Below are 57,671 nucleotides of genomic sequence, written 5' to 3' on the forward strand. Positions count from 1 at the left end.
CAGCATAACAAATCAGCCTATCCAAATTGATAAAAATGAGGATCGAGAAATCATATTAATCCCAGAACGAATGATGCCCGATTTTGTTCAACTTCGTTCTTGGTTTTTGAATGAAATGAATCCTGATAGACGAACAAAAAAAGAAGAGGATGTTTTGTTTTATACCATCCAAGATGAACAAGAAATCTTTGCCTTTGACCAAGAACAGGCAATCATCATCAATCAGCCGAATATCATCCATGTATTCACTTTGAACAATCTACCCATTTCTCATAGAAATATTCTGACAGGAAATAGTTTTGCTGAACCATTAAAAATTCCATTGATTGGGACTGCACAAGAAACCTATGATAGATATCTTCCGTTATTGAAGGAAGCAGGATTGGAAGACAACTTTCCTTTTTTGATCCCAATGGAACAGTTAAGGAAAACAGAATTGCAGTTGATTTATTTGTGGGACATAAGACAAAGGATAACTGATTTATCGATTACTATTTTATTGGTTATTGTTTTGATTACCTATTCCACACTGAGCTATTTCCGCCTTTATCGGCAAAAATTTGTTGTTTGGCGGTTAAATGGTGTTTCTTTTTTCAAAACTTATAGAAGAATTTTTCTGTTGTTTGGCTTACAATATCTTTTGTTTTTTATCTATGTAGCTGTCCATTCATTTAGGATAACGGATGTTTTTATTTTTTCGTTATACATACTAATCGAATGTATTGTGCTGTTGTCTACATTTTTTTTAATCGAGAAAAAACAGAACAGATTATGTGAAAGTAAATGATTTTTTACGAATCGGCATCCAACTTCGTCATCAGACTTCTGTCCAAGTAAAAGATCTGTCGCAACGCATCTATTACAAGGAAATCTTACTGGACAAAGAGTCAAGGGAGGTAAATGTGAATGGGGTGGCTGTCCATTTGACAGGAAGAGAATTCGATCTGCTGAAGCTTTTTTTAGAACATCCGAAAAAAGTATTTTCGCGAGCAAACCTTTATGAAACAGTTTGGCAAGAACCATATTTTGATAGTGAGAAAACAGTGAATATGCATATTTCCAATCTTCGAGGGAAACTAGCAAAGGCATATGCTGTGTATATTCATACGGTGTGGGGAGTGGGGTTTAGATTTGATTAAGTGGCTATTGCTTCTCGTTGTTATCTTTATGGGAAGTTTTATTTTCTTCCTGCAAAGGGAAATCAAGCGATTGACTAAGAAAATCGCTACTCTTTCTGAACGACAAGAATATGGTGGTCGTCTTTCAGTCAAATTTCGAGAAAAGAATCTAATGGACCTAGTAGATGCACTGAATACATGGGTGGATGAAAATGAACAAAAAGGACAAGTATTTCAAGAAATGGAAGAAAACATCAGACTATCGATCGTCGGCCTTTCTCATGATCTCAGAACTCCTTTGACTGCTATTAACGGTTATGTACAATCACTGGAACAGGTAGAGGATACGGAGAAACGGGAGAAGTATTTAACGATCATCAAACAATCTGTTGCAAGATTACTCAGTATGACGGATCAGTTTTATGATCTTGCTCGAATAGAGACGAAGCAAAAAGAAATGGACCTCCATACGCTTTCTTTTTCTAAAGAGGTGGAAGAAGTATTTTTCTCTTTTTATGAACAATTTTCTGTAAAAAATATCGAGGTAGCGTTCGCTGAACACTCGATAAATACAACGGTATTAGCAGATCCGCTCATGTTGTTGCGAGTGCTGCAAAATATCATACAGAATTTATTGCGTTATGCAGATGGACAAGCAAAGGTGACATTTTCAAAAGAGGATCCATTCATTCGATTAACAGTGGCCAATCCTATCAAAGCAGGAGCGCAAACCTCTGTTGAAAAAGTCTTCCAGCGTTTTTATACAGAAAATACCAGCCGCACAAATACGGAATCTAGCGGAATCGGGCTTTACCTGTCAAAAAGATTGGTGGAAGGAATGGGAGGAGAAATGGCCACTAAATTAGACGGGGGCATCTTCTCCATCTCCGTCAAGTTGCGGAGGGTTTAATTGGCTCTAATTTACCTGAAGTGAATGACAAAAAAATTGTATCTCGTTTTAAAGACATCTTCTTTTTTGGAAGGTGTTTTTATTTTGGTGTGATTGATACGAATTAGGTAACGAAGACAGTTATTTTTGTACCCCCTTTTCAAATAGCGCAACAGTGCTATACTAAAGCTAACAAATAAAGGAACGGAGAGGGATATGAATCAAAGAGAATTTATCGTTTTAATTATTATTGCAGCTGTTATTTTATTAGTTGCTTTAGACATTTTTTCACGTTTGAAATTAAAGGAAACAGTTCGTAGCAAATGGGGGAAAAATTCCTTATCAACCGAGATTTGATAAAGAAGAAAGCTTGAAGGAAGCATGGCTCACGGAGAAGAAGTTCCGTTCATGGGATAGCGAAATCGATGATCTTACTTGGTATGACCTGGATATGTTCGAAGTATTCGAAGGAATCAACAGTACCTATTCTAGTGTAGGTTCAGAAGCGTTGTATCAACGTTTACGCAGCTTTGATTTTGGTGAAGATCAGCAGTTAGAAAAACTGATTGCTTTTTATCAGGAAAATCCTCAACTGAGGGAAAAAATCCAATATCAATTCGCTCGTTTAGGAAAAAAAGATCATAATTTTGCAAAACAATATCTAGCGGATGGAAAAAGTAAAAAGATTGGACGCGTAGGTTTATTTATTTTTCTTGGCTTGCTTCCGCTGGTGGGTGTAGGTTTGCTTCTTTTAGGTCAAGTACTAGGAATCTATTTGGCAATCGGTGGGTTAGTATTCAATACGGTCTATTATCTAGTGAAGAAACAGACACTAGAAACAGAGCTGAATAGCATGAGTTATTTGGTTTCAACGATTTCAGCCGCCAATCAGTTAGCAAAACTGCCGACACCACTTCAAGAAGAGCTGAAACAGCAAACTAAACCATTAAGAGACATCCCTAAATTAGGTTTTTCATTTCGTATGAAGAGCGGGAGTGAAGCAGAGTTGATTTTTGAATATGTCAACATCATGTTCATGCTGCCATTTATCTCCTATCATTTCGTTCTCACTAAATTAGAAAAGCATTCAACTGAAGCCATCAAGCTGTGGGAATTGCTGGGAGAACTGGAAGTAGCCGCCGCAGTATTGAATTACCGTACTTATATGCCCATCACTTGCCGTCCGGAATTTACTGAGGGCGGTGTGACAGTGAAAGATATCTATCATCCATTGTTAAAAGAAGCGGTAGTGAATCCAGTCAACTGGCAGAAGAATACATTAGTCACGGGTTCCAATGCATCAGGAAAATCTACGTATGTCAAAAGTATAGCTATCAGCTGTATTCTAGCACAGACGATTCAAACAGCGATTGCAGAACAGTTTACCCTGCAACCTGGACATGTGTTGACTTCCATGGCAATCGAAGATGATTTATTTGAAGGCGACAGTTATTTTGTTTCAGAAATCAAATCGATCAAACGTTTGTTGGACCAAGTGGCTTCCAAAGAACGCTGCTACTGCTTCGTAGATGAGATTTTAAAAGGGACAAATACGATTGAACGGATTGCTTCTTCCGCTTCAGTCGTTCGGTGGCTTGCGGAGTATCCATCTTTAGCATTTGTCGCCACACATGATATCGAATTGACAGAGATTTTAAAGAATTATTGTGAGAATGTCCACTTTGAAGAACAAGTAACAGAAGGAAAAGGAATCAGTTTTGATTTCAAATTAAAAGAAGGACCTTCAAGGACCCGAAATGCGATTGCTTTGCTGAAAGTTTTGGATTACCCAGAGACTTTAGTAGAAACCGCAAAAACGGAAGCCGCGTCATTTGATGAAAAGCGGCAGTGGCATGTATTGGGATAGGCGAAGTGATCGAAAGTATTTATTGGATCAAAAATCATGGATTTTGCTTCTGCCGTTTATACGTGTTTAGAGCGTGAGACAAAAGTGTTCTTTACTTTTGTCTCACGCTCCTTTTGTTGCATATATGAATAGTAATCCTTTATCTTCGATTTGTTTTTTCTGAAAAGGTTGTCTGACTTCGTCCGATTGATGTCTTTTATTAGGAGATTTTCCTGAGCCCAGCAACCTGATTTTTCTCTGGAACCAAGTTGTTTTTTCATCTGCTGTATTCCATGATACAATAAAGAATCATGTCTATAAGGAGATAGGAAATAAATGGCAAATGCGCTTGAAATAAATAATTTGAAAAAGGTTTATGGAAGTGGGGTCGAAGCATTGCGAGGAATCGATCTTTCCGTGAAAGAAGGAGATTTCTATGCGCTATTAGGACCAAATGGAGCTGGAAAGTCTACAACGATCGGAATCATTACTTCTTTAGTCAATAAAACATCTGGAAAAGTGAAGGTCTTCGGTTATGATCTGGATACGGATCTAGTCCGAGCAAAGCAACAGATTGGATTAGTCCCGCAAGAGTTCAATTTCAATCCCTTTGAAACGGTCCAGCAAATCGTCGTGAATCAAGCAGGTTACTACGGTGTCTCTCGCAAAGAAGCGATGAAACGCAGCGAAAAATATTTGAAGCAGTCCAATCTCTGGGAAAAGAGAAATGTCCGTGCACGTATGCTTTCCGGGGGAATGAAGCGAAGACTGATGATTGCTAGGGCATTGATGCATGAACCACGTTTGCTGATCTTGGATGAACCAACAGCAGGAGTCGATATTGAATTGAGACGCGAGATGTGGGAGTTTCTACGAGAATTGAACGAAAATGGTACAACGATCATTTTGACGACGCATTATTTAGAAGAAGCTGAAATGCTTTGTCGTAACATCGGGATCATCCAATCAGGTGAACTAATCGAGAATACTAGTATGAAAGAGCTTCTATCCAAACTTCAATTTGAAACATTTATCTTTGATTTAGCGCCATATGAGACCAAACCTGTGATTGAAGGATACGCTTGTACATTTGAAGATGAACAGACAATCGCTGTCGAAGTTGAACGAAATCAAGGGGTGAACGGAATCTTCGATCAGCTGACAAGACAAGGAATCAAAGTTCTTTCTATGAGGAATAAGTCGAATCGTTTAGAAGAACTGTTCTTGAAAATCACAGAAGAAAATGATCATACGGAGGAGAAAAATGTTTAATCTTTATTTTACTGCATTAAAAAGTTTAGCTATCAAGGAAACGAACCGCTATTTGCGTATATGGGTCCAAACACTGGTTCCACCAGTGATCACGACATCCTTGTATTTTGTTATTTTCGGAAAAATGATCGGTGGTCGGATCGGTGACATGGGTGGTTTTTCATATATGGAATTCATCGTGCCTGGTTTGATTATGATGTCTGCTATCACTAGTTCGTATGCCAACGTTTCTTCGTCCTTCTTCTCTCAAAAATTCCAGAAAAATATCGAAGAAATCTTGGTAGCACCTGTTCCTACACATGTGATTATTTGGGGCTTTGTGATTGGCGGAGTGGGTCGCAGTATTCTCGTCGGCTCTCTCGTAACGATCATTTCCTTGTTCTTTGTACCACTTCATGTGTATTCATGGTTCATGGTCATCATTACATTATTGATGACGGCAATCTTGTTTTCGTTAGCAGGACTGCTCAACGGGATTTTTGCTCAGTCTTATGATGATGTATCAATCGTGCCTACATTTGTCTTGCAGCCGTTAACTTATCTAGGTGGCGTTTTCTATGCCATCTCTATGTTGCCGCCATTTTGGCAAGCTGTATCGAAAGTCAATCCGATCGTTTATATGATCTCCGGTTTCCGTTACGGATTCCTTGGAACGATCGATGTGCCAGTAGCAACATCGATGATCGTACTTGTGTTATTCATCGTTGTTTTGTACGCTGTTACTTGGTATTTGATCAATAAAGGAAGAGGATTGAGAAGTTAGAAAGAGGTTGTGAAATCAGCGTTTTGATCTGAGTATTAGAGAAATAAACGGGAAAATAGCTCCTCATATTTTGTCGTTTGTTGAGCGAATACCGAGGAGTTGGCAGGAGAACACCATTTATTCCGGAAAATGGACTGTGATAAGATTTTTGTCACAGTCTTTTTTGTTCAATCAGAAACATCTTTTAAGCTGTTCACTTTGCTTCTTTTTTTGTTTCCTAGTATAATGACAATGTTTTTGAGAAAGATTGCGACTTCACTGCTTGATAGAATGGAGAGTAACAAATAAATGACTACTAATTTTTGGAAAGAGCTGCCAAAGCCTTTTTTTGTTTTAGCACCAATGGAAGATGTAACAGATGTTGTATTTCGCCATGTCGTAAAGCATGCAGCAGCACCAGATGTCTTCTTTACTGAGTTTACAAACTCAGACAGTTTCTGTCATCCAGATGGAAAAGACAGTGTACGAGGAAGATTGACCTTTACAGAAGATGAACAGCCGATGGTTGCCCATATTTGGGGAGACAAGCCAGAATTTTTCCGAGAAATGAGCATTGCTATGGCAGAAATGGGCTTCCAAGGAATCGATATCAACATGGGCTGCCCAGTTCCTAATGTAGCAGAACGTGGAAAAGGCAGTGGCTTGATCCTTCGTCCAGAAGTAGCGGCACAATTGATTGAAGCGGGTAAAACTGGTGGTTTGCCTGTCAGCGTCAAGACGCGTATCGGCTATACGGAAATGTCTGAGATGGAAGAATGGATCAGTCACCTGCTTCATCAAGATATAGCCAATCTTTCTGTCCATTTGCGTACGCGTAAAGAGATGAGTAAAGTAGATGCACATTGGGAAGTCATTCCTAAAATCATTGCTTTACGTGACCAAATCGCTCCGCAAACACTAATCACGATCAATGGAGATATCCCCGATCGCCGGACAGGAGAAGAATTGGCTGAAAAATATGGCGTAGATGGCATCATGATTGGCCGGGGGATTTTCAAGAATCCTTATGCATTTGAAAAAGAACCGAGGGAACATACAGAAAAAGAACTGATTGGCCTACTTCGTCTGCAACTAGATCTGCAAGATCATTATTCAGAAATCATCCCGCGTTCGATCACAGGACTGCATCGTTTCTTTAAAATCTATATCAAAGGATTTCCTGGAGCAAATGACTTGCGTGTTCAGTTGATGAATACGAAATCTACCGATGAAGTACGAGAGATCTTAGACACCTTTGAAAAAGAACATCCAACACTTTTCAGTGAACGATGATTTCTTGCTTGAACACCGCGAATCAGAGGTTGTGAGCCTGCCGTTTAACTCTGAGTTACAAGGAGCAATTTCAAAAAATAGCTCCTCATATTTTATGAATATTGTAACTTGTGACCGAAGAGTTGGTAGGAGAACACCGTTTATAAGAGGTTGTGACAAAAGTCTTGTCGCAACCTCTTTTTTAACCAAAAAAGTGCAAATAGTTTACTTTAAGTAAGAGAATAATTATGATGGATAAAAAAGGTGGAACAAATAACATACTATATATATTGAAATGAACACTGTATGGATGCTCCAACTTGATGAAGCTAAGGAGGAATTCGTATGTCAGAAAAGGAATTAATGAAGGTAGTCGGTTTTTATGAAGGGTTGCCGATCGATGATCCCAAAAGCTTTATGGATGAAAAAGAACAGGTACCTGTACCCAGTCCACAGGATCTTCTGGTAAAAGTCAACGCAGTATCTGTCAATCCTGTCGATACGAAACTTCGCCAAGATAATGGGATAAGAAATGCTTTGCGTATCTTAGGGTTTGATGGGGTCGGGAAAGTCGTTGCTGTAGGCGATGAAGTGCAAAAATTTTCTGTCGGGGATCGCGTGTTTTATGCAGGTACAACAACAAGAGCAGGAAGCAATCAAGAATACCAACTGGTTGACGAACGTATTGCCGCTCTTGCACCGAAAAATCTGTCAGATGAAGAAGCCGCAGCGTTGCCATTGACTTCATTGACCGCTTATGAATTGTTATTTGAAAAATTTGGTCTGATTCCAGAAGAAAATGCCAACCGCGGGAAAAAAATCTTAGTGATCAACGGAGCTGGGGGCGTCGGTTCGATTTTGAATCAACTAGCGCATTGGGCTGGTCTAGAAGTCTATGCGACTGCAAGTCCGAAGAATTTTGAATGGCTGAAAAAAACAGGTGTAGACTATCCAATTGATTATCATCAAGACTTAAGTAAAAGTTTTCGTGAATTAGGAATCGATCAAGTAGAGTATGTCGCTGTATTATTTGATATTACCCGCTACTTTGATCAGATCAAGCACCTTGTCCGACCATTTGGACATGTGGGAACGATCGTAGGAATCAAAGAGCCGTTAGACATAGGTGTTTGGAAAAACCAATCTATCAGTTTCGACTGGGAGTACATGTTCGCTAAAACAGACTATAACTATGAAATCGAAACGCAAGGAGAAGCTTTAGCGCACATTGCTGCTTTAGCAAACGAAGGGATTATCCGTAGTACATTGAGCAAGGTCTATTCAGATGGGATCAATGCGAAGAACTTGAAACAAGCAACCAAAGACGTAGAAACAGGACATATGTTAGGAAAAGTCGTTGTTAGTGGTCCGTTCAACGGATAAGTAGGAATACGCCGATTTTCTTCTTATCATAAATAAAAACAAGAGCTCATGACAGTAATTTGCCATAAGCTCCTGTTTTTTTATTTATAATAAGCGAATCAATGAAAGGGAAAGAATACCTACCAAGACGATCACCAATAAGCTTTTTGAAAGAATAGCAGCTAAAAGCGTAGGAACTGAAGCCAAAGCATTTTCGAGATTAATCTGCGGCAGATGTCCGATGTTTTGGGTAAATAGACTGCTGAACCATAAAGCAGACATAATGACGATTGGGACAAAACTTAAATACTCAAGCAACGGTCGCGGTAAGTCGAATTTTTTCAGTAAGACAAACGGTAGCACCCTAGAAAGCCAAGTCGCTAGAGTACAACCTAAAATAGTCAGCAATGTAAATTCAAAAGAAGGCATGTTTGATCCACACCCCCAATCCGCACCCAATCAATGTTACAACTACGATCACTAAGTTGCTTGGGATAAAAATCAGTCCGACATATACCAGAATCAAAGTGAAACCAATCAGGATCAACTGTAATCGTTTAGAGGTGTTTCTATCAGAAATGACTTGAAGATAAAGTAAGCCGATAAACATAGCGACGATGGCGAAATCCAAACCAAACTGTTTCGGATCAGTAATAAAATTACCTAAAAATGCGCCAACAAGAGAAGAACCCACCCACGTCAAATAAGAAATCCAATTAGCTGTATTCATCCAACGAAAGTTTAACTTTTGTCCAGTATAGTTCAATTTATTCATTCCCAGTGCGAAACTTTCATCTGTCAGCAATGTGCCAATCAGCAGATTTTGAAGTAGCCGATTTTTCTTGAAATAAGGGGCAATCGTCATACTCATCAAAATCATTCGGGAATTGACTAGAAAGGTCGAGAGAACGATGGAAAGCAACGGACTATGGCTAGCAAGCATGCTGACTGTGATAAATTGGGCGGAACCAGCATAGATCAGCAGGGACATCAACGTGACGACTAGCGGATGAAACCCGGCAGCTTTCCCAACGATACCAAATGCAAGTCCAATACCGATATAACCAAAAACGGTAGGTAACGTGTCTTTGATCGCAGTTTTTATATCTAATTTTTCATCCAATAACAAAACTCCTTTAGCACGACATAAATTTTCATAATTGTCGTCAAACTTGTGAATATTCTAAATTTTTGTTCAACGTTTGTCAATGGTAAATAGTTCATACGGGGGGAATACTTAGAAGATAAAATTCTACTAGAAAAAATAAAAATGAGTATATTTCATATAGTAAAAATAAAATAACGTATTATATGTATAATTTTACCGCTTATTCTTTATCCCTTAATGGATTTTAAAATTATAAAACAACTATTATGATTAAGTTTTTTTAAAAATACTGGTAAATGAACAATTGGTTTTAACAGCGATGATATCATGAAAAACAAGGAACGTCTTACGAAAAAATGATTTTTAGAAATGAAAAATGAAGATCAGATGGATTGGTATATGTTATTTCATACAAAATCATGTTGCGATTGTTTTCAACTGAAGGAGAGCCATATTTATAAAGGAGTTGGCAAAATGGAAGTATGGGAGATCATCGAATTTGTTCGAAAGCAAAAAGGTATCTCCGTAGCAGAATTATGCGGAAAGGAAGTCAGCCGATCCGTTTACGAACGGTTTGTAAAAAATCAAGCAGACACGACAGTTAGCAAATTTTCATATTTTTTACAAAAACTCAATCTTGGTTATGATGAACTGAGGATATTCGATTATCCGCCGGAAGTGGCAAACATGGACCGGATGATGAAAGAAATGGTTTTAGCATTTATGAATCAAGATAAAGAAGAATTAAAACATTTGATCAGCCTGTGCGAAGAAAAAGGAGACATCACTCAAAAGGAGAGACATCTAGCTAGTTTATGTAAATTACTGATTGCTCGTATAGTAGATGAGCCAATTGCTGTTGCTGATTCAGAAGTTTATCAGTATCTGATTTATGCACAGACATGGACGAACTATGAGTTGGTGTTATTCAATCATTGTATGTATGCTTTTGATCCATTCTTTATCGATTTAGTGTTAGATAAAGCATTAGTCAGTATTTCCGCTTATCAAAATAGCAAGGATCGAAAGAATGAGAGCTTTCGGATGCTGGCAAACGCGATTATCCACTTTATCCAGCAGCAACAACGCGGACTAATTTGGAAATATATCTCAAAACTTGAAGCAGTCTTTTTAGAAGAAGATATGTTCTTTGAACGAAATCAGTATTCCCTACTCACTGGAATCTGGGAGATGATCAAAGGAAATGAAAAAGGAAGACAAAAAGTAAACCAAGCGTTGCAGATTTGTCAGCAACTTGGTGCAACGAAATATCATAAAATGAATCATGATCTTTTGAGAAATGTAGAAAGAATCTATGAAATCGATTTTCAATTAGACGAATTACTAGTAGTAGACAAATAAAAAGAGAGACAGCCGAGGTGTTACATCAAATACCTTGGCTATTTTTTTGCATGAAAAATATCAAAAGGATAATGAGACAATAAAAAATCAAATCAAAAAAATTTTTTCAAATATTTACGTACTTAATAAATGGGAGAATATTCACCACATATAAAACGAAGGAGGATCATCTGCATTTACAAGAAGGAATATTCGTTCCGGATAGAAAAAAAAGGAGGATAGAGGAGTATTGTCAGGTAAATATTAGCTGTTTTTTTATATTTTTTTGAGAAAGAACATAAAACATTAAAATATCAGCTAGTTTTTAAGAATTATTTCAAAGTGATTTGTAATAAATTTAAAAAGGTCATACTTAGAAAAATATGTGTGATTAGAAATGACTTGTATAGTTATTTTTCTTGGATTTTTGACCAGTCAAAAAAGGAGGGAGAAAGAGGTAAAATAACACATCGTATACGACACATGATGTGCGTGAATGCTACATTTTGACCACATAGACAAAAAATAGTTTATGATGTACGCGTAACAAAAAATAACTTTTTATTAGGAGGAACAAACATGGCAGGAGCAATTGCAGTCACACCCGAACAGCTTAAATCACAGGCAAAGGTCTACCAACAGGCAGCATCTCAAATCCAAGATGCGATCAGAAAGGTCAATTCCATGAACCAACAAATCGCTCAACAATGGAAAGGGCAAGCCTTCCAAGCATATTTAGAGCAATACAATCAGCTGGAAGGAAATGTCAAACAGATGGAGCAGTTATTGGAAAGCATCAATCAACAGTTGAACAAGTATGCTGACACTGTGGCAGAGCGGGATCGTCAAGACGCTGGCTCATTTGGATTTTAAGCAAATGGAAGAGGCAGTGAGAACCCTCATCGCCTCTTCCTTTCAATAGGGGCTTGTTCAACACAGGTATTAGGACCAATTTTTGTACAAATTTTTCAATAAGTTTTCACAAAAATTTGCCCTATTACTTGAAGCAAAAAAGTTTCGTCATTCATTGGGAAGGAGTGGACGTTTTTGATATGAAAATAAATTTAAAAAGAAAGGTTTCTTTATTCCTGACAATCATTGCCAGTCTATGTCTATTGCTTTTCTTCATCTATCTAGGTTTCAAAGATGAGAACGTCACGATCAGTACAACTGATCCTACAGGGAAAATGCAATATGCACTAGTCAACGAAGATAAAGGAGCAGTATTTGAAGGCAAAAATTATTCATTAGGTTCGGATTTTGTGACATTGATCAATAAAGACAGTAAAAATCGCTGGGAAACCACCACTCGAAACATCGCTACAGCTGGTGTAGAAAGCGGGCAATTTGATGCGCAAATCATCATTCCCCAAGATTTTTCTGAAAAATTGCTATCGCTGCAAAGTATCAATCCGGAAAAAGCATTGATCGAATATCAAGTTCGAGATGGACAAAATGAAATCACGAATCAAATGATTCAAGACAATGTCAACATGATCTTAACGGACTTCAATCAGCGGATTATCCAAATGTATTTTTCCAGTATCGTCGGGAATTTATTTGAAGCACAGCAAAACGTGAATCAAATCGCCGGAACACAAGTAAACTATCAGACGAATTTGGAATCATCTATTTACAGTCCATTCAAAGAAATCCCAGGCAATTATACGAATGTGCTGGAAACAGCCAGTATTTTAGACACAGACAATCAGTCTTTTAGTGCCCAGCAGCAAGCCTTTGTCCAGTCGGTCAAAGAGTTGCTAGACAGAAACAACCAAGGATTAGAAGGAGGCTGCCAATCGACTGAAACAGTCAAAGAATCGGTCGAGGACTACACGAAGCAGGCAAATGAAAAACTGAAAGAATCGATCAAACAATTCAATGATCAAGTAGCGATGCAAAAAAAGCAGCTCAACGAACAATGGGAAACAGATACGGCAGACTATAAAAAGCAGCATGATCAATTGAATGAAACAATCTTGTCCCAGTTGGGTGATTTTTATACCAACAATGAACAAGAAAGCACAGGTGTGTACGCCGGTTTTTTATCAGAATCGGTTCTTTTCCAAGTGACACAAATAAAAAGAATCACGGAACTTCAGGCAGAAATCGCTGAGCTACAAGCCCAGACAGAACAGTTGACCCAGTTGAAAAGCCAGATTGCAGCGACTTATTACAATGATCCTGCAGCTACTCCTGATACAGCAACCACCGAGCAAGTGAAAACAGCTATCCTCCAGCTGATTTCCGATTTGGGAGGGAACACACCCAAATTGAACGCTGAGTATCAAGGAACACTAGAGACCTCATTGGCTCAGATCCCAGACAAGAGCTTGGAACAGTTAGTGGACGAATTAGCAAAACAGCAAGTGATCACACCTGATCAAGCTTCCCTTTACTTGGATGAACTGGCAATCGTCCGAAAATACGCCCATGATTTGAACAAGCCATTGGGAAAAGAGGTCCATTTCACGTATTTAGATCCTAGACAAGGACATTCTGAAATGATCACCATTCCGCAGCAAACAGTCACGCTTTCCATGGACCCGACAAAAGAGAATACTTATTCGATCCAATTACCAGCTGATTCGCAAGAACAAGTCAGTGTGATGCTAGATGGTCCCAAGCTGCAAGAAATCGAACAGTTAGTGAATGATGAACTGCATCCTTATCGCTATCAAACTACGATCATCGACCATTCAGATCATCAATTTACATTCGCAGCACCTGAAAAAATCGAAGAAACGGAAGAAAGTACGCAAGATTCAACAGATGACCTGCAAGAAAAAGAATTGCCGAAACAGGTGACATTCACGGTCAACCTGCCGATCATCTGGCATTTGAACTCAATAGAACAAGCGACATCTTATAATGAACTTCACTATTCATGGTGCAGGAACGAAACGGTCCAAAGCGATCATCACTATGCCGTCTATCTCCCGGTGGATCAGCCGCTGATCGATGATGTGCCTAAAATTCTGACACATTTACAAGCACTGGATACTGCTGCGCAGCAAATCGCGACTCTTTTCGGTAATCCGAACCAGTCGTTATCAGTCCAGTCTTATGCTGCCATGATCCGTGCGTCAGAAAATCAAGGGAAAACAGTTCTGGAATTAGCTAAAGACCAATCGATTTATCGTCGGTATGACAATATTACGAATGCTGAGAAACAAACGGTCATTACCGATAAATTATATGAAGAATACAAGAAATCAGGAGACAGGATCTACAAGGACACCGAGACTCAGATCAATCGACTGCAAGCGGTCATTGGGCATGAAACAGATCAGAATAAAGAAGAAGTCAGCCCTACGCTTTACGGCACATTGAATCTGATGACCATCCCGGAAAAACTGCTACAGGAAGCAGATAAATTGAATCAATGGTTCACAGATGCCAACCGGCAAATCAAGGATGCATACAATGCATGGGGCGAAACAGCAAAAATCGAAGCCACATCAGTGATCAATGAAGAAAATCCACATCCTGAAGAAAACGAGATGAAACAAATTGCTAACCAAACAGAGTCTTTAGTCCAAACGATGCAGGAACTGATGCGATCATCCAAAGAAACGGCTGCTAGCACCGAGAAATCTGCTGCAGAAGTCAAAGATATCGCGCCGGTAATCGAAGAATTAAAAACAACGACAGTTGATGTTCAGTCAAATGCGACAACGATCCTCACCAATCTGGATCAATCGATTCAACAATCGAAGCAAATAACGAAAGAAAACGAAGAATATGCAAAGACCTTTGAAAAAGTGTTGTCCAACACGAAAAACGGCGGAGCAGACAATACACAAGTTTTCCATTTTCTGTCACGGCCGATCCAAGGAAAAGGTGTGTTCGGACAAACAAGGCAAATCTCGTTAGTTCCTTATTACGCAACATTAACTGGCGCGATTCTGCTTATGGTCGCAGGGCTTTCATTACTAGGATTTATGAAAAAACGTAAAGTGACAGAAGCCAATCTGCTGGTTCAGCCGACAAGGATATGGCTGAACGTTCCTAATGTCTTCCTTCTTTCGTTTGTGACGACCTTACTTGCCGGTTTTTATGCTGGTGCTACCAGTGCAAGTGCTGGCACAGCGAATCGCTTGTTGTGGTTCAGCTATGCCTTTTTGACCTTTGCCAGCATGCAGCTGCTTGTCACAGGCTGTTTACGGCAATTCAAGAAACTTACCTTATATGGTTACGGTAGCGTTCTAGGATTGTATTTCATACTCACACCATTATTAGGAGTGACGGTCAAAATAGGTTCATTCACCGAGTTTCTCTATCGGCTGTCACCGCTCCAAAATATCCAAAATGGTTTTACAGTCCTGCTGAATGGCGGACGTATCAGTTGGATCAGTTATCTTGTGATCGCCATCCTTCTTGTTTTAGGACTGTTTCTGAATCTCATTGTTCTTCCTGAAGAACAAGATAGAAAAGAGCGTGAATCATGAATAAAAAAAGGAAAATCTGTTGGATCATCGGTATTTTGAGTGTTCATTTTCCTATTAGCTTCGACGGAACACGTGTGCATGCTGAACAAGGGTCTCTTATAATCAACAATCAGGTAATCTATGAGGATCAGCAAACGGAAGCAAGCGGAAACGAGGTCTCATTTGCCATCAACGACTTGTTTTTGGCGGAGAAAGAAGCGAAAGATCAGCAATTGAAAGCAAAACAAAAAGAACTGGTCTCAACTGCACAGAAAAAAATATTTTTTGAGGAAACGACTGAGCCAGAAGCTCTTGACCAAAAAGTAATGCCTTATCTCTTCAAAGAAGGAGACACTGTTGCTTCAGTCCAAAGTACTTCTTCTTCGACTATGCAGCAAAGGAAAGTAAATCAGCTGGTTACCTTTAGCGGCTATGTTCTTGGCGGAAGCCTATGCATAGGAATCGGTCTATTTTTAGGGAAACAATTAGCTTATCACAAAAATAAAAGGAGCAGGAGTGGCGTGTAGCATGGAAAAAGGTACAACAATCAGTATCAGTCTGCATATAGCTGATCGGATCATCGATCTGAAAGTCCCAAGCCAAGTCACTGTGGCACGACTGAAAACAATTTTACAAGAGTCGTTTCCAATCATTCATATCCGACTTCCCGAAAATTTTGAATTGGCTCTTTTGAATAAACCCATCCATTTGAGAAATGAGGCCATCTTAGCTGATTATTCTTTAGGCAATGGCGATCAGTTACAAGTGATCGAAAGACAAAAAAACAGGGAGGAAAACCCACTGTGAGAGAAATACAGAACATCGAGCAAACCATTGGATTTATGAACGAGACTAACGCTATAGAGGTGACTCTGCAGGCCAATCAGTATAGATTGGACAAACTGACACAGTATCAGCACTTTTTAGCACCTGGTATCCGAATGCTGTCAGGAGAGATTACAGAAGCAACAGAAGAAAAGCTGGTTATTCGCTATAAAAAAGAATCGGATACCTTGCCGCTTGAGCAAGTCGTCAAAAAGGAAGAGCTCTTCCACCGTTTGCTGCTGGCACAAAAAATCCATTTCTTAACGGATTTTCTACACCGTCCAGCTCAGCCTTTCCTCCATCCTGCTAATCTATTCGTTCGTGGAGAAGAACTAGTTATCGGGCACCGAGGATTTATGGAAACAATCGTCCCTTATATCAATGAAGAAGATGATTTTATCAAGCAATATCGGGCATTGGTCCTTTATATCCTGCATCCTAGATTAAACTATGAACTGCTGATTGAAGGCAGCGGTACGCTGAAAGATGCCTTTACAAAAAAAATAAACGAAGCAGATACGATCGAAATCATCGATCAGTTGCTGGCAACGGAGATTCTGAAGCAAAAGCAAAAGCGAGCCAAAGAAACACAAGTGGTCAGCAAAAGAAATCATCAGATTTTTAAGTGGAGCAGCTTGGTATTGGGGGTATCGACAATCGGATTTGCTGTTGCGACAGGGATCTATGCTCTGGATAAACTACCGGCACAAGAGCGTATCAGTTCCGCTGAGACACAATATATCGCCAATGATTATGCTGGTGTTTTGAATACGTTGAAAGAAGACGAACCTGAAAAACTGCCCACTGGTGCTAAATATGTTGCCGCAGTCAGTGCCGTACAACTGGACAATTTGTCCAATGAACAAAAGGCAGCTATTTTAAATAACTTGTCCCTTAAATCGAGCGACAACACATTGCTTTACTGGATCTATGCTGGAAAAGGGAACTTCGATAAGGCATTGGATGTCGCTAAGAATCTTGGTGACAATCAATATATCTTACACGCTTATACCAAGTTATACGATGCAACAAAGACCAACAACAAGATGAAAGGTGAGAAAAAACAAGAATTGCTCACAAAGTATGAAGAAGAGATCAATAAATACATGAAGTTGTTAGGAGGAGAAGATGGAAATGAAGCCAACTGATCGGTTCGTCCCATTAAGTGATCAAATCCGGACATCTGTAAAGATCCTCTTTGATATTTTTTATTTTGGTGAAACGTTCGTCCATGAACAACTCACCGAGAAACAGCGTCAAGTCGTACTTAACGGTCAAAGCTTCACTTATGAAGACCAGAAGTTATTGTGTGACGGAAAACCAATCAAGTCAGATGAGCACTTGCTGATTTTAAGACATGAAGAGCTAGAAACTGTGTTTACGAATAAGCCAAAAAAAGATTTTCTGATCTCCGGAGCGAAAAAATCGGCAGTTTTTTTAGAAACAGATGCATTGATCTCAATTCCTATCGATCCTAAAACCAAAGAATATCAGCTGAAGATCTATCCGAGTAAGGAACATGTTTACTATAACAATCAGCTTGTACAAGAAGGTACATTTTCCTTTGGCGTAGGAGATCGGTTGATGGTCGATCGTTTAGTGATCGAAGTTCGGGAAAAGCAGCTGCGTTTCACCAGTCTGGGCACAAACTATCAGCTGGATCCATGGAAACTAGTAGAAGAAACATTTCTTCCCGAATATCCGGATGATTTCCCATTTTTTAGAAGAAGCCCGCGTATCCATTTGAAAGAACCAGCGAATGAAATCGAGATCCTTGCACCGAAACCAAAAGAAACAGAAGGCAGGAATGACTTATTGAAAACAATCGTGCCACCACTTGGTATGGTCGTTTTAAGCGGTGCCACAAGTTTTCTTAGCGGAGGAAACCCGATCATGATGCTGAGCATGGGTGGTGCGAGTCTATTGACAGCTGGTTTTTCAGTTTCCAGTTATCTGACCAATAAAAAAGAAACGAAACGAACAAACGAGGAACGGGAAACCACCTACCGCCAGTATATGCTTCAAAAAAAATCAGAACTGAACAAGCTGCAGCAAAAACAAAAAGAAGCGTTAGCGTATATGAATCCTTCTATAGATGATTTGGCTGTGATGGCTAAAGAATATCATGCGCGGATCTATGAGCGTATGAGCCGCAATGAAGATTTTTTGAATATTCGAGTGGGCACAGGAGAAATTATCTCCAGTTTCAAGACGAACTACCAGCCAGCAGAAGAAGATGATTTGAGCAAAGAAGCAGAAGAACAGCTCGTCTGGCCTTATAAACAGTTGGACGAAGCGCCAATCGTCGTTCCGCTAAAGGATCAGACGCTAGGATTAGCAGGACCATCTGCTGTACTGCGAACCGCCGTCCAAACCATCCTTTTCCAATTATCGGTTCTTCATTCGTACCGAGATGTCGAATTCATCACATTGGTTCCGGAAGCGGATTATCAAAAGGAGTGGAGTGCCTGGCGCTGGCTACCCCATACGAAGATCCGACATTTGAATCTTCGGGGAATCGTCCATCACGCACAGTCACGGGACATGGTCCTGAATTCCTTTTATCAAATGCTGACAAAGCGACGCCAGCAAGTCAAAGAAGCCGGAAATGAAACAGTTGTTTTTCAGCCGCATTACATTTTTTCGATCCTTGATGAAAGCTGGCTTTCAGGTCATGGATTGAATGAATTTCTGGCTGAAGACATGAGTCCGTACGGTGTGACAGTCATTTGGGGAAAAGAAGCCTTGAACATGCTACCGGAGACAACGACAACGCTCATCGAATATCAAAGTAGTGAATCTGCTACCCTGATCAATCAAAACAGCGAATACATCAATCAGACCTTCTTGCCAAATCATCTGCCAACTAGCTATCCACTGGAGCAAGCCATCCAGCGTTTAGCGAACTTGCAGCACGTGGAAGTGGAGAAGAATGCGGTGCCGGAAAGTCTTAGTTTATTAGATCAATACGAAGTGAAAAAAATAGAAGAACTTTCTATTCGGACTCGCTGGTTGAAAGCTGAACCAAACAAATCAATTCGTTCTTTGATTGGCTGGAGAGGAAAATCGGAGTATGTCTATTGGGATCTGCATGAGCGGGTTCATGGTCCACATGCACTCGTTGGAGGAACGACTGGTTCAGGAAAATCGGAGTTTTTGACCACCTATTTGCTAGGTTTGGCGATTAATTTTTCTCCAGAAGATATCGGAATGTTGATTATTGATTGGAAAGGTGGAGGAATTGCAAATACATTAGAAAAATTACCTCATTTCATGGGGGCAATTACTAATCTAGATGGTGCAGGGACGGCTCGTGCATTGGCAAGTATCAAAGCAGAACTGAACAAAAGACAAAGAGAGTTTGCTAAATATGGAGTAAACAATATCAATGGATACATGAGTTTATATAAACAACGTCTAAACCCTAATCCAGCTATCACTTATCCTAGTAAACCATTACCACATTTGATTTTAGTTTCAGATGAATTTGCTGAATTAAAAGCAAATGTTCCTGAATTCTTAGAAGAATTGACCTCAGTAGCACGAATCGGCCGATCGCTAGGAGTCCATTTGATTCTAGCCACACAAAAGCCATCTGGTGTGGTAAATGATCAGATTGAAGCAAATAGTACAAGTAAAATCGCACTTAAAATGGCTAGTGTCCAAGATTCGAATGAATTACTAAAAACCCCAGATGCTGCTCAAATCATAAATCCTGGTCGTGGTTATCTTAAAGTTGGCGAAAATGAAGTATATGAATTATTCCAAAGCGGTTATGCCGGTGTTTCATATGATCCAGACAAAATAATCGAAGAGAATGTGGACGAACGGATTTTTATGATCAATGATTTAGGGCAATCAGAGGTGCTCTATGATCCTGGTGAGGAAGTGATTCAAGGAAAAGATACTAGCGAATTACCAACGCAACTAGAGGCAGTGATTGACAAGATCGATCAAATTTTTCAACAGTCGGATTATATCCTCCCCGAGAAGCCTTGGTTACCCAATCTGGAAGACCAGATCGTGACGCCGTCTGTGAAAGAAACGAAAGAAAGAAAAATGGATATCCCGCTTGGAGTAGTAGACATACCGTCCAGACAAACGCAAGAAATCTATAACTATGATTTGGTAAAAGCTAGCCACACTGCTATATTTGCAAGTCCGGGGTACGGAAAATCAACAATATTACAAACGATTACGATGAATCTTTCACGTCAGAACACGCCGGAACAGATTCACTTTCATTTATTGGACTTTGGGAATAATGGTCTATTGCCATTAAAAAACTTGCCTCACACAGCAGACATTGTCACTTTGGAGGAAGACGAAAAGCTGCAAAAAATGTTGGATAGGATTTCTCTTGTATTAATAGAAAGAAAACAGTTATTCAAAGAATGCGGCGTAGCAAATCTTGAACAATATGAAACAAAAAGGCAAATAACATTACCAATCGTTGTTACAGTTCTTGATAGCTATGATGGTCTAAGCACGGATGATACGCGTAAGGAAAAAATCGATGGACTACTCCTACAGCTGCTTCGTGATGGTGCGAGTTTAGGATGCTATCTTATTTTTACTGCCAATCGAGTAGGTAGCATTCGTACGAATATGCTGAGTAATATTTCTACCAAAATAGCTCTATATTTGAATGATGAAACGGAAATCACCAGCTTAGTAGGTCGTGCAAGCCTTGTTCCTCAATCAATTAATGGGCGTGGCCAAGTTGTACTCGATGAACCCGCAGCTATCCAAATTTATTTACCAGTGGCAGGAGAAAATAATGCAGCAATTCTTGAACATTTAGAAAAAGAAGTATCTTCGATGGAACAAGCATGGAATGGCGTAAGACCAGAAAAAATTCCGATGGTTCCAAGTGAATTGACGTATGAAACATTTAATGGATTTGTACCGAAAAAAGAAAGAGATGCGTTTTATTTAGGATTGAATAAGTTATCATCAATACCTGAGTCTTTCCATTTATTTCAAGGAAAAACATTGGGGATTTTCACAGAATCCAATAGACAATTCCAACTATTGACTCCTTGGTTTATCCAACAAGTCACAGGGTTTCAATCAGAAGCAGATATTGTCATCATTGATGTTTCAGGTACTTTAGAGAAAATAGCTGACAAGGTAGCAGTTTACATTGATCGAACACAAATCAGTCATCAAAATGTCGAATTGAAAGAAGCGATAGACGCTATGTTAGAAAGTAACGTGAAGAAGCGCTTGGTGGTTGTGAATGGGTTAGTGAATTTTACAGATAAATTATCTTTGGACGCTGAAGAAGTTGCGCAGGTATTAGCCAACGGGAAAGAGCAGTTACAAGTAATCGTTTTTGATAATTTAACAAAAATCGATGCAACTTATCAAAGTTTGAATTTATTAGATGATCCTTTTGTTACTTTTATGAATAAAGATGTCAATAGATTACCTGATCCTCAAGGCGGAAGAAAGATATTTGCTAGAGGGATAGGTACTCTACTCATTTTATTTTTAGTAGGAATTAATTTTTTAATCGCATTTATATCTACAAAAGGTAGCGAAGGAGAATTAGGGGAGAGTACAGTCCCAAAGCCAGATATTAATTTTTTACCAATAGAACTATTCTATGTATTATTTCTTCTATGGATTATTTTAGTAATAATTTTTAGAGATAAAGGAGAATATTATCTTTCAAGAATAAAAGGACAGTTTAATATAAACTTATATATAGTTTGGCTACTGTTAGAAGTGAACTTGTTATTCATAACATTCTTCTTAAAACCATTGACGTTAATAGGCATGAGCTTGTTACTGAGTATATTAGTAATGATAGGTTATATAGTATTTAGGACTAAAAAAAGATCATTAGAAAATGTGCTATACGAAACAGAAAAAGAGAAAGATAAAATAGATAAATTGGTAGAAAAAGTATTAAAACTAGTGATGAAATATGGCTGGTTAGTTGTAATTATAGTTGCGCTATGGAAGCTGATTTTCCCAAGCAGTAATGAAGTTCGAACAGATCTTGTAGGATTTATAGGTATTTTAGGAATGTGGCTAGCGATGGATATTGCAGTGATTATCGTAGAAGCTTATTTATTCTTCCCATATCTTTTACACGGTTATTACAAATATAAATATCCTGAAGAATATCGTGAATGGGAAGGCAAAACACAATTGGAATGGTACGGAGAGAAGTATTTTAATAAGCATATAAAAGGTACAGAAAAAGAGGAGAAAATAAATGACTGAAAAACAAGAATTATTACCATTAGGAAGCATCGTGTTATTGGAAGAAGGATTACAGAAATTAGTAGTAGTAGGGCGAGGTGTGGTATACACAGATCAAGTGACTGGAAAAGATACCTTTGCAGATTATATGGCTGCCTTATATCCAACGGGCTTGAATCCAGAGACGACTATTTTCTTTAATCATGAAAACATCGATAAAGTAGTATTCAAAGGATATTCGGATGAAGAAGAGGAACGATTTTTAGAGATATACCAAGAATGGAAAAACGACCTTGATTCTTCTGCAAAAAAAGAAAGCCAAGTGACTGAAACATTTGGTTTCTAATTGTTTTGCAAAATGTTTTAAAGAAAACAGTACTGCAATTCTTTCTAAAAAGAGGAAGGTTTCCTCTTTTTAGAAGTACATAGTAGGACTTCAAACATTAGAACAAATTACTAGCTGTTCAAATGAAAAACAATTATACCGCGAGAACATCCATTATGATCATTTGGTACGTAAAAGAATGCCATTCGATGAGGAATTAGGAGATAGCTAATTGGTTAATAGAAAAATAATATTCAATCAAAAAAAGGTCAGTACTCATTAAAGCAAGGCTGTCCTTTTTTTGATTTTAGAAAAGTTATTTTTCTTTTCCCAACTTCAACTTCCGAATATTCAAAAAGTGCTGAGCAGTGACTGCCAGGGCACCGTATAAAATCGCATTGCCTTTCAATCGGGTGTTGCGTACCAAAATGTCTTTCGTAAACTGGCTTGTCAAGTTCGCATGGATTTGTTCGATCATTTGCGGATTTTTTTCGTAAAGCTTACTATTGATGACGATCACATCTGGGTCATACATCATGATGATATTATTGATCCCAATGCTTAACAGGGCAGCATTTTTTTTGAGTAGAGCTGTGGCATCTGTGTCTCCCTTTTTGACATAATCAGTCAAGATATCTGAGTTGACATAGTCTAACCCTTTTAACCGGGCAAATTCTTCATAAACAGCTTTGCTGGAAGCATATTGTTCCAAGCATCCTGAATTCCCACAAGGACAAGGTCGACCATCAGGGTATAAAATCGAGTGACCAAGTTCCCCAGCCTTTCCATGTTTGCCGACTTGCAATTTCCCAGATGCTACAATCCCGCAACCAATACCACTGTGTATACTAATACTTACAAGGTTTTGATAATGGGAAGAGAAGGTATATTCTCCCAAAGCAGCCAAGTTTGCTTCGTTATGTAGGTAAATGGGAAAGTCATAATGATCAGCTAATTCTTTTTGTAAATCGATTTTGTGCAGATCATAATAGGGCGTAAAAATTGGGTGGTCTTCGAAAACTACGCCGTGTATACCAATCGTCATCCCGACAATTCCATGTGGCGTTTCTGGCAAGTCTCTTATCAATTGATGGATTGACTCTTGAATGTGATCAAACACGTTTGTGGCATCAATCGAGATCCGACGCTTAGAGATCGAAGATAGGACAGTGCCGTCAATATAAGAAAGCATTCCTTCTAAATAATTATAGCCAATATCAAAAGAAAGAGCTGTGGCAGATTGGGGATTGAAAGTCAACATGATCGGCTTTCTTCCTCCTGCAGTGGAGGCATCTCCGACACGGGTTTCAACAATCAGCTGATCATCAAGAAGTTTTTTAGTGATGTCTGACACAGATGCTTTGTTCAACCCTGTTGCAGCGGCTAATTCTGCGCGAAATACTTCTTTTTTTTCAATAATCGTTTTTAAAAGCGTTGCTTGATTCAATTCGCGAATCGTGTATTTACTTGAGATCATAGAAGTTCCTTTCTTGGTCCTCTGCTAGTAAAACCAACGTTATATGTTAAAGTATAGCGTGTCTTATTCCATTCGACAATGAAACATTTGTTATAAAATTAGAATCAATTAAATGACAAATGAATTTTTTGAAAGCGCTTGACAAAGATAAAGAAAGTCGCTTATGATGCAATTGTAAATTAGTTTAGTGTACTAATCAACTAAAAACAAGGAGGAACAAGATGAGTTATTTTCCGATGATCAAAGAAGTAAAGTATGAAGGGCCAAGAACAGAAAATCCATTTGCTTATCGCCATTATGATCCTGAACAAGAAATCTTGGGGAAACCAATGAAAGAACATTTACGATTTGCAGCTGCTTACTGGCACACGATGACGCAAGACGGATCTGATCCATTCGGCGACCCTGTGAATATTCGCTCTTGGGAAGGCGAAAATCCATTAGAAACAGCGAAGAACCGAGTAGAAGCATTTTTTGAACTTCTTGAAAAATTGCATATCGAATATTTCTGTTTCCATGATGTAGACATTGCTCCAGCTGGGGATTCTTTAGAAGAATTTTTCCAAAACATAGATACCATCACAGATTTGATCAAAGAAAAAATGGAACAGACTGGGATCAAGTTGCTTTGGAATACCGCCAATTTATTTTCTCATCCGCGTTTTGTCCATGGAGCAGCTTCGTCAAGCAACGCAGAAGTTTTTGCCTACGCTGCAGCTCAAGTAAAGAAAGGATTAGATGTCAGTAAAAAGCTAAATGGAAAGAACTACGTCTTCTGGGGCGGACGAGAAGGTTATGAGTCTTTGCTGAACACGGATATGAGATTCGAACAGGACAATATTGCGCGGTTATTCAAAATGGCGGTGGCATATGGTGAAAAAATCGAACATAAACCGCAATTTTTGATCGAACCTAAGCCCAAAGAACCTTCGAAACATCAATATGACTTTGACGCTGCTACGACAATGGCATTTATCCAGAAATATGATTTATCAGGAGACTTCAAACTCAATCTTGAAGCAAATCATGCGACTTTGGCAGGCCACACCTTTGAACATGAATTGACTGTTGCCCGATGCTATGATGCTTTGGGATCAGTCGATGCCAATCAAGGAGATCTTCTTCTAGGGTGGGATACAGATGAATTTCCAACCAATATTTATGACACGACGCTAGCCATGTACGAAATTTTGAAAAATGGCGGGATCGCACCAGGAGGAATCAACTTCGATTCGAAAGTACGACGTTCTTCCTTTGAGATGGAAGATCTATTACTTGCGCATATTGCTGGAATGGATACCTTTGCACGAGGGTTGAAAGCTGCCGCCCGATTGATAGAAGAGGAGTTTTTCGAAACAATCAAAGAAAAACGTTATGCAAGCTATAAATCAGGTGTGGGAGAACGGATCGTCATGGATCAGGAAGATCTTGAAACACTGACGGAGTATGCTTTAGCACATGACCAAATAAAGAATGAATCAAGTCACTTAGAATGGATCAAGTCGCGTTTGAACGATTACCTAGTATAGAAAGGAATTCTTTATGATAAATAACCCGATTTTAACTGGATTCCATCCAGATCCTAGTGTTTGTCGTGTTGGGAAAGATTATTATATCGCTGTTTCTACTTTTGAATGGTTCCCAGGTGTCATGATCTATCATTCAAAGGATTTAAAACATTGGCACTTGGTAAGTACGCCTGTCAACCGAACAAGTCAGCTGAATATGTTAGGGAACCCGGATTCTGGAGGTGTCTGGGCTCCTGCTTTGAGTTATCACGATGGGAAATTCTGGCTGATCTATTCCGATGTCAAGGAATTGAGTGGTAGTTGGAAAGACGTGAACAATTATTTGATTACATGTGATACCATCGACGGAAAATGGACAGATCCAATCTATTTGAATAGCTCAGGATTCGATCCTTCCTTGTTCCATGAGGAAGATGGGAAAAAGTACTTGGTCAGTATGGTTTGGGATTATCGTCCTACTCGTCATTCTTTTTATGGAATCGCCCTTCAAGAATATTCACCCGAAGAAAGAAAATTGATTGGTCCATCAAAGATCATCTTTAAAGGGACGAATCGAAAATTGACAGAAGCACCTCATCTTTATAAAATCAACGGCTATTACTATTTGCTGACTGCAGAAGGTGGCACGAAGTATGAACATGCGGCAACCATTGCCCGATCAAAGAAAATCGAGGGTCCGTACGAGATCCATCCAGAGAATCCGTTGATTACTTCTTGGTCATATCCCGAACTGCCTTTGCAAAAAGCAGGTCATGGGTCGTTCGTTCAGACACATACAGATGAATGGTATTTTGTCCATTTGACAGCTAGACCACTAAAATACAAAGAAACACCGCTTTTAGAAAACAGAGGGTATTGCCCCTTAGGAAGGGAAACTGCGATCCAAAAAATAGAGTGGAAAGGGGGATGGCCGTATATAACTGGAGGGAATTTTCCAAAAAATACAGTGGAAAGCCCGTCCATACCAGAACAGATGTGGGAAAAAACTCCTATCAAAGAATCATTCGATCAAGAACAGCTCCCTCTGCATTTTCAAACATTAAGGATTCCCTTTACTGAAGAAATCGGTAGTTTGACTGAGCGAAAAGGTTATTTGAGACTGTTTGGTCGAGAATCATTCCATTCGCTGTTCACCAAATCTTTAGTTGCTAGACGATGGCAGCATTTTTCATTTGAAGCCGTGACGAAAGTAGAATGTTCACCTGAGAATTTTATGCAACTAGCAGGAATGACGAATTATTACAATACTAAGAACTGGTCAAGCATCCATCTTACACATGATGAAGAGAAGGGACGGGTCATCGCTCTTTTAGATTGTGACAACGGACAATTATGTGAACCAGTCGGAATTATCCCCACACCCGATAATGTAAGCGCTGTATATTTAAAAACTATTGTTTCTTATGAGACATATCATTATTCTTATTCATTCGACGGGAAAGTATGGATAGACGTTGGTCATACTTTTGATAGCTTAAAACTTTCCGATGATTATACTGCTGAAACCCAAGAAGGATTTTTCACGGGAGCATTTGTCGGTATGTTTGCCATCGATACTTCCGGCACAAGACTGGCTGCAGATTTTGATTTCTTTTCGTATGAAGAAAAAGGAGGGAAGCCATGAAACAATGGAAGAAGCTGAGTGTCGCTCTATTAGGAGTCAGTCTGATAGGCGTACTAACTGCTTGTGGAACGGGATCTGAACGTTCTTCAGAAGACAATTTAGAATTGACTGTGTGGACGTTCACAGACGAACTTTCGACGATGATCAATGAGTATTATTTGCCAGCTCATGAATCTTTGGATTACGAGATAAAGATCGTAGAGATTCCTTCTGATCAGTTTGAGACAAAATTAGATCCAGTGTTAGGAACAAGAAATGCACCTGATGTCATTGCCTTAGAATCTGCGTTCGTAAAAAAATATGTCGAATCAGGATTGATGGCTGATCTAGGAGAATACGGTCTGGAAGAAGCAGCAAGTGATACCTACTTATATGTCAAGGATGTCGGAACTAGCAGAGAAGGGACTTTACATGCTTTAGCTTGGCAAGCAGCGCCTGGCGGATTTTATTATCGTGCTTCTCTAGCAGAATCACTTTTAGGGATTACAGATGCAGACCAGATGCAAGAGCAAATAGCTGATTACGAGAAATTTTATGAAGTGGCAAAAGAAGTCAAAGAAAACAGTGGTGGGACTGTCCAGATGATCTCCAGTGTCCAAGACTTAGCAAAACCATTTTTTGGTATGCGGGAATCAGGATGGGTGGAAGATGAAAAGCTAATCATCGATGATAAACTTCATGAATTAATGGATATTTCACGGCGATTTGTTGAAGAAGATTTGACGAAAGATACAGAAGGTCAATCAGAAGCATGGTTTGCTGGAATGAATGGCGAGACAGACTTTGGATATAGTCTGCCTACATGGGGATTACATTATTGGTTGAAACAAAATGCTACTTCTGCAGACGGCTCTAGAACAACAGAAGGGGATTGGCGGATGATCCAAGGACCTTCTTCTTGGTTTTGGGGTGGTACATGGATCGGTGCCACGGACACCTCAGAAATGAAAGAAGAAGCGGCAGCGCTGATCCAATATCTAACTACTGATCCAGAATTTTTGGAACAATGGGCAAAAGATACGGGAGACTTCGTATCGAATGAACGGGTAGTAGAAGCAATCAAATCGTCTTACCAAGAAGACTTTCTGGGCGGGCAAAACCATTATGATGAGTTTTCTGAAATGGTCCAATCAATCAATGCAAAAATTCTGACTGAATATGATCAAACAATCGAAACGTTGTTTATCGACCATTGCTTGACACCTTATTCTAAAGGAGAGACGGACAAAGAATCGGCTATCCAAAATTTCAAAGATGCCGTAGCAAATGCTTATCCTGATTTAGAAATCGATTAGTTGGGACAGTTGTCTAAAAGGTACAAGAAAGGAGATTCGAGTGAAAAAAGCTAGATTTGAGCGCTACAATCGTTATGGTTTATTATTCATTGCCCCATTTTTCTTAGCATTTCTAGTATTTCAGCTTTATCCAATCTTCTATACTATTTTTTTAAGCTTCACAGATTTGAAAGGATGGATTACAGAAGCCTCGATCGTCGGTTTCGAAAACTATGTCAATCTTTTGAACAATGCATTGTTCCTTCAATCAATCAGAAACACGTTGATTCTTTGGGGTGTGAATTTTGTCCCTCAGATTACGTTGGCGCTCCTTTTGGCTGCTTGGTTTACAAATCTCAAATTGAAGTTGAAAGGGACTGGTTTCTTTAAAATCATTTTCTATTTGCCAAACATTATTACAGCAGCGTCTGTAGCCGTTCTATTTTTTGCGTTGTTCAGCTTTCCGATGGGGCCGATGAATTTGGTCCTGACTCATTTAGGCGTGTTGGAGCGACCGTTTGATTTTTTCCGAAGTGTGGCAAGTACACGCTTGATTGTCTCTTTTATTCAGTTTTGGATGTGGTATGGACAGACAACGATCGTGCTTGTTTCAGGGATATTAAGTATCGATCAGTCGCTTTTCGAATCTGCTATGGTTGATGGTGCAAGTGATGCTCAGATTTTTCGAAAGATTACGTTGCCGTTATTGAAACCTATCATGCTGTATACTTTAGTGACGTCATTGATTGGGGGTCTGCAGATGTTCGATATCCCGTTTTTATTGACTAACGGAAATCCTGACAATAGTGTCAATACGATTACAATGTTCATCTACAAACAAGCGTTTACTGGTAGTCGGAATTTTCAGATTGCTGCGACAGCCTCTGTCATTTTGTTAGGGATGTCGATTCTTTTGAGTACATTGCTTTTCCGGTTTTTCCAAGAAAAGAGCAAAGTGAGGGGAAGAAATGGATAAACACTATCGGTTGCAACGTCTGCTGATTTATGGATTCATGTTGTTACTGACGTTTTTGAGTATTTTTCCCTTTTGGGTCGTTCTGATGAATTCCACACGTTCAGCAGAGCAAATACAACAAGGGCTATCCTTACTTCCGGGAACACAGTTAGCAGCGAATTGGCATGTTTTGAGGAATAAAGGATTCGATGTGTTCAACGGATTCCAAAATAGTTTGGTGATCTCAGCTGGTGCTACGTTATTGAATGTTTATTTCTCTGCCTTGACTGCGTACGGATTGATTGCTTATCGCTTCAAAGGAAAAAGGCTTGCTTTTGCCGTTATTCTTGGATTGATCATGATTCCTCAGCAGATCAGTATGATTGGTTTTTATCAATTTATGAATCGGTTGGATTTGCTGAATAGCTATATTCCATTGATCTTTCCAGCGATTGCATCGCCTACGACTGTCTTCTTTTTGAAACAATATCTGGAGACTGTCTATCATTCCGATTTGGCAGATTCAGCGCGTTTAGATGGTGCAGGAGAGCTGAAGATTTTCCATAAAGTGATGCTTCCTTTGATGAAACCGGGATTAGCGACGATGGCTATATTTTCATTCGTGACTACTTGGAACAATTTTTTGATGCCACTGATCTTGATCAACGATACTGACAAATTTACCTTGCCGATGTTGATCCAGCTGTTAAAAACCGATGTCTATCGTACAGAATTCGGCAGTATGTATCTAGGGATTTCTCTCAGTATCGCACCGCTTCTGCTGATTTATCTGTTTTTATCGAAGTACATTATAGGTGGCGTGACTGCAGGTGGGATCAAAGAATAGGAAAAACAGACATTGTCAGCAGTCGCTTTTGATATTTATAATAAAAACAAGGCAGGTGGTTAAATGTATATTTTAGGTATTGATCTAGGAACTAGTTCATTGAAGGGATTAGTAATGGATAGGAATGGGACGATCCAGGGTGCGGCGAGCGAAGACTATCCGTTGCTACAACCAGAAGCTGGATTTAGTGAACAAGATCCTAAAGACTGGATCCAAGCTTGTGGTCAAGTGATCGAAGAATTAGCTGAAAAAGTGCCAGATTTTACTCAAAAATTAGAAGGAATCAGTTTTTCTGGTCAAATGCACAGTTTAGTCGTACTAGATGAAGCAAACCAACCGTTAAGAAATGCGATTTTATGGAATGATGTGCGTACAACCAAAGAGTGTGAAGAAATAATGGAAAACTTTGGTGATCGATTACTTGAGATTACCAATAATCGCGCATTAGAAGGTTTTACGTTGCCTAAAATGCTATGGCTTCAAGAAAATGAGCCGGAATTATGGTCAAATGTTCGTCATGTTTTATTGCCGAAAGATTACCTTGGATTTTGGCTGACAGGAAACCAGCAGATGGATTATTCAGATGCTGCAGGTACGTTATTACTTGATATGGAAAGAAAAACATGGTCTGAGGAGCTCTTACAGACTTTCCATATCTCTCCTAAAATACTGCCTCCGCTTGTATCTTCTACTACTTGCATTGGATCGGTACGCAAAGAACTAGCAGAACAATTTGGTTTTCACAAAGAAGTAAAGGTATTTGCTGGCGGAGCAGACAATGCATGTGCTGCTTTAGGTGCTGGGATCATCCAAGATGGCGCAGCTATGGTCAGTATTGGAACCTCAGGAGTATTTTTGTCTTATGAGAAAAATAACCAAAAGTCTTATGAAGGCAAACTCCATTTATTCCATCATGCAATAAATGATGCTTATTATTCTATGGGAGTGACATTAGCTGCGGGACACAGTCTCAATTGGTTCAAAAAGACTTTTGCCAAAGGACTTTCTTTTGACGAACTGCTGCAAGGAATCGAAAAGATCGAGCCAGGTTCAAATGGATTATTGTTCACACCCTATCTCTCAGGAGAACGAACACCGTACGCCGATAGTCAGATACGGGGGAGTTTCATTGGTATGGATACTCGACATACACTTAGCCATTTTACCCGAGCGGTGTTGGAAGGAATCACCTTTTCATTGAAAGATTCGCAACAGTTGATGGAAGAACTAGCGAGTCGCAGATTTACACGTATTGTTTCGGTGGGAGGAGGCGCAAAAAATCTTGCATGGCTACAAATCCAAGCAGATATTTTTGATGCAACGGTCTATTGTTTAAGTGTGGAGGAAGGACCTGCATTAGGCGCAACAATGATTGCTGCACTAGGATTAGGGTGGTTCGATACACCTGAAAGCTGTTGTCAGACTTTTATCCAATATACAGATGCAGTGGAACCTCTCTCACAAAATGTAGAAAAGTATCGTAAAATCTATCAACAATACCGAAAAATCTATCCAGCAACGAAGGAAATCTGTCATAACTTATAATTTATAAAACAGAAGGGCTGTGACAAAAGTTTTGTCACAGTCTCTTCTTCTTTCTTGAATCTGACCACTTCTGTCACAACCTCTTCCATCTTCTTTATTTCAACCTTGGTTCGATTCTTTTCATCTCAGCAATCAATGCTTTTCTGCGCGGATATTTTTCTCGAAGTTCTTTGGTCAACAATTTAGCTGTCACAAGTCCGTTTGGCAAGCTAGCCATTTTTTCTATTTGGTTGCCAAGTTTTTGGTATTCCAATTTTGTCGCAAAATTAGCTACGTTTTGACGTAATTCAAATTCATATTTTTGTAATAACTGTTTAGGACAATAGTTTTTCAAGATATCAAAGTACCGATCGACCATGATCAATCTGTCTGTACTTTTTACATAATCCCACAATAAATCATAACAATCTTCTGCTGCATAAAAACGATCCACATTTTTATGATATTTAAGAGCTGAAAACAGTTCATTACGTATGATCGGCCATGTTTCAGGTGGACATGCGTTTTTTAGTTTTTCCAATGTAGGGAAGTGGACACTGTCAGATGCTAATAAACGTTTTTTCAAATTTTCTATTTTACTTGTATCATCCGTATTTTTTAAAGTAGAGCCAGTTGTTTTTTTGATGGATTTAGACTGCTTTTCCGCGTGTGTTTGTTCTTTTTTGTGGAGCTCGCCTTTTTTTACAGATTCTTTTCGTTTTTTGGCTATTTTTTTCTTTTGGCTAGCAAACTCTTTTTCCTGAAATTCTTCTTTCAGGATTTTTATGGAGTAGTTTTTTGAATAAGAGGCGTCAGTATGATCGACTTGGCAGACGAACCAAGAGAACATTTGCCTTTTTTCTGCACGGGGTACTTCTGCTAATAATTCTTTCCATAAATAATAACAGTCCTCTATCAGAAGAAGTGATCGTTCGTCCGCAGGCTCCAAATAGCATGTTTCAAGAGTAGCAATCACTTCATTGATCAATTCGAATGCGGGAAGATAGGCATTTTGCTGTATAAGCGACTCAACAGCTTCTTGGATGAACTTTCGCATCTCCATGATGAACTTCGCTGTTTTCCTGTTTTTATTTTTTCCGATAGGATGATCGTATTTGTGGGCGATCGTTGCTAATTTATCTGTGTAGTTTATTGCATGGAGCGGGATTTTCTCTTTGAAGCGTTCGATAAATTGCGGATGTTCTATAAGAATCTCTGTTAAAAGTTCCCGTACAAGAGAGGAACTAGCGGAAGAAACAAGGGAAGAGAGTTCGGAAAGCGAGTAGTTGGATTTTTTTATGGGTTGTTCTTCGTAAGCGAATAAGACAGCGGCCATGTGCTTGCAGTTTTTTCCTTCTATGGCATATAAACAATCGCAAGTCATATTCATCTTTTCATCCCATGTGATCACTACCTTATAATCTTCCGTGCCAGAAACTGTTGCAGTCAAGTGTTTGCTCGTATAGTTCAAATGACTGACAAACCCGTGCAGATGATAGCTATACCCGCGTTCCAAAATGTTTTCAGGAAAAAGCTCAAGCCAATTATTCATATAGTTCTCCTTTCATGAAACACTTGTTTATATTTAGTATAAAGAATCGTCAAAGAAAAAAGTAGCTGATTTTACTATATCTGTGAAGCAACTTTTTCTCGAATTGTCAAAAATTAATTCTGCGTTCCTTTTCTTAGATAATGGGAGAAAAAGTAAAAAAATAGCGTATTTTAAAAATGGAACTTTTTGTTTTTTTATTTATCTGGCAAAAATGAAGGAATTTTGTTGGAAATAAATAATTGTTCCAATTGATAAAAGAGGTATGATGTAACGCAAAGAAAGATTCAAGCAGCGTTCGTATCAACAGTCCGAATCGCCACTTGCTTTGTACAGTAGATAGTAAGCGGTTTAACGAAGGGGATAAAAGATATTTTTCCTGCTTTGTTAACTTAGAATGTGTCTTCCCCAAAATTCATTTTTTCTAAAGGTAAAACATAAGTAGGCAGATACTACCAATTATCCGTTACAAAACGCTGCTTGAGATTTTTCTTTAAATCCATACAAATTTTTCTATACCCGACTAAATTGGTTCCTGATTCATCAAGTAATTGACTTTCTTTGATAATATGATAAAAATGCAAGCAAGGAGGAAGATAAACATGCTTAAAGATCTGAACCAATTGATTGATTACATCGAAGAACATTTGACAGAAAGTCTTACCTATAAAAAAATAGCCGAAAATACAGGAATCTCTGAATATCAGTTAAAGCGCATCTTTACGTTTATTGCAGGGATGTCTCTGATGGACTATATCAAAAACCGTAGATTGGCTTTGGCTAATCGCGATCTTCTAGGTGGGGAAAAAGTAACAGAAACGGCGTTTAGATATGGATATGAAACAGTCGAGGGTTTTTCAAGAGCTTTTCGTGATTGGTCAGGTTATCTGCCTTCAGAAATCAGCAGATATGGCATACAAAAATCTTTTCCACGCTTGACATTTTTTATTGATGTCAGAGGAGGAAAATCGATGGAATTTCGTATCGAAAAGAAAGAACAGTTTTATGTGGTAGGTGTGGCGAAAAAAGTCCCTGTCCAATTTAAAGGAGTCAATCAAGAAATACAAAAGTTAGTGCAGACGATTACGGAGACTCAAAGGGAAGAGATGCACAAGTTAGGAGATTTATATCCACATCAAGTAATCAACGTTTCTTATGGATTTGATGGAGACCGCTTGGAAGAAAAGGGTAGTTTAATGCACATGATCGGCTTTGCTACAACAAAAGAAAATCCGTACGCCGATTTAGAAATGCTTGCTATAGAAGAACATACTTGGGCCATTTTTCCTAATAAAGGACCATTTCCTCAAACTTTACAAGACACTTGGGGGAAAATCTATGCAGAATGGCTTCCTTCTTCAGATTATGAGTTAGTTGAAGCTCCCGAGATCTCTTTTACAAAATGGGGAGAGGACTTTAGTCATGTTTACAGCGAGATTTGGATTGCAGTGAAAGCAAAAAAATAGTTAAAAAATGAAAGTATCCCTACAAGAAGAGCGTAATCGTGTCATTTCTCTTTAATTTTATGTAAGATGAACTTAACATAATAGAAAGGGTGGGAGAAATGGCAAAGTATAAGATTGAAGAAAAACCAGAGTTTGCAGTGACAGGTATTGGTGTGGAATTGAAAAGTAGCAATACAGATTTTGTCGGTTTGGCAGCAGAGAAGCAAGCCTTTGAGCAAAAAGTCATCAGTGACGGAACAATAGACACCTTGAAAAAAGCTGCTGAGAATCATTATTTCTTTACAGTCAACGAACCCTATGACGGGAAAATGATGTACTATGTCGGTGTTCAAACGAGCCAAGATGTTCCTAACACTACGAGAATCATCCCATTTCCAAAAGGAACCTATCTCGTTGTAAGCGATTCATCTGAGTCGCCTGAAGAACTAAGGAATGATTTGACGAATACGGCCTTTGGACATGTTTTAAGAGAAGTAGAAGATTACGCCTATGTTGGGGGACCGAATGCTGTCGTCGAAATGGGCGTTGCCGATGGGAAATACATTGGAGAAATCTGGATACCGGTAGTCAACAAACCATGATAATATAGAGGTCGTGAAAGTAGCGTTTTGACCTGAGCATTAGAGAGGAAAAATGGAAAATAGCTTTCCATATTTTGTATTTTTCAGAACTAATGCCGAGGGTCAGCTACTTGAACACCGTTTATCAAGACGTCATGACTTCAGCGCTTTGACCTGAGCATTAGAGAGGAAAAGAGGCATGACAAGGCTTTTGTCCCCCAGAGAATAAAAGAATTTATGTAGACGATTCTGATCAGAAAAATGCAGGCCCAATAGAGAGAATTATAAAAATCTCTCTACGAGGCCTGTGTTTTCTGGTCTTTTTTCTTTTTCCAAAACGGCTATTTTATGTATCAGACTATCAAGTGTGATCTTAGCCATTTCTTCTTCTGCTTTTTTCTGCAGCCGAGCGTAGCTTTCTTCTAAAGCTTCTTGGATATTTGCACCAACGACGCAATTTGGGTTTGTTTTTGGATCGACTTGGATAAGCTGTGTATTACCTTCAATGCTACGATAGACATCTAATAAAGAAATCTGATCTGGTCTTTTGGCAAGGGAAGGTTGCGGTTTTCCGGTTTTTGTAAGGATCAAGCCGGATTTTTTGAGCTGACTCATGATTTTACGTACATTTGCTGCATTTGTTTCGATACTACTGGCAATCATCTCACTAGAAAGCAATCGGGTATCTTGAAACATTTCAATATAGGCAAGTACATGGATTGCATCACTAAATTGCAGAGAATACTTCATCAATTATCATCCTTTCATTTTTTTTGCTTGACTTATCTTACCACACTCTTTATGATAAAGGTGTAATTTATAAATGTACAGCTATAAATCTTAACAAATAAAAAGAATAAGGAGTGGGAAATATGCATTATTTAGTAACAGGAGCAACTGGAGGTTTTGGTGGTTATGCGCTGGAATTCTTAAAAAAGATGGTTCCACAAAATGAAATTTATGCACTAGTACGTAGTGAAGAAAAAGGAGAAGCACTAAAAGAAGCTGGATTTAATATACGTATTGGTGATTATGGTGATTTAGATTCACTGAAAGAAGCATTGGAAGGAATAGATCGATTGCTTTTTGTTTCTGGCGTTCCAGGAAATCGCCAAGCCGAACATGAGAATGTAGTGAAAGCAGCACAAGCAGCTGGGGTATCTTATATCGCTTATACAAGTTTTGCAGATGCCGATCACTCAATCAGTGTATTAGCGCCAGATCACCAATTCACTGAAAAAACGATTAAGGATTCAGGTATTCCCCATACATTTTTACGGAACAATTGGTATGTAGAGAATGAATTACCTATCATTGGGCAAGCTTTAAAAACTGGTCAATTCGTTTATGCTGCAGGAAATGGAAAAACAGGTTGGGCATTGAAACGTGAATATGCAGAAGCCGCAGCAAAAGTACTAGTAGAGAATGACTCCCCAGAAATCTTAGAATTATCCGGCCATCTAACTGACTATGAAGAATTAGCCAAGGCATTAGCGCGTGCGACAGGTAAAGAGTTAGAAATTATTGAAGCAAGTGATGCAGCGTTTGTCGAAAATCTAAAAGAAGCCGGATTCCCTCAAGAAGCAGCTGACATGTTTTTAGCGATCCAACATGATATCAAAAAGGGTCAGTTAGCTGTTTCTTCTGATGATTTAGAAAAAGTTTTGGAAAAACCATTAGTCTCTCTTGAAGCAGCATTGAAAGAAATATTGGATTAGGAATAATGGATGATATAAAGAGGTTGTGAAAAAGCTGCTTAGTTTTGAGTATGAAGAAAAATTTTATGAAAATGGCTTTCCACATTTTTGCATAAATTTGACTTCATGCCGATAAACTGGTTTTTGAACACCGTTTACCAGAGGTTGTAAAAAAGCTGTTCTGCATCAAGTAATAAGAAGAGTCAAATAAAAATAGCTCTTCATATGTTTCGTTTGGCTGGACTTATTACCGCGGAGTTGGCAGGAGAACGCCGTTTTTATTCAGAAAAAGAAGCTGAGACAAGATTTTTGTCTCAGCTTCTTTTGTTTATCAATAAAAAAGTCTGGGGAAGACGATGGATCAGGCTTTATTGGAAACAGAGCCGATTTTATCATTTGCTTTTACATCACGTGCGGGTTCGATTTCTAAGCTTTGGACTTTGTCGCCATTTGTGAATACAACGACCATATCCGTGTTTTTGCCTGCAGATTGAATAGCAGCAAGATCAACTAAAGCAATCAATTGACCTCTTGCGACTTTTTGACCTTCTTCTACATATAAAGTGAATGGTTCGCCTTTTAAGTCAACAGTGTTGATGCCCATATGAAGCAAGACTTCGATACCAGAATCAGTTTGGATGCCAACGGCATGTTTCGTTGGGAAAATGTTTGTGATCGTACCAGCGATTGGAGAGAAGATTTCTCCATTTTCTGGTAATACAGCATAGCCGTCACCCATCATTTTTTCTGCGAATACATCATCTGAAACTTCAGTGATTGGAATCAGTTTCCCATTTGCGATAGCGTAAATATCTTGTTCGATCGTTCCACCGGCAAATGTTTCTGTTTTAACCACGGTGTTTGTTTGTGCAGGTCGTGCTGCAGCACCACCATGTAGTTTTGCCATCTCATCTGCGACGAATTGTACTTCTGTTCCTACAATAACTTGTGCGTTTTTCCCATCAATGATTTTCATTCCAGGTACGCCAGTGGCTTTGATTTTGTTTTGATCGATCAGGCCTGTATCTTTGACTTGCAAACGAAGACGTGTAGTACAGTTGTCGATTGAAGTTACATTGTCAGCTCCGCCTAATGCAGCGTAGATTTTGTTTGCTTGTGCAGCATATTTATTGTCTGAATTAGTCGTTGCAGTATCGTCATCTGAAAGATCTGCTTCCTCGCGGCCAGGAGTCATCAGATGGAATTTTTTGATAGCAAAGTTAAAGCCAAAGTAGTAGATCACTGCTGTTACTAACCCTTGGACGATCAACATCAAAGGCTGATTCGCAATCGGATTTTTCAAAGATAGGAAGTAATCGACAAATCCGGCACTAAAGGCAAATCCTGCTGTCCAATGGAAGAATGCACTCACTGCTAAAGAAATCCCAGTGAAAATTGCATGCAAGACATATAATGGCCAAGCAACGAACATAAATGAGAATTCAAGTGGTTCTGTTACACCAGTAAAGAATGAAGCAAAAGCTGCTGCTAACATCAATGAAGCTGTTTTTGCTTTGTTTTCTGGACGGGCATTTCTGTAAATAGCATATGCTCCTGCTGGAAGCCCGAACATCATGATTGGGAAAAATCCAGCTTGATACATTCCTGTTACGCCTTTTGTTCCTTCAGAAGCCAAGAATTTACCGATATCATTGATTCCAGCTACGTCAAACCAGAACACGGAGTTCATTGCTTGATGCAATCCTGTAGGGATCAGTAAACGGTTGAAGAAGCCATAAAGACCTGCACCAACCCAACCTAAACTCAAAATGAATTTAGCAAAAGAAACTAAAGCAGAGTAAACCGGAGGCCATACGAGCAGTAGCACTGCACTGATCAGCAGCATGACGAAGGCAGCCAAGATTGGCACTAAACGCTTGCCGCTAAAGAAAGATAAAGCCATCGGTAATTTTGCTTCGTGGAAACGATTATAAAGAGCTGCCGCAATCAATCCGGCAATAATACCAATAAATACGTTACTGATCTGAGCAAAAGATGGATCAACTGATTCTGGTTTGATATTCAATAAAGTAGCTACTGAATCAGTTTTTAAAACATTTACTGGAACTTCAAATGCAACCAAACCTGCCAAGGCAGCAGCACCTGATTTGTCCACTGACATCCCTAGTGCTAACCCAACGGCAAACAGCAAAGGTAATTGACCTAAAACTGCGTTACCGCCAGCTTGTAAAAAATGAGCGACAATGTCGTTACTATAAGATGCCCACCAGTTTCCGATCCCTACTAGTAAAGCAGCAGCAGGTAAGACCGCAACTGGGAGTTGAAGGGAACGTCCCATTCGTTGTAGATATGCTTTCAATTTTTTTCCTCCTCATGATTGTTAACATTTGTTTGTACGATTGCGCTTCTTAAACGCTCGATATGGATGGCCAAGTAACCCAGTTCTTCTTTCGTGATCGCGAGCTGGTATTCTTTGGTCAGCAACACACGGATTTTTTTAGAAATCTTATAGCTTTCTGGGTATTTTCGTTTGACCATTTCTACGATTTCCGTATCTAAGACAGCATATTGTTGCGCATGGGTTCGTTGTAGAAGCAGTCGTAAATGATTCACCAGTCTTGAATAATTCAGTGAAAATGGTTCTGAATGGATATCTGTTTCCAATTCTGATTCCACTAAATGGATGATATCAGATACAATCGTCACTTCACGGATACTGCGATGGTTATTATTTCGACCGCTTCGTCCGCTGTGGATGTGGATTGCGATATATCCTGCTTCGTCATAAGTGTATGGAATCCCAAGCTCTTTTGTCAGATATTCTACTGCCCATTGAGCAATACTGAATTCATCACTGTAAAGCACTTCGATTTCTCTCAAAAGCTTGTTGCGGATGACGATACCGTTATTGATGTTCTCCGCAGAAAAAGCAATGTGGTCGGTCAAAGCGATCAACACATGTTCATTCAGTTTCTCCATCAAGACAGTTTCCGCATGATCGATGATTGTTTCTGCTGCAAACAAAAAGCGTTCATCGATCTGATTGAGTAGATTTTGCAATTTGATTTGTCCTTCTGGCTCCATGACGAATATCCGTTCAATATCACGATCAAAGATCAAATCATTTCTTTTTCTGTCAAATCCAATTCCTTTTCCAATAGCTACTTTTTCCTGCCCACCGTCATCTACCAATACTGCATTTTGATTAAAGATCTTTTTGATTTTCATGCGCGCACCCTTTTTGAAGATTTGGTTTTCATGTTTGCTAGACCAGTTGATTGCGGCCAAACAAAAATAGACACGAAAAACCTCCTAGGGAAACCATGTTCCTCAGAGATTTTTCATGCCTAGTATGATCTAGTCACATGAAACGAATCATTGTTAACGTAATCATTTTATATAGACAGTTATGTTTTGTCAATTCTTTTTTTATAATTATAGTAATTTAATGGAATATATGAGGAACATTGAGAGCGCAAAATAAAGAAACGTATGTTATTTAATTATGAGCATTGACTTACTTTTACTTTTTTATTTACACTGTTATTTAGGAAAAGTTTCATATTTAAAGGAGAAAAAGAATGAAAGCAAGAAATTTATTATTTAGCGTTATTCTTTTAGGAAATCTAGCAGTTGCCAACACAACCGTGCTAGCTGAAGAAACGACAGCAACAGTCACAGCTCAGACAACGGGTTCTTCAGAAATAGGAATTGAAAACGATACAGAAAGTACGTTGCAGTCAGCTACTGTCTCCGAAAATACGGTTTCAACTGAAGAATCAACAACAGGGACAACAGAACAACCGCAAACGGAAGAAAGCACATCAGCAGAAGCTCAGAAAAATCCAGAGAATGCGGAAGAAATCACGAACCAATTGACAGATGGACAAACATTGACACATACCCATCAAGCAGATTTGTCTGAATTCGAAAACTATACTGGCTACGCTTTTTCTGCCCGCTCATCTGCTAATTCTCAACAAGCATTCATTGATAGTATTGCGTCCACTGCACAAAGCTTGGCAAGTGCCAATGACTTATACGCATCAGTCATGATTGCACAAGCAATCGTTGAAAGCGGCTGGGGGAACAGTGCCTTGGCTTCTGCTCCTAATTACAATCTATTTGGAATCAAAGGAAGCTATAATGGCCAATCTGTTACGATGCCTACTTCGGAATATGTAAATGGACAATGGATCACGGTAAATGCTGCTTTTAGAAAATATCCTTCGTACAAAGAATCATTACAAGATAATGTGACGGTATTGAAGACGACTTCTTTCCAGCCGGGCGTGTATTACTATTCTGGTGCATGGAAAAGCAATACGAACTCTTACAAGGATGCTACAGCTTGGTTGACCGGTCGTTATGCCACTGCGCCTAATTATGGTGCTACACTAAACAATGTAATCGAGACTTACAATCTGACGCAGTATGATACAGCACCAACTTCAACTTCTCCAATGTATCGTTTATATAATCGTCATACAGGAGAGCATTTGTATACATTGAATGCCGGCGAAAAAAATTATCTGCCAACTGTAGGCTGGGAATATGAAGGAATTGCTTGGCAAGCACCAAACAGTGGACAGCCTGTCTACCGTTTATACAATCCTTACAGCGGAGACCATCATTACACAATGGCGCAATCTGAGATCAACTCTTTAACAAAAATCGGTTGGCGCTATGAAGGTCTAAGTTTTTATTCTGGTGGTTCCAAGCCAATCTATCGACTATTCAATCCAAATGAAAAAACTGGTACCCATCACTATACCTTAAGTGCGAAAGAAAGAGATTGGCTAACGCCAATGGGCTGGAGATATGAAGGAATAGGATTTTATGGTTATTAAAAAGAGGTTGTGACAGAAGTGGTCAGCTTCAAGAAATTTCGGCTTATTCTTGAAGAAGGTACTTCTGGACCATCGTTTACTCAAAAAAGGTTGTGACAAGAATGTTGTCACAACCTTTTTTTATGCCCGTTCAATCAAATTGATCCAGCTTCCAATATTCGATCAGATTATTCAATTTTTGACCGTAATCAGGATCTGTCGCGTATGTTCCTGTTAATGCACGGGTAGCATCTCTATAAGAACGTGCATTGACTTTCCATGTCCCCGCATATCGGTTTGGATCCCAAGAAACACCATATCTTAATTTTAAGGCATTATCTAAGAAGGATTGGTCAGTGGACTGATAGACCCGAAATTTTGAATTGACAGGGACAACGACACCATTGATCACTTCGTTAGATATATGCCAGATATAGCCATACTTTCCTTCATCTTCGCCGTCTTTGAATTTCATCCCAAAGAAGTTATTCGCGTGCTGAGCTAGATAGCTTGTGCCATATCCTGTTTCTAGGATTGCTTGAGCCAACATGACAGAAGTATACAAGCCATGAGCAGGCGCGATACGATTCGCACTTTGGCTGACGGAATTGATGAATCTTCCCTGAGGTGTCTGATCGTTCACTTGTCCTAGAATCGTCAGTTGGTTTGGCTGATAGCCGCTTGGCCGCCGGTCGTTTTCAACAATGGTTAGCTGGATACCTTCAACAGGCAAATTCATTCTGACAGAGCCTGCTTTTTGTCCATTTGATGCCCAGCCTAACCAGCCTCTGGAACGAACAAAGGCACGATAATAAATATCATAGTTTTCAGCAAGTTCTCCTGTCAACTGAAAGGAAAAGGCTTGAAGAGAGCGATTTTGTCCAGTCGTTCCTGAGATTGCTCCATTGGCTACAGTTCTGGTCCAACCGCTGTCAGCTAGGTGTGAATCATATTGGATACCGCCAGTATACCTTGATGTTCCTAAATTTGCGCGAATCGCTTCAAATTGTCTTCCTTGATTTGCGTAGCTGATCGAGTTGTTCAGGCTCGTTTGGCTTACCCAGCCAATATTCGATACATGTCCTTGCAACGTGATTCTAGGTGGAGCTATACGAAAGGCGCGAGTAGTTGCACCAGGTGCGGCTCCACCTTTCCTTACTAATACAATTTGAATCGCTTCTGCACGGTAAGCATAGCCTTGTGTACCAGCTGATTCACCGTTCTTTGCCCAGTTCATCCAGCCGAATTCTTGTGCATGTACACGATAATAAACGTCATATCGGGTGCTGATTGTGCCAGTCAGATTGATGCGGATCGCCTCAATAGGCAGATTTTGTCCAGTCGTACCAGAAATCGTGCCATTTTGTGCCCAGTTGGTTTCCCAACCTTTGTTAGCGATATGGGATTGATAAGTGATACCGCCACCAATTGTATTTTCAGATAAACGCAGTTGCATTGCTTGAAGACTTAACCGTTGGCCAGTCGTACCAGCTTGATTAGCAGCATCTGTCTGGCCTAACCAACCTCTGTTAGTTACGTGAGTATTCGCCAATACGGATGGTTCCTTTTCGATATAAGAAATACCGTTGGTAGCAGGGCCGGAACTGTTTTTGTCCAATAATTGGATTTCAATTGCTTCGATTTGATGACCGTATCCAAGTGTTCCGGAAGGATTTCCGTTCATTGTCCAAGGAAGCCAGCCAAAATTTCGTACATGGACTCTATAATAAACATTGTAAGTTGCTGCTAATTGTCCAGTTAATCGAATATTGATTCCTTCAATCTGTTTGACTTGTCCAGTCGTTCCAGAAATAGCGCCGTTAGCTACCCAATTTTGCCATCCTGAACCTTGGACATAAGAGGTGTATTCAATAGCACCAGAGAGGGAGGATGAAAGATGGATACGAAAAGCTTCTACTTGTAAAGATTGACCTGTTGTTCCTGAAAGTTGACCGCTAGAAACATTTGGCAGCCAACCACGATTTTTGACATGTGTACTATAAGTAATAGATGGACGTGCAGTACGCAAGGTAGATTCATCTGTCTGTGGCACTTTGTTTTGCGGCTGGAAAGAAGAATCAGTTGTTTCTTTTGAATCAGATGCTGTACTTTCAGCTGTTCCTATCTGTTCATTTGAGGAATCAGTCTCTGCTGATACTGAACCCTCTGGTTGGAATTCTTTCTGTGGGACAAAAACGATTGAAGAATCCTTTGCTGTCAGCACATAAAACACTTGATTGCTGATTTGGACTGCTCTTTGTACGTGATAACTTTCTGAATGTGAAATGGTTTCCTCTGATTGTTCTAGCCAAGCTTGATCAAGGGACAGAGAGGCAACAGTTGATTCAGAAAGCTGACCTTGTGATGCTTCAACTGGAACTGTTTTTGGCTCATGAGCAGTTACAGAGTTCGCTGCTACCCATCCTTCATAGTTTGCTGTTTGGATATGTACCCAAGTCGTTTGATCAGATAACGCTACTTTATCTGTGATGAGGGCTGGTCCAGATATTTTTTGATGTTCTTCTTGGCGATAGAAGGTAGGATAAATATCTGTTTCATTCAGAGTCGTATAGGTTTCTGTCATACTTATATGTGTTTGAATGATAGGATCAGCTGAAACTTCCGAGTAATACGCACGTACGGAAGAAAGAAAATGCTCCTTGTCTAGAGTGATCGAATCGTCAAACATCAAGAAATCAGCTGATTTTTCCAAGGGTAAAGAATAGGTTTTGATTTTTTTTGCTACATAATAGGCCAGATAATTGGTGACTTGTTCTGTTGGCTCTGTTGGTATGACTAGTTGGATCGTTCCTTTATCCACACATTGTCCATCGGGTAGCTGGACATCAGTAGAGACAATCTCATACACACCTTGCGCATCAATGTAGCTATGAGTAGATTGCTGCTGAATGAACGATTCCTTTGTTTGTTTTGAAGCTGAAAGGTGGATTTTATCAGGTTTCATTTGTTCAAATCTACCATTTGCTCCTTGCAAAGAGGGATTTCCAGAGATTTTCGGCGGTGTGAAATTTTCTACTGCAGAAGAGCTGTCTTCTAGATTTTGATAGGAATTCTCTCCAGATAGGCTTGATTGGGATGGTGCGCTTTCATCTTCTGATAGGGCAGATGTTTCTGTTGTTTGAACATTTGACAAAACGGTATCAGCAAATACGAGACTATTAGGTAACAATGTCGCATTCACTAAGAGAAATACTGCGGCTAATCTTCTTTTTCTCATATCATTGTCCTCTCTTTCTTTTTTATTGTTCTTTCTTTTCATTCTACAAGAGATTTCTTTTATTTACACTCATTTCTATTGAAAGCCTTTGTTTTTTAATTTCACAGCTGATTCTTTGACTTTTTTCTTTTTTTATTCTATTATTGACAAGTCAATCGTTGACTAGTCAATTATTGGAGAGGAGGAAATTATGTCTTTAGAAGAGATTAGCCACCTTTTATATCAAATCAAATTAGCCGATCAAAAAATCGTCCAGATCTTTGAGGAAAATATCGGTATAAGTCTTACTAGATACGAGATCATGATGAGACTGAAAGAAGAAAATCCATTGCTGCAAAGCAGTTTGCAAGAAAAGTTGCAGATTGATCAAGGAGCAGTTACTCGTCATCTGAAGGTTTTAGAAGCAAACGGGTATGTTTCGCGTCAGAGAAATCCTCAGAACAACCGGGAAGTTTACGTAGCACTGACAGAAAAAGCCCAGCAGAAAATCGAGCATTGTGAAATGGACCATAAAGATACAGGTTCCGTGCTGTCCCCAGCTTTCAGCGATGTAGAGATGAAACAATTCCTAACACTTTTAGATAAATTGAATACCCAACTTTGCAATATAACAACAGAAACGAAAGAGGTTAATAATAATGGAACAAAAAAATGATTTTTCAACAATTATGACTGGTAGAAGATCCGTTCGCGTATATGATGAAACATACAAAATCCCACACGAAGAAATGCTGGAAATGATCAAAGAAGCGACGACTGCTCCTTCTTCTGTCAATATGCAACCATGGCGCTTTGTAGTCGCAGAAAGCGAGGAAGCAAAAGAAATCTTGCGTCCTTTGATCCGTTTCAATACGAGACAAAATGATACTTCTTCTGCAATGGTCATGATTTTTGGCGATATGCAATGTTATGAATATGGCGAAGAAATCTATAACCAAGCTTACGAATCAGGGAAGATGCCAAAAGAAGTCAGAGATCAACAATTAGCTGCGATCATTCCTTATTACAAGAGTTTTTCAAGAGAAGAAATGAACGATGTAGTCAAAGTCGATTCTAGCTTAGCGGCTATGCAATTCATGTTAGTTGCACGTGATCATGGCTATGAAACAAATCCAATTGGTGGCTTCGAAGCAGATCAGTTGGCAGAGGCATTTGGTTTGGATAAAGACCGCTATGTTCCAGTTATTATTTTATCAATAGGAAAAGCGGTAGAAGAAGGTTACGAGTCTGTACGTTTAGCACCAGAAAAGATCACTACGTTCAAATAAAAGGTTTTCAGTTACTGTTCAGTAGCTATTGCTTTTTTTGAATCGTGTGTGGTAACCTAATAAAAAAGGAGGTCGGAAAAATGACTGCATCGATGAAATTACGTTTTGAACTTTTGAATAACAACTAAATAAATTCAAAAGACATGTATAAACAACAATTTCATGGGTGGAGTATGTCCATTTTTTCGAACGACAGTAGAATAGGTGAAAGCTATGACAGATTTGATGATTTAGTCATAGTTATTTCGTTCAGAGTAGGAAAAGATGTTATGCAGTTTTTTTGCAAACAGATTTTTCTGCTCTTTTTTAGTATCGATATTGTTGTTTTACATGAAATAGGAGTGTAAAACATATGGAAAATTTAGCAGTAAATATAACAAACCTGCAAGTTCGTTTTGGTAACCAGTTAGAATTATCTATTGATTCTCTTCGTGTCTATCAGCAAGATCGGATAGGAATCATAGGGGAAAATGGAGTCGGTAAAACAACGTTGCTGAAACTGATAGTCGGTGAACTTATCCCCAATCAAGGGAAAATCCAAACAGAGATCACTTTCAACTATCTGCCTCAATTAACCTATCTTGCTGAGGCAAAGGACCTAAATTTGGAATTAGCCAGTCATTTCCAGTTGAAACTGGAAGAAACTTCGGAACGGAAATGGAGTGGAGGGGAAGAACGAAAGATCGAGTTGATACGTCTTCTTTCTTCTTATGAACAAGGGATGCTTCTAGACGAGCCGACAACCCATCTAGATAGAAAAAGTATGGATCGACTAATTGAAGAGCTTCGTTATTATTATGGCACGCTGATTTTTGTTAGTCATGACCGCTATTTTCTAGATGAGTTGGCAACGAAAGTCTGGGAAGTAAAAGACGGAGAAATCCGAGAGTTTCCGGAGAATTATAGTGCCTATCTCACTCAAAGGGAATTGGAGAAAAAGACTCAGCTACGAGAAGCAGAGTCGATCATGAAAGAGAAAAAACGATTGGAAAAATCGATCCAAGAAAAGAAAAAACAAGCGGAAAAGTTAGAAAAAGTGTCCAGTAAAAAGAAAAAGCAACAAATCAGACCGGATCGGTTGTCTTCCTCTAAACAAAAAGACAGTGTACAAAAAGCCATCCAAAAGAATACGAAAACATTAGAGAGAAGACTCCAAAAAATAGGAGAAACAACCAAACCGCAACAGATGAAACAAATCCGTTTTCCAGTACCAAAATCTCTTGAACTCCACAATCGTTATCCAATCATGGGACAAAATATCCAATTGGAAAGAAGCGGAAGAACATTACTGATAAATAGCGATTTTCAATTTTCTTTAGGTAAAAAAATCGCGATTGTCGGCGAAAATGGATCAGGTAAGACAACTTTATTGGAACATATCCGCAAACAAGGAGAAGGAATCCTTCTCTCTCCGAAAGTAAGCTTTCAAGTATATCAGCAAAAGGATTATCAAATGACATCTGAAGAATCCGTCATTCGTTTTGTCATGAGACAAACAGAGTTTTCGGAATCACTTGTCCGCAGTTTGTTGAATCATTTAGGGTTTGCTCAGGAAACTCTGACGAAACCGTTGTGTACGTTAAGTGGGGGAGAAGCGACTCGTTTGACGATTGCTTTGCTTTTTACTAAGCCAAGTAATGTGTTGCTGTTAGATGAACCGACTAATTTCATTGATGTGGCAACGATCGAAGCTTTAGAGCAGCTGATGCAAGTATATCCGGGAACGATTTTGTTTACTTCACATGATTCCTACTTTGTCGAGCGTACGGCTGATGAAGTTTATGAAATAAAAGGGCAGAAAATAAAAAAAGTACTTACGAGAAATTTTTAAATGTGCTACGATGATTTTCGTGACAAATTTAAAGGAGTGGTACAGATTGCCTACAAATAAAAAAGAAGGAATAATTTTTACAACAATGATGTGTTTTTTGATGGTCTTGGGAATGAGCGCGTATAATTTATGGTTGCATCAAGATCTTCATTTATCAAGTTTATTGATTGGTCTAGTGCCTGGATTCGTGGTGGCTTTCATTTTGGATGTCTTCATCATCGGTGTGCTGGCGAAAAAAATTGCCTTTAAACTACCAGTAAATCCAGAAAGCAAGATCCAAATGATCTTAACTATTTCCTGCTTGATGGTTTTAGGAATGGTCACATGTATGTCTTTGTTTGGTGTGATCATGGAACAAGGAATACCTGATCAATTATTCTCTGCTTATATGAATGCTTGGAAAATGAATGTGATTGCCGCTTTACCGTTGCAGTTGATTATCGTTGGCCCACTTTCAAGAAGTGTGTTGAAAGCCATTCAAAGCAATGAATAATGGAACACTGTTTATTTGAAAAAAAGGTTGTGACCTGCTTTTTGTCACAGTTCCTTCAATGCAGTTCTAGAAAGAAAAATGATCCGAACGATAGGTTTTTGCCTGTCTTTCGGATCGTTTTTCTTTTTCAGCTGTATCGTTCTTTTAGTGAAGATGATTCGTTGCTTAATAGATAAATCTAGAAAGGTTCTGTTTATCCATTACTCAAAAAACGGCTGCATTTGTTCTCTTACTTGCTGACACCATTGGAGTTCCTGCTGACAAAGCATGATTCGACGCTGGATCACAACATAACGTCCAAATTCTTGTCTCTTGTCTAGCGAGAGGTCATTCAATTTTTTTTGATTTTTTTGCATGATTTTGTTCAGTTGTTGTTCTCTAGTGAATAGCAGTCCAGTAGCTGTTGTTTTGTCGAGTGTCGAAAAAGCATAGATTTTTGCTAAAAATTCATCTTTTTGCGTAGGAGCTGGGGTCTCCTCTTTGATCCATTCCTCTACAAGGGCACGTCCTTCATCAGTCAAGTGGTAGATCTTTTTTTGAGAATGCTCGTCTTTGTCCAAAACGGTCACATAACCCTGTTGGTCTAACTTAGCAAGCGTCGTATAGATTTGACTGTGATGAGCTTCCCAAAAAATCGTGATCAGCTGCTTCAATTCATACCCAGAACGCGGTTTGGATAAAAGCACGCATAATAATATATAGGCTAAAGTATTCATAAAAATCCTACCTCTCGTCTTATTTTCTTTATTATATCACAGTAAAGTTTCCATGTTTTACATGTGCATATTGACATGTAAAATAAATCATGTATGATGCTAATAGAGAGAAAGGGATGGAAATATTGGAGAATCAAATAGATATACAAGAACAAACAAATGAAGAAACAAAGGGGAAAAGTTCGGCGCTAGTTGTAGCAGCTACCTGTATGATCGCTTTTATGGGAGTGGGCCTGGTAGACCCGATTTTAAAAACGATTGCTGCACAGTTAAACGCTACGCCAGCTGAAACGACCCTGTTATTTACTAGTTACATGCTAGTCACTGGTGTGGTGATGCTATTTACAGGTTTCTTATCTAGTCGGATTGGCTTGAAAAAAACATTGATGACCGGATTGTTTATCATCGTTGTATTCGCTGGTCTTGGTGGATTATCTGGCAATATCGGTATGTTGATTGGGTTACGTGCTGGCTGGGGTGTCGGGAATGCTTTATTTGTCTCTACTGCTCTAGCAACGATCGTCAGTATTTTAGTCGGTAACACAGAAAAAGCAATCATGATGTATGAAGCAGCACTTGGCTGCGGAATGGCAGTTGGTCCTCTAGTAGGTGGAGTCTTGGGCAGTGGTTCATGGCGTTATCCATTTTTTGGGGTAGCATTTTTGATGTTTTGCGGTTTTATAGCCCTAGCGGTACTTTTACCTGAAACTGAGAAACCAAAGAGAAAAGTAGGCCTTTGGGAAGGTGTCAAAGCGTTAAGCAATCATAAACTTCGTTCAGTTGGACTGATCGCATTGTTATATAATTTCGGATTCTTTACTTTACTTGCATATGCGCCATTTTTATTGATTGGCTATTCTGAATTAGAGGTCGGTTTTGTATTTTTTGGCTGGGGTGTGCTTCTGGCTATTGCTTCGATTTTCGTTGCACCGGCTCTTGAGCGGAAGTTTACGACTTATCGGACGATTTTAGCTGCATTTGTCTTATTCATTATTTGTTTGCTGTTATTAGGAGCTGGTACTTCTATGCCAGTCCTTGTACCGATCAGTATTGTGTTAGCAGGATTTTTCCAAGGGATCATTAATACATTGTTGACGACGATTGCTATGGAAATACCCGGTCTGCAACGAAACGTTGCTTCTTCCAGCTATAGTTTTGTCCGCTTTTTCGGTGGAGCTTTAGCACCATTTATTGCAGGTGTGATCGGCGAACATATTGGTGAAAGCTATGCGTTTTATTTTGCAGGTGCCATTGTTCTTATCAGTGTATGTTGTATCATTTATCACCGTAATTATTTTGCTACAAATGAAGAAAAATAAGAAACTAAAGGTTGTGAAAAAGCTGTCCTGCCTCAAATCATAAGAACAGCCAAACAAAAACAGCTCCTCCTATTTTTCGTTTGGTTGGACTTATTACCGCAGATGCAATCTTTTGAACACCGTTTATCAAGAGGTCGTAAGGCTGCCGTTCAGCTCCGAGTCACAAGGAACAATTTCAAAAAACAGTTTCTCATGTTTGTTGAATATCGTGACTTGTGACCGAGGAGTTGGCAGGCGAACACCGTTTAAGGAAGAGGTTGTGAAAAAGTCGTTTAGTTTCAAGTATTAAGAAAAATTTTGTGAAAATGGCTTTCTACATTTTTGCATAAATTTGGCTTAATACCGAGAAACTGGCTTTTGAACACCGTTTATTTGGAAAAAGGGAATGTGACAAAAATCGTGTCACATTCCTTTTTTTTCTCAAAATAATGTAACTGGAAAATTTTTAGTAGGTAAGCTAAAATTCATTTAAGAAAAAGAATGGGGGGATAATAGATGCTGGAAGAATATTTTCAGGAAGTCGGGTTGACACTCGTTGAATTACCCATTGAATTTTTAGATGATCGGTTGATTTATCGTGGCTATATCAAAGAATTGCCAATGATCAACGCGGAAGGTGAAACTAGAAAAGCGATGCAGAAAAAAATAGCTGGTATATATCAGATGTATCGGGAACAGCTATTGGCAGAATCAGCGGAAGAAGAAAAAGAAAAAACGATGGACTTGTCCATGGATGAGCTGCTTCGTTATTATGATGGCGAAACATTTGACGGATTTTCGCTTCTTAACGAAGAGGAAACAGATTTACCAGGCAGCTGGTAGGAGAACACCGTTTATATGGGAAAAGGGGCTTTGACAAAATCTTTGTCAAAGCCCCTAAAAAGTTCGGCAGTTTTTTGCCGGTGTTCAAGGCACCCTACTTATCATACGGACATTTTTTAGCGGAAAGTCCGATTCAAGTGGTTTTTATTCAGCTGATATTTATAAGATAAGTGAAAGATCCCAGCAATCAGCAACGTAATCGTATAGGCAATTGAATGATCGAAAAAAGAATAGTAATTGACTCCAGCTAACAGGCATAATGCAACCATGTAGCTGATGTGTAAGCGAGCAACCAAACCTTTTGGACCAATTTTGTCAAAATACTGCGCCCATTTTTCCCGTTGACCCCCTATGCTTCGTTTTTTGAACTGAAAAAAAAGGGATAAAATACCGACTCCTAGAAAAGCAGCGATATTCAGAGAAATAAGGTAAATAAAAAAAATCATTAAAATTTCAAACATATTGACACCTTTCTAATTGGATAGAACCTTTACAGTAAAAAGGCAAAAGGCGGGAATAATGTTTCACACGAAACATTATTCGCGGATTTGTCCATCGCCATAAATGATATATTTTGTGGAAGTCAATTCATTTAACCCCATTGGACCACGGGCATGCAACTTTTGAGTAGAGATACCGATCTCTGCACCAAAACCAAATACCGATCCGTCTGTAAAACGAGTGGAGGCATTGACATAGACAGCCGCCGCGTCCACTTCATTCAAGAAACGCTGACTAGCCGAATAGCTATCTGTCACGATTGTTTCTGAATGCTTGGTGTTATGTCGGTTGATATGCGCAATTGCTTCGCTTAAAGAATCGACTACTTTGACGGCAAGGATATAATCCAGATATTCAGTATCCCAATCTGCCTCTTCTGCTAAAGCAGCTGTCTCTAGATATTCTAACGCACGAGCATCCGCACGTAAAGAGACGCCGTGTTCTACCAGTTCTTTTTCAATGGCTGGTAAGAAAAAGGGGGCGATCTCAGAATGGATCAGTAATGTTTCTGCCGCGTTGCAGACAGAAGGACGGGAAGCTTTTGCATTGACAATGATTTTCACTGCCATAGACAACTGTGCTTCTTTATCGATGTATACGTGATTATTTCCTGTACCTGTTTCAATGATAGGTACCGTTGCCTGTTCTTTGACTCGTTGAATCAATTTTGCTCCGCCTCGAGGAATCAGCACATCTAAGTATTCTGTCAATCGCATCAATTGTTCTGCAGTTTCATGAGAAGTATCATCGACAAACTGGATGGCATAAGGAGATTCGCCAGCACTAAGCAATACTTGCTGCAATAGTTGGACCAGTAATTGATTCGAGAAGAATGCTTCTTTGCCACCGCGAAGGATAACGGCATTTCCTGATTTGAACGCTAGACTGGCTGCATCAGTCGTGACATTTGGACGAGATTCGTAAATGATACCGATCACGCCGAGGGGCACGCGCTTTTTGCCGATTCTCAATCCGTCGGTGTTCGTCCACATCTCATCTACTTTTCCAATAGGATCGTCTAACGAAGCAATCTTTTCGATCTCTGCAACCATGGCATTGATTCGCTCAGGTGTCAGTTGTAAGCGGTCTTGCATCGTTTCACTGATATTGTTTTCGACTGCTTTTTCTAAGTCCTTATGATTTGCTTCGATGATTGCCTGTTGATTCTTTTTGATGGTTTTCGCCATCTGAACAAGTAGCTCATTTTTACGGTTTGTAGGCATAAGTGCTAGTTGTTGCGCACTATCTTTTGCCTGTTGCCCTAATTGCATCAAATCAGTCATTTCAAGTCCTCCTTAAATAAAGTACCTACTTCTTTTCCTGCAAGAATATCAAAAATGATTGCCGGATTTTTCCCATTTGCTAGAATCATTGCACTGTTTGCTTCAAATATCCTAGAAGCTGCTTTTAATTTACTTTGCATACCGCCTGTTCCAAAGGTGCTACCTGCACCACCTGCTTGTGCCAGAATCTTTTCATCGATTTTATCGATATAGCGATACATCTGAGCCTCGGGATTTGTAGCCGGATTATCTGAATAAAAACCGTCGATATCAGAAAGAACGATCAAAAGGTCTGCCGCGACAAGTTTTGCCATGATTGCTGACAGCTGATCATTATCACCAAATTTGGTCAGATGATCTAATTCATCTACTGCGACAGTATCGTTTTCGTTCACAATAGGAATCGTATCCATGATCAAAAGCTGTTCCAATGTATTCCTCACATTTTTACGACTTTCAGGGTAATCTACCACATCTCTTGTCACGAGGATTTGTGCTGTCTGCTGATTATATACACTGAATCTTTGATTATAGATATTCATCAATTCGGCTTGGCCAACAGCCGCCGCCGCTTGCTGTTCAGGGATCAAAGTCGGACGTTCTGACAAATGTAATTTATGCATACCGACGCCTACAGCCCCTGATGAGACTAGGATCACTTCCTTTCCACGATTTCTAAGATCGGAAAGGACAAAAGCTAACTGATCGATCGCTGCAAGATTGATGTTTCCATTGGGATAGATCAATGTACTTGTTCCTACTTTGACAATAATTCGTTTTGCATTTTTTATTTCTTTACGCATGTGACACCTCAATCAAATATCCACTCATTAATTTCGTTCTATTCTACTTGTTTTGACGAGTAAAGTCATGTAAAAAATAGTTTTTTTGTACAACTTGCAGTTGTTCGGTAAAAGAACGCGTTAATGGTTGACTTTAGGATAGCAGAATTTCTTGAAGAATTTGTAAAGAGAGTCTTTTATAGCCTCGAATATGTTAGAATAGGAGTAGTTTATTTAGGGAGGAAAACCGGTGAGAAAAAGAGGATTTGAAGTTATTTCTAAATATAAAGAGCAAAATATCAATCTACCGCAGCGCGCTACACATCATGCTGCTGGCTATGATTTTGAAGCAGCAGAAGAGGTCGTGATTCCAAGTATCTGGAAAGCAGGCTGGAAAAAAGGATTGGAAACAATCGCAGATGCATTGAAAAAAGACGTATCAGAAAATGAAAAACAGTTAAAACCGATCCTTGTGCCTACTGGGGTCAAAGCCTACATGGGAGAAGATGAATTTTTGCAGCTTGCTAACCGTTCAAGCAATCCGTTGAAGCGGTTTTTAGTGTTGACGAACGGCGTAGGTGTGATTGACAGTGATTATTACAATAATGAGGCAAATGAAGGACATATCATGTTCCAATTCACCAACTTTGGTTTCAAGGATGTAGTGATCAAGAAAGGTGAGCGTATCGGTCAAGGGATCTTCTTGCCATTTTTAAAAGCAGATCAAGATCAACCGACTGCTCAACGTCAAGGCGGATTTGGTTCTTCCAGTAAATAAAACGATAAAGAAATTTAAGCTTGATTTAATGTCTCATGGTTAGAATAAGAGGAGGCGGTACAATGGCAAAAAAATCAAAAGTACAATTTGTTTGCCAAAATTGCGGGTATGTGTCGCCTAAGTTCTTGGGACGCTGCCCAAATTGCGGAAAATGGAATACGATGGTCGAAGAAATCGAACAAGATACAACAGACCGCAGAATGCGGACAAGTTTGACAGGAGAAAAAGCGAAACCAACAAAAATCGCAGACGTCGTCCCTAAAAAAGAACCTCGGGTCAAAACGAAATTAGAAGAACTGAACCGTGTGCTAGGTGGAGGCGTGGTTCCGGGATCCATGGTCTTGATTGGTGGAGATCCAGGTATTGGTAAATCCACTTTGCTGTTACAAGTTTCTCAACAATTAGCAGCCATAGGCGGGAAAGTCTTGTATGTATCCGGCGAAGAAAGCGCAGAACAGATAAAATTACGCGCGGAGCGCCTCGGAAGTATCAACACAGAATTTTATCTATACGCTGAAACAGATATGAATGAAATCAGTCGTGCCATCGAACATATCTCCCCTGATTATGTTATTATTGATTCCATCCAAACGATGACGCAGCCAGACATCACAAGTGTGGCAGGAAGCGTCAGCCAAGTAAGAGAAACCACTGCAGAATTACTCAAAATCGCTAAAACGAATGGAATTACCATTTTTATCGTCGGTCATGTTACGAAAGAAGGTTCGATCGCCGGTCCAAGAATGTTAGAGCATATGGTGGATACAGTGTTATATTTTGAAGGTGAACAACATCATAGTTTCCGAATTTTACGAGCGGTAAAAAACCGATTTGGCTCAACGAACGAGATTGGGATTTTTGAAATGCATGAGCATGGATTGGAAGAAGTCGCTAACCCTTCACAGATTTTCTTGGAGGAACGCCTAGACGGTGCGACTGGCTCTGCTATCGTTGTAGCAATGGAAGGAACACGCCCAATTTTGGTAGAGATCCAAGCATTAGTCACACCTACTATGTTCGGAAATGCTAAGCGAACAACAACAGGTCTTGATTTCAATCGTGTATCTCTAATCATGGCAGTGCTGGAAAAAAGAGCTGGACTACTTCTTCAGAATCAAGATGCTTACTTAAAAGCTGCAGGTGGGGTAAAATTAAATGAACCAGCGATTGATTTAGCTATCGCTGTCAGTATTGCTTCAAGCTACAAAGAAAAAGGAACACAGCCGACGGAATGTTTCATCGGTGAAATCGGACTGACTGGAGAAATCAGACGTGTCAGTCATATTGAACAACGGGTCAAAGAAGTCCAAAAACTCGGCTTCACAAAAGTTTACCTGCCTAAAAACAACTTAGGCAACTGGGAAGCGCCAAAAGGAATCGAGATCGTTGGAGTAGCAACTTTGGCTGAAACGTTGAAGCGTGTGTTCCACTAAATAATAAATGATTGTCGAAACGGAGGAAAAACGATGCAAAAACGTGTCATTACGTTGCTGATGATCATTGTCGGCGCAAGCTTGGGTATTTCATTTTTACCCTCAGCTTGGCAGGCAATCGGTCAACAGTCAAATGGGTGGCTGAATAATACATTTACCAACAGTTTGTTAGGCGCACTTATTTTCTTTTTATTATCTTTGCTGTTGGCCAAACATATCTCAGCTATTATCAAACAAGTAGAACAAAAACTAAGCGAGGTCAGCTTGACTTATCTTCTCTTCGGTGCGATCGGTGCGATCATCGGATTGACTTTAGGCGTTGTGATCTCAACCCCTCTTTACAATATGGAAATTCCATTCGTCAATAGTGTATTGCCGATTTTACTGATGATCATCTTAGGTTATTTGGGATTGAGAATGGGAACGACACGAATCGAAGAATGGAAGAAAGTCTTTGGTTCACGAAGCAAAAAAATCGAGCAAGAAACAGCTAGCCAAGTGGAGAGCCAACTGTTAGAACGAAAATCAGGAGAAAATTTCCATAAATATAAAATCTTGGATACAAGTGTGATTATTGATGGTCGGATTTATGATATTACAAAGACTGGATTTTTAGAAGGAACCTTGATGATCCCTAATTTTGTTCTTTACGAACTACAATACATCGCGGACTCAGGGGATAGTTTGAAACGTGTGCGTGGTCGTCGCGGATTAGATATCCTAAATGCTTTGCAAAAAGAAGAAGGTATATCTGTCGAAATGTACGATGGAGACTTTGAAGATATCAGCGAAGTAGACAGCAAGTTGATCAAATTAGCCAAGCTTTTAGACGGTGTCATCGTAACCAATGACTATAACTTGAATAAAGTCTCTGAATTCCAAAATGTACCTGTTCTTAATATCAATGCGTTGGCAAATGCCGTGAAACCAGTCGTCATTCCTGGCGAAACGATGAATGTTCTAGTAGTAAAAGCCGGAACAGAACGCCAACAAGGGGTAGCCTATCTTGATGATGGCACGATGGTTGTAGTAGAAGATGGACAGCATTACATGAATGAACGTATCGAAGTTGTTGTGACAAGCGCTCTTCAAACAGCTGCTGGACGCATGATCTTTGCTAAACCTGCCCATGCAGGACGAGGGATCGACAATAAAAAAGAGACAGAGAA

The 57,671-nt window shown here is 39.3% G+C and carries 44 protein-coding genes and 3 pseudogenes (2 of these 47 cut by a window edge); 35 read left to right on the forward strand and 12 right to left on the reverse strand.

The window, feature by feature from the left end:
* The 8 genes and pseudogenes from OZZ83_RS07530 to OZZ83_RS07565 all read left to right on the forward strand — a co-directional run.
* Positions 1-787, forward strand: partial view of a DUF1430 domain-containing protein gene (locus OZZ83_RS07530; protein WP_104869393.1) — the 3' portion only. The gene continues 1,343 nt to the left of window position 1, outside the view; the window shows 787 of its 2,130 coding nt (coding positions 1,344-2,130); the start codon falls outside the window, past its left edge; the stop codon is at positions 785-787.
* Between the two features lie 4 nt (positions 788-791).
* Positions 792-1,139: pseudogene (locus tag OZZ83_RS07535) on the forward strand (winged helix-turn-helix domain-containing protein); the annotation flags it as partial.
* On the forward strand, positions 1,132-2,028 hold the full coding sequence (locus OZZ83_RS07540; RefSeq protein WP_104841774.1) for a sensor histidine kinase: 897 nt from the start codon (positions 1,132-1,134) through the stop codon (positions 2,026-2,028). The pseudogene OZZ83_RS07535 and the gene OZZ83_RS07540, both read left to right, overlap by 8 nt.
* Positions 2,029-2,223: 195 nt before the next feature.
* Positions 2,224-3,874: pseudogene (locus OZZ83_RS07545) on the forward strand (MutS-related protein).
* Positions 3,875-4,189: 315 nt separating this feature from the next.
* Positions 4,190-5,125, forward strand: a complete 936-nt coding sequence (locus OZZ83_RS07550; RefSeq protein ID WP_002310523.1) for an ABC transporter ATP-binding protein — start codon at positions 4,190-4,192, stop codon at positions 5,123-5,125.
* The gene (locus tag OZZ83_RS07555; RefSeq protein ID WP_002287492.1) at positions 5,118-5,888 is read left to right on the forward strand and encodes an ABC transporter permease; all 771 of its coding nucleotides are present in this window, start codon (positions 5,118-5,120) and stop codon (positions 5,886-5,888) included. The genes OZZ83_RS07550 and OZZ83_RS07555 overlap by 8 nt, the downstream gene beginning before the upstream one ends.
* 288 nt (positions 5,889-6,176) lie before the next feature.
* Entirely contained in the window at positions 6,177-7,160 is a 984-nt protein-coding gene (locus OZZ83_RS07560) for a tRNA dihydrouridine synthase (protein ID WP_278023570.1), read from the forward strand.
* A 324-nt stretch (positions 7,161-7,484) separates the two neighbouring features.
* Positions 7,485-8,522: a zinc-binding alcohol dehydrogenase family protein gene (locus OZZ83_RS07565; RefSeq protein ID WP_002316877.1), complete on the forward strand. Its 1,038-nt coding sequence runs from the start codon at positions 7,485-7,487 to the stop codon at positions 8,520-8,522.
* Positions 8,523-8,606: 84 nt separating this feature from the next.
* Here the strand turns inward: OZZ83_RS07565 and OZZ83_RS07570 are convergent, their stop codons facing one another.
* Together OZZ83_RS07570 and OZZ83_RS07575 are read right to left on the reverse strand one after the other, a co-directional pair.
* Positions 8,607-8,930, reverse strand: a complete 324-nt coding sequence (locus OZZ83_RS07570) for an AzlD domain-containing protein (protein WP_002310520.1) — start codon at positions 8,928-8,930, stop codon at positions 8,607-8,609.
* Complete coding sequence (locus tag OZZ83_RS07575) at positions 8,917-9,624, reverse strand: AzlC family ABC transporter permease (RefSeq protein WP_002348207.1); 708 nt, start codon at positions 9,622-9,624, stop codon at positions 8,917-8,919. Before OZZ83_RS07575 ends, OZZ83_RS07570 begins: the two co-directional genes overlap by 14 nt.
* A gap of 459 nt (positions 9,625-10,083) precedes the next feature.
* Between OZZ83_RS07575 and OZZ83_RS07580 the strand changes: the two genes are divergently transcribed.
* The 8 genes from OZZ83_RS07580 to OZZ83_RS07615 all read left to right on the forward strand — a co-directional run bounded on the left by OZZ83_RS07580 (position 10,084) and on the right by OZZ83_RS07615 (position 22,767).
* Positions 10,084-10,971 (forward strand): Rgg family transcriptional regulator, encoded by an 888-nt coding sequence (locus tag OZZ83_RS07580; protein ID WP_025478078.1) that lies wholly within the window; start codon positions 10,084-10,086, stop codon positions 10,969-10,971.
* 558 nt (positions 10,972-11,529) lie between these two features.
* On the forward strand, positions 11,530-11,823 hold the full coding sequence (locus tag OZZ83_RS07585) for a WXG100 family type VII secretion target (RefSeq protein ID WP_002310516.1): 294 nt from the start codon (positions 11,530-11,532) through the stop codon (positions 11,821-11,823).
* A 179-nt stretch (positions 11,824-12,002) separates the two neighbouring features.
* Positions 12,003-15,401, forward strand: coding sequence for a type VII secretion protein EsaA (gene esaA, locus OZZ83_RS07590; protein WP_278023574.1), 3,399 nt, complete (start codon positions 12,003-12,005; stop codon positions 15,399-15,401).
* A complete protein-coding gene (locus OZZ83_RS07595) occupies positions 15,398-15,907 on the forward strand; it encodes a hypothetical protein (protein ID WP_002345639.1) in 510 nt (169 codons plus the stop codon). Before esaA ends, OZZ83_RS07595 begins: the two co-directional genes overlap by 4 nt.
* A 1-nt stretch (position 15,908) precedes the next feature.
* Positions 15,909-16,187: an EsaB/YukD family protein gene (locus OZZ83_RS07600; RefSeq protein ID WP_002345640.1), complete on the forward strand. Its 279-nt coding sequence runs from the start codon at positions 15,909-15,911 to the stop codon at positions 16,185-16,187.
* The gene (essB, locus tag OZZ83_RS07605) at positions 16,184-17,353 is read left to right on the forward strand and encodes a type VII secretion protein EssB (protein WP_278023576.1); all 1,170 of its coding nucleotides are present in this window, start codon (positions 16,184-16,186) and stop codon (positions 17,351-17,353) included. Before OZZ83_RS07600 ends, essB begins: the two co-directional genes overlap by 4 nt.
* Complete coding sequence (gene essC / locus OZZ83_RS07610) at positions 17,334-22,442, forward strand: type VII secretion protein EssC (protein WP_278023578.1); 5,109 nt, start codon at positions 17,334-17,336, stop codon at positions 22,440-22,442. Before essB ends, essC begins: the two co-directional genes overlap by 20 nt.
* Positions 22,435-22,767, forward strand: a complete 333-nt coding sequence (locus OZZ83_RS07615) for a DUF4176 domain-containing protein (RefSeq protein ID WP_278023580.1) — start codon at positions 22,435-22,437, stop codon at positions 22,765-22,767. Before essC ends, OZZ83_RS07615 begins: the two co-directional genes overlap by 8 nt.
* 295 nt (positions 22,768-23,062) lie before the next feature.
* On the opposite strand, the gene OZZ83_RS07620 is transcribed toward OZZ83_RS07615, so the two are convergent.
* Positions 23,063-24,223, reverse strand: a complete 1,161-nt coding sequence (locus OZZ83_RS07620; protein WP_002310498.1) for an ROK family transcriptional regulator — start codon at positions 24,221-24,223, stop codon at positions 23,063-23,065.
* Between the two features lie 221 nt (positions 24,224-24,444).
* On the opposite strand from OZZ83_RS07620, the gene xylA reads away from it, so the two are divergent.
* From xylA to xylB, 6 genes are all read left to right on the forward strand, one after another.
* A complete protein-coding gene (xylA, locus tag OZZ83_RS07625) occupies positions 24,445-25,752 on the forward strand; it encodes a xylose isomerase (protein WP_325066038.1) in 1,308 nt (435 codons plus the stop codon).
* Between the two features lie 13 nt (positions 25,753-25,765).
* Positions 25,766-27,376 (forward strand): glycoside hydrolase family 43 protein, encoded by a 1,611-nt coding sequence (locus OZZ83_RS07630; RefSeq protein WP_278023582.1) that lies wholly within the window; start codon positions 25,766-25,768, stop codon positions 27,374-27,376.
* Complete coding sequence (locus OZZ83_RS07635) at positions 27,373-28,671, forward strand: ABC transporter substrate-binding protein (RefSeq protein WP_002320454.1); 1,299 nt, start codon at positions 27,373-27,375, stop codon at positions 28,669-28,671. The genes OZZ83_RS07630 and OZZ83_RS07635 overlap by 4 nt, the downstream gene beginning before the upstream one ends.
* Positions 28,672-28,711: 40 nt before the next feature.
* Positions 28,712-29,626 (forward strand): carbohydrate ABC transporter permease, encoded by a 915-nt coding sequence (locus OZZ83_RS07640; RefSeq protein ID WP_252706746.1) that lies wholly within the window; start codon positions 28,712-28,714, stop codon positions 29,624-29,626.
* The gene (locus OZZ83_RS07645; RefSeq protein WP_002320451.1) at positions 29,619-30,452 is read left to right on the forward strand and encodes a carbohydrate ABC transporter permease; all 834 of its coding nucleotides are present in this window, start codon (positions 29,619-29,621) and stop codon (positions 30,450-30,452) included. Before OZZ83_RS07640 ends, OZZ83_RS07645 begins: the two co-directional genes overlap by 8 nt.
* A 63-nt stretch (positions 30,453-30,515) precedes the next feature.
* Positions 30,516-31,997 carry a xylulokinase gene (xylB, locus tag OZZ83_RS07650; protein WP_002335291.1) on the forward strand — a complete coding sequence of 494 codons (1,482 nt, stop codon included), beginning with the start codon at positions 30,516-30,518 and terminating at the stop codon, positions 31,995-31,997.
* A gap of 688 nt (positions 31,998-32,685) precedes the next feature.
* On the opposite strand, the pseudogene OZZ83_RS07655 reads toward xylB, so the two are convergent.
* A pseudogene (locus OZZ83_RS07655) lies at positions 32,686-33,528 on the reverse strand (SWIM zinc finger family protein); the annotation flags it as partial.
* 599 nt (positions 33,529-34,127) lie between these two features.
* Between OZZ83_RS07655 and OZZ83_RS07660 the strand changes: the two are divergent.
* The gene (locus tag OZZ83_RS07660; RefSeq protein WP_002310485.1) at positions 34,128-34,991 is read left to right on the forward strand and encodes an AraC family transcriptional regulator; all 864 of its coding nucleotides are present in this window, start codon (positions 34,128-34,130) and stop codon (positions 34,989-34,991) included.
* A gap of 98 nt (positions 34,992-35,089) precedes the next feature.
* Entirely contained in the window at positions 35,090-35,572 is a 483-nt protein-coding gene (locus tag OZZ83_RS07665; RefSeq protein WP_002310484.1) for a GyrI-like domain-containing protein, read from the forward strand.
* A 261-nt stretch (positions 35,573-35,833) separates the two neighbouring features.
* Here the strand turns inward: OZZ83_RS07665 and OZZ83_RS07670 are convergent, their stop codons facing one another.
* Positions 35,834-36,301: an Rrf2 family transcriptional regulator gene (locus OZZ83_RS07670; RefSeq protein WP_002314309.1), complete on the reverse strand. Its 468-nt coding sequence runs from the start codon at positions 36,299-36,301 to the stop codon at positions 35,834-35,836.
* Between the two features lie 122 nt (positions 36,302-36,423).
* Here OZZ83_RS07670 and OZZ83_RS07675 point away from each other — a divergent pair, with 122 nt between their 5' ends.
* Positions 36,424-37,269: an SDR family oxidoreductase gene (locus OZZ83_RS07675; RefSeq protein WP_002314310.1), complete on the forward strand. Its 846-nt coding sequence runs from the start codon at positions 36,424-36,426 to the stop codon at positions 37,267-37,269.
* 340 nt (positions 37,270-37,609) lie between these two features.
* Here OZZ83_RS07675 and nagE read toward each other — a convergent pair whose 3' ends face one another.
* Together nagE and OZZ83_RS07685 are read right to left on the reverse strand one after the other, a co-directional pair.
* Positions 37,610-39,568, reverse strand: a complete 1,959-nt coding sequence (gene nagE / locus OZZ83_RS07680) for an N-acetylglucosamine-specific PTS transporter subunit IIBC (RefSeq protein WP_278023586.1) — start codon at positions 39,566-39,568, stop codon at positions 37,610-37,612.
* Positions 39,565-40,437, reverse strand: a complete 873-nt coding sequence (locus OZZ83_RS07685) for a PRD domain-containing protein (protein WP_002310480.1) — start codon at positions 40,435-40,437, stop codon at positions 39,565-39,567. Before OZZ83_RS07685 ends, nagE begins: the two co-directional genes overlap by 4 nt.
* 353 nt (positions 40,438-40,790) lie before the next feature.
* On the opposite strand from OZZ83_RS07685, the gene OZZ83_RS07690 reads away from it, so the two are divergent.
* The gene (locus OZZ83_RS07690; protein WP_104841604.1) at positions 40,791-42,059 is read left to right on the forward strand and encodes a glycoside hydrolase family 73 protein; all 1,269 of its coding nucleotides are present in this window, start codon (positions 40,791-40,793) and stop codon (positions 42,057-42,059) included.
* A gap of 130 nt (positions 42,060-42,189) precedes the next feature.
* Here OZZ83_RS07690 and OZZ83_RS07695 read toward each other — a convergent pair whose 3' ends face one another.
* Positions 42,190-45,318, reverse strand: a complete 3,129-nt coding sequence (locus OZZ83_RS07695; RefSeq protein WP_002320449.1) for a glucosaminidase domain-containing protein — start codon at positions 45,316-45,318, stop codon at positions 42,190-42,192.
* 148 nt (positions 45,319-45,466) lie between these two features.
* Here OZZ83_RS07695 and OZZ83_RS07700 point away from each other — a divergent pair, with 148 nt between their 5' ends.
* The 4 genes from OZZ83_RS07700 to OZZ83_RS07715 all read left to right on the forward strand — a co-directional run bounded on the left by OZZ83_RS07700 (position 45,467) and on the right by OZZ83_RS07715 (position 48,868).
* Positions 45,467-45,931: a MarR family winged helix-turn-helix transcriptional regulator gene (locus OZZ83_RS07700; protein WP_002310476.1), complete on the forward strand. Its 465-nt coding sequence runs from the start codon at positions 45,467-45,469 to the stop codon at positions 45,929-45,931.
* Positions 45,915-46,544: a nitroreductase family protein gene (locus tag OZZ83_RS07705; protein ID WP_002310475.1), complete on the forward strand. Its 630-nt coding sequence runs from the start codon at positions 45,915-45,917 to the stop codon at positions 46,542-46,544. The genes OZZ83_RS07700 and OZZ83_RS07705 overlap by 17 nt, the downstream gene beginning before the upstream one ends.
* A gap of 352 nt (positions 46,545-46,896) precedes the next feature.
* Positions 46,897-48,375, forward strand: coding sequence for an ABC-F type ribosomal protection protein Msr(C) (gene msr(C) / locus OZZ83_RS07710; protein ID WP_002314314.1), 1,479 nt, complete (start codon positions 46,897-46,899; stop codon positions 48,373-48,375).
* A gap of 46 nt (positions 48,376-48,421) precedes the next feature.
* Positions 48,422-48,868, forward strand: a complete 447-nt coding sequence (locus OZZ83_RS07715; RefSeq protein WP_002310470.1) for a DUF2798 domain-containing protein — start codon at positions 48,422-48,424, stop codon at positions 48,866-48,868.
* 200 nt (positions 48,869-49,068) lie between these two features.
* Here OZZ83_RS07715 and OZZ83_RS07720 read toward each other — a convergent pair whose 3' ends face one another.
* On the reverse strand, positions 49,069-49,584 hold the full coding sequence (locus OZZ83_RS07720; protein ID WP_002310468.1) for a PadR family transcriptional regulator: 516 nt from the start codon (positions 49,582-49,584) through the stop codon (positions 49,069-49,071).
* Positions 49,585-49,700: 116 nt separating this feature from the next.
* Here OZZ83_RS07720 and OZZ83_RS07725 point away from each other — a divergent pair, with 116 nt between their 5' ends.
* Together OZZ83_RS07725 and OZZ83_RS07730 are read left to right on the forward strand one after the other, a co-directional pair.
* Entirely contained in the window at positions 49,701-50,903 is a 1,203-nt protein-coding gene (locus OZZ83_RS07725; protein WP_002320448.1) for an MFS transporter, read from the forward strand.
* A gap of 495 nt (positions 50,904-51,398) precedes the next feature.
* On the forward strand, positions 51,399-51,725 hold the full coding sequence (locus OZZ83_RS07730; protein WP_002344832.1) for a hypothetical protein: 327 nt from the start codon (positions 51,399-51,401) through the stop codon (positions 51,723-51,725).
* A gap of 116 nt (positions 51,726-51,841) precedes the next feature.
* Here the strand turns inward: OZZ83_RS07730 and OZZ83_RS07735 are convergent, their stop codons facing one another.
* From OZZ83_RS07735 to proB, 3 genes are all read right to left on the reverse strand, one after another.
* Positions 51,842-52,186, reverse strand: coding sequence for a hypothetical protein (locus OZZ83_RS07735; RefSeq protein WP_002310463.1), 345 nt, complete (start codon positions 52,184-52,186; stop codon positions 51,842-51,844).
* 75 nt (positions 52,187-52,261) lie between these two features.
* Complete coding sequence (locus OZZ83_RS07740) at positions 52,262-53,509, reverse strand: glutamate-5-semialdehyde dehydrogenase (RefSeq protein WP_002310461.1); 1,248 nt, start codon at positions 53,507-53,509, stop codon at positions 52,262-52,264.
* The gene (proB, locus tag OZZ83_RS07745) at positions 53,506-54,312 is read right to left on the reverse strand and encodes a glutamate 5-kinase (RefSeq protein ID WP_002344833.1); all 807 of its coding nucleotides are present in this window, start codon (positions 54,310-54,312) and stop codon (positions 53,506-53,508) included. Before proB ends, OZZ83_RS07740 begins: the two co-directional genes overlap by 4 nt.
* A gap of 229 nt (positions 54,313-54,541) precedes the next feature.
* Between proB and OZZ83_RS07750 the strand changes: the two genes are divergently transcribed.
* The 3 genes from OZZ83_RS07750 to OZZ83_RS07760 all read left to right on the forward strand — a co-directional run.
* Entirely contained in the window at positions 54,542-55,069 is a 528-nt protein-coding gene (locus OZZ83_RS07750) for a dUTP diphosphatase (protein WP_002345653.1), read from the forward strand.
* A 62-nt stretch (positions 55,070-55,131) separates the two neighbouring features.
* A complete protein-coding gene (radA, locus tag OZZ83_RS07755; RefSeq protein WP_325066039.1) occupies positions 55,132-56,502 on the forward strand; it encodes a DNA repair protein RadA in 1,371 nt (456 codons plus the stop codon).
* 33 nt (positions 56,503-56,535) lie between these two features.
* Positions 56,536-57,671, forward strand: partial view of a PIN/TRAM domain-containing protein gene (locus tag OZZ83_RS07760; RefSeq protein ID WP_002287448.1) — the 5' portion only. Its footprint extends 22 nt past the window's final position; the window shows 1,136 of its 1,158 coding nt (coding positions 1-1,136); the start codon lies at positions 56,536-56,538; its stop codon lies beyond the right edge, outside the window.

Source organism: Enterococcus sp. E5-162 (assembly GCF_035725965.1).
Taxonomy (GTDB): Bacteria; Bacillota; Bacilli; order Lactobacillales; family Enterococcaceae; genus Enterococcus_B; species Enterococcus_B lactis.

What these genes read in the sequence shown, in the direction of transcription:
- radA (WP_325066039.1), top strand. Translation starts at nt 55,132, where the DNA reads ATGGCAAAAAAATCAAAAGTACAATTTGTTTGCCAAAATTGCGGGTAT.
- OZZ83_RS07735 (WP_002310463.1), bottom strand. Translation starts at nt 52,186, where the DNA reads ATGTTTGAAATTTTAATGATTTTTTTTATTTACCTTATTTCTCTGAAT.
- OZZ83_RS07565 (WP_002316877.1), top strand. Translation starts at nt 7,485, where the DNA reads ATGTCAGAAAAGGAATTAATGAAGGTAGTCGGTTTTTATGAAGGGTTG.
- OZZ83_RS07705 (WP_002310475.1), top strand. Translation starts at nt 45,915, where the DNA reads ATGGAACAAAAAAATGATTTTTCAACAATTATGACTGGTAGAAGATCC.
- OZZ83_RS07695 (WP_002320449.1), bottom strand. Translation starts at nt 45,318, where the DNA reads ATGAAAAGAAAGAACAATAAAAAAGAAAGAGAGGACAATGATATGAGA.
- OZZ83_RS07570 (WP_002310520.1), bottom strand. Translation starts at nt 8,930, where the DNA reads ATGCCTTCTTTTGAATTTACATTGCTGACTATTTTAGGTTGTACTCTA.
- OZZ83_RS07675 (WP_002314310.1), top strand. Translation starts at nt 36,424, where the DNA reads ATGCATTATTTAGTAACAGGAGCAACTGGAGGTTTTGGTGGTTATGCG.
- OZZ83_RS07595 (WP_002345639.1), top strand. Translation starts at nt 15,398, where the DNA reads ATGAATAAAAAAAGGAAAATCTGTTGGATCATCGGTATTTTGAGTGTT.
- OZZ83_RS07690 (WP_104841604.1), top strand. Translation starts at nt 40,791, where the DNA reads ATGAAAGCAAGAAATTTATTATTTAGCGTTATTCTTTTAGGAAATCTA.
- OZZ83_RS07740 (WP_002310461.1), bottom strand. Translation starts at nt 53,509, where the DNA reads ATGACTGATTTGATGCAATTAGGGCAACAGGCAAAAGATAGTGCGCAA.
- OZZ83_RS07665 (WP_002310484.1), top strand. Translation starts at nt 35,090, where the DNA reads ATGGCAAAGTATAAGATTGAAGAAAAACCAGAGTTTGCAGTGACAGGT.
- OZZ83_RS07555 (WP_002287492.1), top strand. Translation starts at nt 5,118, where the DNA reads ATGTTTAATCTTTATTTTACTGCATTAAAAAGTTTAGCTATCAAGGAA.
- OZZ83_RS07580 (WP_025478078.1), top strand. Translation starts at nt 10,084, where the DNA reads ATGGAAGTATGGGAGATCATCGAATTTGTTCGAAAGCAAAAAGGTATC.
- OZZ83_RS07670 (WP_002314309.1), bottom strand. Translation starts at nt 36,301, where the DNA reads ATGAAGTATTCTCTGCAATTTAGTGATGCAATCCATGTACTTGCCTAT.
- OZZ83_RS07685 (WP_002310480.1), bottom strand. Translation starts at nt 40,437, where the DNA reads ATGAAAATCAAAAAGATCTTTAATCAAAATGCAGTATTGGTAGATGAC.
- OZZ83_RS07550 (WP_002310523.1), top strand. Translation starts at nt 4,190, where the DNA reads ATGGCAAATGCGCTTGAAATAAATAATTTGAAAAAGGTTTATGGAAGT.
- OZZ83_RS07615 (WP_278023580.1), top strand. Translation starts at nt 22,435, where the DNA reads ATGACTGAAAAACAAGAATTATTACCATTAGGAAGCATCGTGTTATTG.
- OZZ83_RS07660 (WP_002310485.1), top strand. Translation starts at nt 34,128, where the DNA reads ATGCTTAAAGATCTGAACCAATTGATTGATTACATCGAAGAACATTTG.
- OZZ83_RS07560 (WP_278023570.1), top strand. Translation starts at nt 6,177, where the DNA reads ATGACTACTAATTTTTGGAAAGAGCTGCCAAAGCCTTTTTTTGTTTTA.
- xylA (WP_325066038.1), top strand. Translation starts at nt 24,445, where the DNA reads ATGAGTTATTTTCCGATGATCAAAGAAGTAAAGTATGAAGGGCCAAGA.
- OZZ83_RS07635 (WP_002320454.1), top strand. Translation starts at nt 27,373, where the DNA reads ATGAAACAATGGAAGAAGCTGAGTGTCGCTCTATTAGGAGTCAGTCTG.
- OZZ83_RS07600 (WP_002345640.1), top strand. Translation starts at nt 15,909, where the DNA reads ATGGAAAAAGGTACAACAATCAGTATCAGTCTGCATATAGCTGATCGG.
- OZZ83_RS07630 (WP_278023582.1), top strand. Translation starts at nt 25,766, where the DNA reads ATGATAAATAACCCGATTTTAACTGGATTCCATCCAGATCCTAGTGTT.
- OZZ83_RS07725 (WP_002320448.1), top strand. Translation starts at nt 49,701, where the DNA reads ATGGAAATATTGGAGAATCAAATAGATATACAAGAACAAACAAATGAA.
- OZZ83_RS07645 (WP_002320451.1), top strand. Translation starts at nt 29,619, where the DNA reads ATGGATAAACACTATCGGTTGCAACGTCTGCTGATTTATGGATTCATG.
- xylB (WP_002335291.1), top strand. Translation starts at nt 30,516, where the DNA reads ATGTATATTTTAGGTATTGATCTAGGAACTAGTTCATTGAAGGGATTA.
- OZZ83_RS07720 (WP_002310468.1), bottom strand. Translation starts at nt 49,584, where the DNA reads ATGAATACTTTAGCCTATATATTATTATGCGTGCTTTTATCCAAACCG.
- OZZ83_RS07620 (WP_002310498.1), bottom strand. Translation starts at nt 24,223, where the DNA reads ATGATCTCAAGTAAATACACGATTCGCGAATTGAATCAAGCAACGCTT.
- essC (WP_278023578.1), top strand. Translation starts at nt 17,334, where the DNA reads ATGGAAATGAAGCCAACTGATCGGTTCGTCCCATTAAGTGATCAAATC.
- OZZ83_RS07730 (WP_002344832.1), top strand. Translation starts at nt 51,399, where the DNA reads ATGCTGGAAGAATATTTTCAGGAAGTCGGGTTGACACTCGTTGAATTA.
- proB (WP_002344833.1), bottom strand. Translation starts at nt 54,312, where the DNA reads ATGCGTAAAGAAATAAAAAATGCAAAACGAATTATTGTCAAAGTAGGA.
- esaA (WP_278023574.1), top strand. Translation starts at nt 12,003, where the DNA reads ATGAAAATAAATTTAAAAAGAAAGGTTTCTTTATTCCTGACAATCATT.
- OZZ83_RS07585 (WP_002310516.1), top strand. Translation starts at nt 11,530, where the DNA reads ATGGCAGGAGCAATTGCAGTCACACCCGAACAGCTTAAATCACAGGCA.
- OZZ83_RS07700 (WP_002310476.1), top strand. Translation starts at nt 45,467, where the DNA reads ATGTCTTTAGAAGAGATTAGCCACCTTTTATATCAAATCAAATTAGCC.